A 56563-nucleotide genomic window follows, 5' to 3' on the forward strand; every position below is an offset into this window, starting at 1 on the left:
ACCGCGGCATATCCGAGCGGGAAATCCACTTAGGAAACGGCTCGAAACTGCTCAAACGGACCAAGCCACCTCTGCTGAAATGGCTTATCGAAGCGGTCTACCCAATAGATCGCTAGACAAGTACATGCCAAGAAAAGGAGCCAGTTTGCCTGGCTTTGACGCGCTGAAATCTATGGCGTCTGGCTTTGGGATTTCCATAGATTGATTGGTATTTGGCCCGGAAACGCCGAATGAGTACACTCGCTTGCTTGTAGAGCAATCTGCATACGAAATCGCTTTGGATATCTTTGAGACCTTTGTTCGAGAGGGGATAGAGAACAAGCGCCCGTTCTATCAAGATGAAGAGGTGTTCGGCTCGACTCCTGAGTGGTGGGCGTCAGTCATGGCTGGGAAGGCGGCTGAAATAGCAGCAGACCTATCCAAGAAGGGCGCAACTGCTGAGACCCTGCGCCACAAAAAGTCTGATCGCGACGAACAACTTCTGGAATATGTCAAAGACAAGTGGGCACGAGGTGGAGCGGACCAGCTCTCATCCGACTAAACCACAAACGGAAACTAAGCAGGGTCAACCTTCGAGCGAAACAGTGGTCGGTGGTCGCATAAAACCGACCACCTCATGCTAACGACCATTGAAATCATTTTACTTTTTCGAACCAGCAATGCAATGCACCCGGTAAAAAGCAGTGATATCCGGCGATATGGTATCAAATCTGATGAAATTCAGATCTTGTAACCTACTGAAAATATATGACAAAAATTTCATCAGGTACCAAACCGAATGCAACCCGTCACTTCGACAAACCCATGAGAGGAGGGGCGCTCCCCTCCTCGCGGTGTCCTGCAACGCAGATACGGGCCCCCATCCCGGAGGTCAAACCCGCTCTATCGCAATTGCAGTGCCTTCACCGCCGCCGATGCAAATCGCCGCGATCCCACGCTTCAGCCCGCGTTTTTCCAATGCGTTCAGAAGGGTTACCATGATCCGCGCACCAGACGCACCGATCGGGTGACCCAGCGCGCAGGCGCCGCCATTCACGTTGATTTTATCCCGTGAAATGCCCATTTCGCGCATGAAGGCCATCGGCACCACCGCGAAGGCCTCGTTGACCTCCCACAGATCCACATCCTCCACGTCCCAACCGATGCGGGTCAGAAGTTTGCGCGCCGCCGGAACCGGCGCGGTGGTGAACCAACCCGGCGCCTGAGCGTGACTGGCATGGCCCAGTATATGCGCCTTGACCGGAAGGCCACGCGCCGTGGCGGCGGATTCGCTGGCAAGCACCAATGCTGCGGCCCCATCGGAGATCGAAGACGCATTGGCCGCCGTCACCGTCCCGCCCTCGCGGAACGCAGGCTTCAGGGTCGGGATCTTGTCCGGCCGCGCCGATTTCGGCTGCTCGTCTGCATCGGTGACGACCTCGCCTTTGCGGGTTTTCACCACGACCTCGGTGATTTCACCCTCAAAAGCGCCGGTCTCCTGCGCCGCCAGCGCGTTGGAGAGCGAGCCGAGCGCAAACGCATCCTGCTCCTCCCGCGTGAACTGATAGTGCTCGGCGCAATCCTCGGCAAAGGTGCCCATCAGGCGCCCCTTGTCATAGGCGTCCTCCAACCCGTCGAGGAACATGTGGTCGATGACCTGACCATGCCCGATACGCGCCCCGCCTCGCATCTTCGGCAGCAGATAGGGCGCATTGGTCATGCTCTCCATGCCGCCGGCCACCATCACGTCGGCGCCGCCCGAAGCAAGGCGATCATAGGCGATCATCGCAGCCTTCATACCGGACCCACACATCTTGTTGAGCGTGGTCGCAGGCACCTCCTCGCCAAGGCCTGCGGCAAACCCCGCCTGACGGGCGGGCGCTTGTCCCTGACCGGCAGACAAAACGCAGCCCATCAGAAGCTCATCCACCACAGTGGTGCCCGCGCGTGCCAGCGCAGCCTTGATCGCCGCGCCGCCAAGATCCGCCGCCGCCACGCCATCATATATTCCCTGAAATCCACCCATTGGCGTTCGGGCTGCTCCTGCGATCATAATTCTGACCATTCAAACTCTCCTCCAATTTTCTGATCTATCCATACTGAATGATAACATTTAAGGTCTAGAGTGAGTTCCAAGTATGACCAGCCGAGGAACATTAAATGAGCCTGACTAGTACGGTAGCGGACGGTGCGCAGGTGGTGACGGTAAACGCCCAGCGCATTGATGCGGCCATGGCCATCCAGTTCAAGGAAGACATGCGGACGGAAACAGACTCCGGACCGCCGCGTGTCATTCTTGATCTGTCGAGCGTGGCTTTCATTGACTCCAGCGGCTTGGGGGCGATTGTCGCCGTTATGAAGCAGTTGGGAAAAGACCGCAGGCTCGATCTGGCAGGTCTCACACCCATGGTCGAAAAAGTGTTCCGGCTGACCCGCATGGACACAGTTTTCAACCTTTTCGATACGCTTCAGGATGCGCTGGACCCTGAGCAACTCGAACATTGACCCTGGTAAGACCCTTTTCGGAGCCTGAACTCTATGGTTGAAACCTTCGCCTGCTCCTTCAGGGCGACCGAGCTTGATGCCCGGAGGGGTATCGTATCTGTGGTTGACCGACTGAAAGACATGGGTGTCCCGGACCCACGGGTCGACGAGGTCCAGATAGCCCTTGCCGAGGCGGTCAACAACGTTGTCGAGCATGCCTACGCTGAAACCGCCACAGGCGATGTGCTGATACGCTGCAACCTGCACCCCGACCGCTTGTGGGTAGAAATTCGGGATGCGGGCATTCCGTTTCCGAACGCAACCCTTCCTGAGGGCCAGGCCGTAAAGGTTGATGCCAATACACCGCTGGCTGATCTGCCCGAAGGCGGGTTCGGATGGTTCCTGATCCGCGAATTGGCAAGCGATATCAAATACAAACGGAACACAGACAACAATCAGCTGTCCCTGTGTTTTGAAATCCAGCTGACCGCCTGAAGCTGTCCGACGCTTCGCCGCACAACAGTTGGTCACAGATCAGCGGCCAGTCGCCGCCGCCATAAGCTGCGCGCCGGACTGAAAGCAAACCCCAAGCATTTATGGTAAATCCCCGCGAAATCCCACCGGCAGACACGAATCCGCCGCATTCTAGACCCACCCACGCCAGAATGATGAGGGATTTATAAACGCATAGGTAGCGAAAGCTCCCCCGGTGTCGTGTGTTTCTGCCCCCACCAAGTGCACGACACCGGGTCCATTTCACAATGACTGCCGCACCGCGCCCCCGCTGCAGATGCGCAGTTTGAACGTCCCCCCATTTTGCGATTGCCTCTTTTGACGAGACCACTAGGCTTCGCCCGATTTCGGGAGGACAGACATGCGTGACTTTCAACATCCCGGCCGCTCTGCGGTCTTTGCGCAAAACGGGATATGCGCCACTTCACATCCGCTGGCGGCTCAGGCTGCGATCGACATTCTCAAACGCGGTGGCAACGCAATGGATGCGGCAATTGCCGGGGCGGTCCTGTTGGGGATTTGCGAGCCGCAGATGACCGGCATCGGCGGTGACTGCTTTGTGCTTTATAATCGGGCCGGTGAGACGACGGTACGTGCCCTCAACGGATCGGGGCGGGCGCCAGCAGCGGCCAGCGCCGCAGAGCTGCGCGATCAGGGCAGGACCACGGTTCCCCTCAATACGCCGGACGCGGTGACCATTCCCGGTGCCATCGACGCCTTTTGTCACTTGTCTGAAACGGAGGGCCGCCTGGGGCTCGACGCCCTTCTTGCTCCGGCGATTCATTATGCGGACCAGGGCGTGCCGGTTGCGCCGCGCGTGGCCTTTGACTGGGCGAATGATGCCACGACATTGCAGGGCAAGGCGCGCGACACCTATCTGTTCAACGGCGACGCCCCCAAAGTCGGTGCCATTTTCCGGGCTCCCGGTCAGGCCGAAGTCTTGCGCCGGATCGCCCGCGACGGGCGGGATGCCTTCTACACAGGGGAGGTGGCCGACGACATGATCGCCGCGTTGGTTGCGCGGGGGGGGCACCACACCGCCGAGGATTTCCAGGCCACGGAGGCCACCGCTGCCGATCCGGTGTCCGGTCACTACAAAGGTGTCGATCTGCTGGAGCATCCGCCCAATGGCCAGGGCGCGACTGCAATTTTGATGCTGAACATTCTGAAGCATTTCGACATCGCAGCCATGGACCCGCATGGCGCACAGCGCGCCCATATCGAAGCCGAAGCGGCCAAGCTCGCCTATGATGCCCGCAACCGCTTTATTGCGGACCCGGACCACATGAGCAGGCTGGACTATATGCTGGCTGCGGAAACCGCAGAGCGCCTCGCCGCGCTGATCGACCCGAAACGTGCCATGGCCGCCCCCGAAGCCATCAGCGAGGCCGTACACAAGGATACGATCTACATCACTGTGGTCGACAAGGACCGGATGTCCGTGTCCCTGATCTATTCCATTTTTCACGGATTTGGGTCCGGGATTGCGTCAGAGAAATTCGGCATTCTGCTGCAAAACCGAGGCGCGGGTTTCTGTCTGAAGGAGGGCCACGCCAACGAGCTGGGCGGCAAAAAGCGCCCGATGCACACCATCATTCCGGCCATGCTGGCCGAAGGCGGACGGGTGACCCTGCCATTTGGCGTGATGGGAGGGGCCTACCAACCCAACGGGCACGCGCGTTTCGTGTCCAACCTGCAGGACTTCGGGATGGATCCGCAGCAGGCCATGGATGCGCCCAGATCGTTTTCCGATGGTGGTCATTTCAAACTGGAACGCGGTTACGGCGACAGCGTCCGTCGCACGCTGAGCGACATGGGTCACAAAGTGGAAACACCAACCACGGCGATCGGAGGCTCGCAAGCCATCAAGATCCATGACAGCGGGGTTCTGGAAGGCGCAAGCGACCCGCGCAAGGACGGCTGCGCGCTCGGCTACTGAGATCAAGGGCGAGCGCGGGCGAGGGAGGCACCAGACAGATCGGGATACCGGGACAAACCCCGGTTCCCGCTTTTTCAAAACTATGGTTTCAGGGCAATGGGTTCAACTCAAAGGGGTTCAGTTCAAAGGATACTGAAGCTGATAGTTGCCGTCATCAAAGCCCGTGAACATATCAAAGACATCCGGATGACTGACCGGCTCGCCGGAATAGTCTGCGATCAAATTCTGCTCCGACACATAGGCCACATAGTAGGTCTGATCGTTTTCAGCGAGCAAATGATAGTAGGGTTGCTCTCGTGCCGGACGGCTTTCCTCGGGAATGGCCTCATACCATTCCTCAGTATTTGAAAACTCCGGATCCACATCGAACACAACGCCACGAAACGGGTGCTTGCGGTGACGCACGACCTGGCCAAGATTGTATTTTGCGCGTGTTCTCAGCATATTTAAGGCCCTCTTCTCCTCCTTTACTAGCTGTTTTCGAACATGATTGTCCAACCTCGGCAGTGATTTTTTCCAGAAACAGTCTGTCAGGCTGTGCCTTACAGTCCGGTAAGGTTATAAATTTAAACAAATTTTTTAGATCGGCGGCCCGTTGCAGGGTCTGATGATTGGGATTTCTTCTCCCCCACGGATTGGTTAAACTCATCAAAAACACAAAGGCAGAGGCAAATGAGCAGAATCATCAGTGCCCTGGCGCTCTTGTTGGCTTTGGCAGCCTGTGGTGGAGGATACAATTCCCCGCCGCGGAACCTGGACAATGCCTGCAGTATCATCAACGAGCGCCCCAAATATCTACGTGCATTCCGGGCCGCTGAGCGGCGCTGGGGCATTCCCGTGCACGTGCAGATGGCAACCATCCATCAGGAAAGCAAATTTGACGGCGACGCCCGCACCCCTCACAAATATGTTCTCGGGATCATCCCGATGGGTCGGGTTTCCAGCGCCTATGGCTATGGTCAGGCCCTGGACGGAACCTGGGATGACTACAAGAGAGACACCGGCCGCCGCTTTGCACGCCGCGACAAGATCGACGACGCCACGGACTTCATGGGCTGGTATATGACCCGCAGTTACCAGCGAAACGGCATCCCCTTGACCGACGCCCGCAACCAGTATCTGGCCTACCACGAGGGCCACACTGGCTATGCCCGCGGCAGCTACCGGAGCAAGAGCTGGCTCTTGCGGGTCGCAAACAGTGTCGAGGCACGTTCAAATGCCTATCAGGCGCAACTGAATGGCTGTCGGCGGTTCCGCTGACAGCCAACGAGAGATGCCCTGACGACTATCAGCTTTGGGCGCCTTGGGGCGCCTAGCGGTCGCGCTTGGGACGTGAGATGCTGAACAGGCTGGATTTGAGCGACATGCCGGTCGCCATCTCGCCGAGGATCACCGTAGTCTCCTCGCCCGCACCGCCGTGAATCACCCATTTGCGCAGCTGCACGGGGTCATCCGTGAACATCAGTTCGATACTGCCGTATTCAGGGTTCTTCGGATCCTGTGCCCTCACCACGGTGGAGACCCCGTCAAAGCCATGGCCGACCACCATATCGGCCTGCGACAGGTTCACGGTCCGGGCCAGGATCAACGACAGGGGCGTCCGGGCCAATGGGTAGGTTTCAGGCGGTTGGTTGGATTTCGGGTCCAGAATCGCAACCGTCCCGGCCTCTGCAAGAACCAGACCGGAATGTGGCGCATCATATTCAAAGCGCACCTTGCCCGGGCGGCGCATGTACAACCGCCCCGTCGACAGGCTGCCGTCGTCATTGACCTGCGTAAAATCCGCCTGGGCCGTACTGAACCCGTTCAGATAGGACGAGATTTCCGTCAGGCTCAGCTTCTCGGCCGCGAGTGCAGCGGTAGAGGCCAGCGAGGTTGCGCCAAGCGCAAGTGCAAAGACAAACTGTTTCATGCGTATGAACATATGCGTCAATCTGGCAAAGTGAAGAGGCCGGGCGCATCACCCGGCCTTTTATCGCCTATTGCTCGGGGACCAGAATTTCCCTTTTGCCAACGTGGTTTGCGGATGAAACGAGGCCTTCTTCCTCCATCTGCTCCACCAACCTCGCGGCCTTGTTATAACCGATCCCTAATTTGCGCTGGATGTAGGAGGTCGAACATTTGCGATCCTTGATCACAATCGCAACCGCCTGATCATAGAGCGCATCCTCGCTGCCCGTGTTGCCGCCGGTATTGAGCCCTAGCACCGCATCGATGTTTTCGGCCTTCTCGTCATCGGGACCATCCAGAACGCTGCCGACATAGTCGGGTGGGCCGAACTGCTTGAGATGGTTCACGACCTCCTCGACTTCTTCGTCCGACACGAATGGGCCGTGACAGCGGATCACCTTGGAGCCCCCGGCCATATAGAGCATGTCGCCCATGCCAAGCAGCTGCTCCGCGCCCATTTCGCCCAGGATGGTGCGGCTATCGACCTTCGAGGTCACCTGGAAGGAAATACGGGTCGGAAAGTTCGCCTTGATCGTACCGGTGATCACATCCACCGACGGCCGCTGCGTTGCCATGATCAGGTGAATGCCGCTGGCCCGTGCCATCTGGGCGAGGCGCTGGATGCAGGCCTCGATTTCCTTGCCCGCCACCATCATCAGGTCGGCCATCTCATCCACGATCACCACGATATAGGGCAGGGTCTTGGGTTCGAACTCTTCGGTCTCGAATACCGGCTCTCCGGTGTCGTCGTCAAACCCGGTCTGCACGGTACGCGAGAACATTTCCCCCTTGGCCAGCGCCTCTTTGACCCGGCCATTGAAGCCCGCGATGTTACGGACGCCCATCTTGGACATCTTGCGATAGCGGTCTTCCATCTCGCCCACGACCCATTTCAGCGCCACGACGGCCTTTTTCGGATCGGTCACAACCGGCGACAGAAGATGCGGGATGCCGTCATAGACAGAGAGTTCCAGCATCTTCGGGTCGATCATGATCAGCCGGCATTCTTCCGGCGTCAACTTGTAGAGCAGAGAGAGGATCATGGTGTTGATGGCGACGGATTTACCGGAGCCGGTGGTCCCCGCAATCAACAGGTGCGGCATCTTGGCGAGATTGGCGACCACGCTGTCGCCGCCAATGTCCTTGCCCAGCGCCAGCGGCAGGTTCTGGTTGCCATCGCCAAAATCACGGCTGGCGAGAATTTCGCGCAGAACGACCTTTTCGCGATGCTCGTTGGGCAACTCGATGCCGATGACCGACCGGCCGGGCACCGTGGACACGCGCGCCGACAGTGCCGACATGGACCGGGCGATATCATCGGCCAGACCAATCACACGAGAGGCCTTGAGGCCCGGAGCGGGTTCCAGTTCGTACATGGTGACGACCGGACCGGGGCGCACGGATACGATCTCGCCCTTGACGCCATAGTCGTCGAGAACCGATTCCAGCATGCGGGCGTTCTCTTCCAGCGCCTCATCGCTGAGATGCAGACGTTCGATACTGGAAGGATTGCTCAGCAATGACAGGGGCGGCAGTTCAAAGTCGCTGTCCCCGTCCTGAAACAGGTTGGGCTGGGCCTCGGCCCGGGCCCGGGTGGACGGCTGCACCGGCTTGCGCTGCGGCTGCTCCACAACGGCCTTGCGAGGTTCGGCGACCGGGATCTCCATCGGTGGTCTGACCTCTGCCCTCGGGGTGATCTGAACGCGCGGCGCAGCCAAATCCGGTCGAATATCTCCCTCGTCGGGATGGTCGCTCTCCATTCCGGCCGATGCGGCATAGGGCGTAATAGCGGACGTCGCAGGGTCGTCCGGCAGGTCCTCCGTGGCCACCTCATCCACCCAATAGGCGTCCGGCAGGGCGGAGGCGATGTCCATCGCCGCAGTGTGGGACGCCACAGGGGGGGCTGCCACAGGGGGTGTCACCTCGTGGAGTGACGTGTGGAGTGTCGGGGCAGTGGGAATGGCGGTGGGAATGGCGGTGGCCGTGGCGGGGTCAGACAGCTGCGGATCGCCCCCGAGGGAGACCTCTCCGGCGCCCGGATTGAAGATCAGCGGCTCTGCGCGCTTGCCACGCCCCTTGGTCAGCGGCAGGTCGGCTTCGGGTCGCAGAGGTTCGCTCTGTGTGCGCCGAATTCGAACCGCATTTGCGATCTTTTGTGCGATCCGGTCGTCGCCGGGCGTGTCCGGGACAAACTCCAGTGGCTCCGGGTCGATCAATTCGGGCTCCGGCATCTGCACAGGCTCCGGCTCGGTCCGGCGGATCAGGTTGGTTGCGCGGCTGAGCAAGCCGCCCCGCTCTCCGGTCGCGGCAGCCTGCGCGGGATCTTCGCCGCTGTCTTGCGGGTGCAGTCCGAATTGCGGCTCGGCCCGCAGGAATGCGCTGTCGGGAGAGGGATCGCTATAGACCAGCGGCGCGTCAGAGCCATAGGCCTCTGCGGCACCCGCCCGCAGGTCTGCGCGCCGAGTTTTCCAGTTCCGGACCCCCTGCACGCCACGGCGCGCCCCCAGCCCCAAAAGCCGGGCCAACGATGCATAGGCGAGGATCAGCCCGACCAGCAGGAACCGGCCAAGCCGGCCGAGTTCCGACCGGGTGAAGCCGAGCACGAAAGCCCCCAAGGCCAACATGCCAATCGCAGTCAGGAAAGACAGGGATTTGACCAGAAACGCCAATCCGAAGGGCAACAATGCCAACAGACCGCCCAATGCGGTGTTGCCGATCATTCCCCCGAGGCCAAAGCTGTGGAAGGTTGTCCACTCCGCTCCGGGCACCAGTGTTTCGCAATGAAGGGCAACGACAATCAGCCAGAACACCAGCATCAGAGCGGGCCACAGGATGCGTTCCTCGCCCTTGTGCAGCAGGAACCGCCCGCCCCAGACGAACAGGAAAACAGCGATCGCCCACGCCCCTTTCCCCAGAAAGGTAATCAGCAGGAACGCGATGGAAGCGCCGGTCTGACCGAGCCAATTCTGCACCGGCGCATCCGTCGACACCATCCAGTTGCTGTCATCGGGGGTGTAGGATCCGATGATCGCTGCCACCACAAGGCCAACGCCGATCAGCATCAGGCCGATCAATTCCTTGCCGCGCTTTTCGATGGCCGCCTGCATATTGCTGTCGAGCAACGGGTCCCTGCTTCGCGTCTGAAATGCCATGCCTACCTCAGTTCATTCTCGCGGAGCGTGCTGGCTGTTTCGCTCTTGGGGCAGCCCCGCGGTGGTGTTTCGTCTTGTTTTGGCCCACGCCCGACAGAGATCGGTCGCGGAGGCCTATCTCATCGTGTTCAATAAAGACAACCGCGCAGGGCCAGCAGCGCCTGCCGAGTCTCGTCCGGCGGTGCAACAAGCGCCACGCGGATATATCCATGACCGGGGTTTTCTGCCCCCTCGCCCTGCGCCAGATATGCGCCGGGCAATACCCGAACGCCGGTGGCCTGCCAGAGCTTCAGCGCAGCCGCCTCGCCGTCCGCAACCGGCAGCCATAGGAAAAAGCCGGCCTCGGGAGGCATATAGCCGTCAAGACCTGCGAACACCTCGTCTGCGATACGGTATTTCTCCTGGTACAACGCGCGGTTTTCACTGACGTGACCCTCATCGGCCCAGACTTTTGCCGCCGCCGCCTGCAGTGGGCCGGGCATCGGAGCGCCGGAATAGGCCCGCAGCTTTTTCACCTGCACCAGCGTTTCCGGACCGCCCGCAAGCAGGCCCGATCGCAGTCCCGGCAGGTTCGACCGTTTCGACAGCGAATTGAACAGGACGATCCGCTCGGGGTCCGTTCCCAGTTCATCCGACACCGTCAGCGCCCCGACCGGCGCAATATCGCGGTAGATTTCGGAATAGCATTCATCCGCGAAAATCTTGAAATCATACTTTTCTGCCAGGCGGATCAGCCGCTCCCAATAGGCACGGGACGCCACCGCGCCCTGTGGGTTCGCAGGCGAGCAGACGTAGGCGATGGCGGTTCGGTTCAGCACATCCTCGGGCAGAGAGGCGTAATCCGGCAAGTGACCGGTCGCCTCGGTCGCGGGCACGAAAACAGGCTCTGCCGCGACCGAAATCGCCGCGATCATATAGACCTGATAGAAGGGGTTGGGGATCAGAACGACGGGGCGCTGGCCGTTCTTCTCTTCCGGGCAGAGCGCCATCGCCGCATTGTACAGCCCTTCGCGGGTGCCATTGAGCGCCATGAGGCGGCTGGCCGGATCCAGGGTCACCCCGTAGCGCAGCGCGGCCCAGTCGGCCATCGCCCCGCGCAGATCGTCGCTGCCCTCGTTTTGCGGGTAGCGGTTGAACCCTGCGGCATTCTCCACGATCACATCCGTGACCCAGGACGGAAATGCATGGCGCGGTTCACCAATGGTCAGATGCACCACATCGCCACCGGGCGCGTGATGGTCCAAAAGCGCCCGAAGACGCGGAAACGCGTAGGGCGGCAGGCGGGAGAACCGCTCGGGAAACTTCATGTCTGTGCCTCAATGCCGGGATCGTGATCGCCCCGTTTGTCCCGCAGGGTACAGTCCAAACAGGGTTCCGTCCACCCACTGACGCCGCGGATGGGACAGTGTTGCTTTCAGGCCAATGCGGCCTCAACCCCTGCACCGATGCGCAGCAGGGCCTCTTCACAGTCGGGCTGACCAAGAACCTGCAGCCCGCAGCTCGGATGGCCCGTCGGCAGGGACAATCCGCAGACCCCCATCAGATTGCCGATCCGCGTGTTCCTCAGCGCCATCAGGTTTGATGTCACGTAGTAGTCATGGTCCGTTTGCAGACGGGCGAGATTCGGTGGCAGGATCGGCGCAGCAGGCAGCAGGACCGCGTCAAACCCCGCGACCGCCTGATCCCAGTCCATGCGGATCTGTTCGAGTTTCGCCCAGGCTGCCACATAGTCTGCGCCGGAAAATTCTGCTCCCGCACGGAACCGGGCAAGAATCTCCGGGAACATCAGGTCCGGCATCGCTTCGATCACGTCCTTCCAAAGCCCGTAGGCCTCGGTCGTGAACAGGATCGGGCTCAGCGCCATCGCATCGGGCAATGTGGGGATCTCCAATGGGACGATCTCCGCGCCGGCATCCCGAAGCCTGGTGAGGGCTTCCGCATGGGCGGCCGCCACTTCGGGGGCAAGATTGTCCTTTGCCACAGTCTGCAGGTCGGCAAACCGCTTTCCTTCGGCCGTGGCCCCTTCCAGATCCGGCGCGGTGCCCGTCCCCTCGACAAGGGCCAACAACAATGACGCATCCTCGACGGTGCGTGCCAGGGGGCCGATTGTGTCGAACTTCAGACAGAGGGGGACGACGCCCTCAAGGCTGACCCGGCCGGCCGTGGTCTTCAGCCCCACCAGATCGTTCCACGCAGACGGGATCCGCACGGATCCGCCCGTATCAGATCCGATCGCCCCCGCCGCCAGACCGAAAGCTACCGACGCCGCCGCACCGGAGGAAGATCCGCCGGGAACAGCCGCCGGGTCGTTGACACAAGGGGGTGTTTCCTTGATCGGGTTCAGGCCCAGCCCGGAAAAGGCCAGCTCGCTCATATGGGTCTTGCCGAGACACACGGCCCCCATCGCGGTCGCGGTTTCCAGCACCAGCGCATCCGCTTCCGGTACCCGCCCCCTGAGCAGGTCAGAGCCGGACTCCGTGGCGACCCCCGCACTGTCGAACAGATCCTTCCAGCTGAGCGGAACCCCGTCGAGCGGCGATCGTCGCAGGCCGGCCTTCGCACGGGCCTGTGCGGCCTTTGCCTCCGCCCGAGCGCGCTCTGCCGTGACCTGCGTGTAGATCCGGCCGGCTTCCGGATGCGCGGCGATGGCCGCCAGAAAGGTCTCCGTCAGCGCGACAGGATCAATCTCGCCCGCGCCGATGCCGCGCCCCAATTGCGCCGCGCTCATGGTCAGCCAGTCCTGCATCCCCGTGCCTCCTCGTAACGGCCGCTTCTGAGGGCCGAATTTCTCTTGGCGCCACCGTAGCGACCCGATTGCACGGGCACAATCCTGCCGGATGCCACGTCGGGACAGGATCACGCCGAGACAGGATGATGTCCGACCTGCGGCAGCTTGACCATGGACAATTCCCTCTCTGGCGGCATAGTGCCCCCATGACAGATTTACGTGATATCCTGATCGTCGGCGGCGGATTGAACGGCCCTGCCCTTGCGCTTGCACTGGCGCAGGCCGGCCATGGGGTCACCCTGATCGACGCCCTGCCCGCCTCCACCCGGCAGGACGATGCGTTCGACGGGAGATCCTACGCTCTCGCGCTGGCCTCGACCCGCCTGTTGCAGCAAATCGGTGTCTGGTCCCATCTTGACGGCCACACGCAGCCCATGACCGAGATCAAGGTGAGCGATGGCAGCGCCGGACAAGGGGCCGCACCGTTCTTTCTGCATTTCGAGGAAAGCGATCTCGACGACGGCCCGATGGGCTATATGGTCGAGGACAGGTTTCTGCGCCGCGCCCTGATGAAGGCGATGGCAGACACGCCCGGCCTCACCCAGCTGTCCGGGCGCCGCGTGGTGTCGCAATCGGTCAGCGCAAATGCCGTCACTGTGACGCTGGATGATGACACTCAGATCACCGGAGCGCTTCTGGTCGGGGCTGACGGCCGCCAGAGCGGCACCGCCGCGCGCGCGGGCATCCGGCGCACGGGCTGGGACTACGGGCAAACTGCGCTGGTCTGTGCCATCGCGCACGAGCTGCCGCACCATGGAATAGCCCATCAGTTCTTCATGCCGCCTGGCCCGCTGGCGATCCTGCCGCTGCCCGGCAATCGCTCCTCCATTGTCTGGAGTGAAAGCCATGCAGAAGCCGCGCGCATTCATGCCATGGACGACGCCGGCTACCTTGCGGCCCTGCAACCCAGATTTGGCTCGTTTCTCGGAGAGATCTCACTGGCGGGCAAACGCTACAGCTACCCGCTGAAGCTGAGCCTCGCCAATTCATTTTTCAGTCAGCGGCTGGCGCTGGTGGGCGATGCGGCGCATGGGCTGCATCCGATCGCCGGGCAGGGGCTCAACGCAGGGCTGCGCGATATTGCCAGCCTGGCCGAGGTCCTGACCGATGCGCGGCGCAGGGGCGAAGACCCGGCCAGCCCGCTGGTTCTGGCCCGCTATCAACAGTGGCGCCGCTTTGACACAACCTCGCTTGCGCTGGCCACCGACACGTTCAACAGGTTGTTTTCAAACGACAACCCGATCCTTCGCGCGGCCCGGGATCTGGGCCTCGGGCTGACCAACGCTGTCCCTTCCCTGCGCCGGGGGTTTGTCAGAGAGGCCGCAGGCCTGTCCGGTGACCTGCCGAGACTGTTGCAGGGGCGCCCCCTCTGAGGCGCGGTGCCCCTACTCCAGCGGTCGCGCTTCGTCGGTCAACATCACCGGAATTCCGTTGCGGATCGGAAAGGCCAGATTGGCCGAGCGGGAGATCAGCTCCTGCGCCTCGGCATTATACTCCAACACCCTATGGGACACCGGGCAGACCAGCGCTTCGAGCATGCGGCGATCAAACGCAGGACTATGATCCGTCATTGTAGTTTTTCCTCAAGCGAGCCGCCGCGAAGGGCGAATTCCAAAAGTGTGACAAGCGTTTTTCGACGCGCGGTCAGGCTCGAAGCCTCAAGCAGAGCCTGCTTGTCCTCCGGTTCAAAGTCCAGCAGCATCGACAGCGAATTCACCAACAGCTCATCACCTGCCTCTTCCAATGCGCCCCAGTCAGTCGATAGGCCGCGCGCATCCATATAGCGCCCCAGCAACGCCATCATCGTTGCCCGGTCAAACCCCTCATCTGTTTCCGTCCGGCCCAGATCCGTCTCAAAGCCGGACCAATCCACAACACAGCGCCGATAGGGCGTGAAGCCCTCGACTTCCGTCTTCAGGTGGTACCGCGATATTCCGCACAGGGTGATGAAATAGCGGCCATCTTCGGTTTCAGAGAATTGCGTCACCCGCCCGGCACAACCGACCCCATAGAGCCCGGACCCATCTCCGGACCGCCCGCCATTCGGTTGCATCATGCCGATCACCCGCTCGCGGGTCTTGAGAGCATCCTCCAGCATCTGCAGGTAGCATGGTTCAAAAATATGAAGGGGCAACTTTGCCCGAGGCAACAAGAGCGCCCCGGGCAATGGGAAAATCGGAATGGTATTGGGCAGATCCGCGATTTTTATCATGAAAGGGAACTTAGCGCGGCGACCGCCTCAGGCAAATATCAGCGAGCTCAGCTTGCGCCGCCCGTTCAGGACCACCGGATCATTGGGCTTCAACGCATCGAAAATGGTGAAGAGCTGGGCCTTGGCCGCGCCGTCGTTCCATTCGCGGTCACGGCGGAAAAGATCCAGCAATTCGGTCACTGCAGCCTCTGCATCACCTGCCGCGTGCAGGGCCTGCGCCAGATCGAAACGGGCCTGCAGATTGTCAGGATCCGCATCCACAGCCGCCCGCAGCTCTGCAACAGGGCCTGCGTTTTCTGCCTGCCGGGCCAGTTCTATCTGCGCATGGGCCGCTTCGATTTCAGGCGCGGTGGAGATCTCTGCCGGGGCGCCGTTCAGCACGGCCTCAGCCTGATCCAGCTCTCCCAATGCGACATGGCACCGCGCCAGACCGCCGTAGGCAGCCGCGTTTTGATCGTCTTCGCCCATGATCGCAGCAAAGACCTGCGCCGCGTCAGAGGCCGCGCCCTCTTCCAGCATTTGTTCGGCCGTTTCCAACGCCTCGCCAAGACCGCCGTCCGCGGTTCCACCAGCGGCCTCTGCAATGCGCTGCAGAAAGGCGTCGATTTCAGATTGCGATTGGGCCCCTTGAAACATGTCCAGCGGACGGCCCTGATAGAAGGCAACGACCGTCGGGATCGACTGTAGCGGCAGACCCTGCTGGGCCAGCGCCGAGGCCAGACGCTGGTTTTCATCCACGTTGATCTTGGCCATGCGGACCGCGCCTTTGGCCTTGGTCACGGCAGCTTCCAACATGGGGCCGAGCGTCTTGCAGGGGCCGCACCACGGGGCCCAGAAATCCACAATGACCGGGATCTCCATGGAGGCATCAACCACCTCCTGCATGAAGGTCGCTTCGGTCACATCCTTGATGAGATCGCTCGCAGGGGCTGCGGCGCCCGCTCCGCCCAGAATATCCATCATCGCTCCGCTCTCCTGTAGTCAGTTGCGCCTTATATGCGGCCTCAGCCCGAGAAAACCAAGAGATGACTTTCGCATCTGCGCAGATCGCAGCCTCCGCTGTGCCAGTGGCGCCGGGTCAGAGATCGAAGGTTGCAAAAACCGGTGCGTGGTCACTGGGTTTTTCCCAACCCCGGGCGGCGCGCAGGATCCGGCTGGAATGCGCGGCCTGCGAGATATCCGACGTCGACCAGATGTGATCGAGACGCCGCCCCTTGTCGGCCGCATCCCAATCCTTTGCGCGGTAGCTCCACCAGCTGTAGAGCAGCCCTTCGGGGATATCGTTGCGGGTGACATCGCTCCAGCCGCCTGCCTCCATGACCTGCTCCAGATGCGCCACCTCGACCGGCGTGTGGCTGACGATCTTCAACAGCTTCTTGTGATCCCAGACGTCGTCTTCGCGCGGCGCAATGTTCAAATCACCGACCAGTACGGATTTCTCGGGTCGTTCCGCATGGAACCAATCCCGCATTTCGGTCAGATAATCGAGCTTCTGGCCAAACTTCACGTTTTTCTCGCGATCTGGCTCGTCGCCACCGGCGGGGACGTAAAAATTGTGGATCGTCACACCGTTCTCCAACCGGCCCGCGACATGGCGGGCGTGGCCGAGGCTGGCAAAATCCTTGTCCCCGACGTCCTCGATCGGCAAGCGGGAGAGGATCGCGACGCCGTTGTATCCCTTCTGCCCACGCGCGACCATATGCGTGTATCCGATGTCGTGAAACGCCTGCAGCGGGATCTTGTCCACCGGGCTTTTGCACTCCTGAAGACACAGAACGTCGGGGCCTTCCTCCGCCAGCAGCTTCAGCACGATCGGCTCGCGCAGGCGGACGGAGTTTATGTTCCAGGTGGCGAGGGTAAACGGCATTCGGCTTCTCAATCTCTGGCAAGGGTTTGGGGGGATATTGCCCGCAGGGACATCAGGATACCAGAGGGGCCGCCCTGCTTTTCTGCTCTTTCGCGCGACCGGTCTGCGGCAAAAGATCCGGCCTGCACCACAACCCGCACCGAAACCTGCGGCAAAAAAAGACCGGGCACGAGGCCCGGCCAGTCCAACAGGGAGGATGCATATCATAACCCGGATATGCGCGGGGTCTCATATTCGATTGCGGTCTGATCGGGGAACGCAGGACAACCGATCTTGTTCCATTCAGGCCACCAATTTAACTGATCGGCTCAGGCCACCAGCCGATAGCCGCCGGATTCCGTCACCAGAAGCCGGGCATTGGACGGGTCCGGCTCGATCTTCTGGCGCAGACGATAGATATGGGTCTCCAGCGTATGAGTTGTAACCCCCGCGTTGTAGCCCCAGACCTCATGCAGCAAAATGTCGCGGGGCACTACGCCATCATTGGACCGATAGAGAAATTTCAGAATATTGGTTTCCTTTTCCGTCAGCCGGATCTTGCGATCATCTTCGGTGACAAGCACCTTCATCGCGGGCTTGAACGTGTAGGGGCCAAGCACAAAGACCGCGTCCTCGGATTGCTCATGCTGCCGCAGCTGAGCACGAATGCGGGCGAGAAGAACCGGGAATTTGAACGGTTTGGTCACATAGTCATTGGCGCCGGCATCAAGGCCCAGGATGGTGTCGGCGTCGCTGTCATGCCCGGTCAGCATCAGGATCGGAGATTTGACGCCCTGCTTGCGCATCAGGCGGCACAGCTCGCGCCCATCCGTATCCGGCAGCCCCACATCGAGGATGATCAGATCGTAGATCGCTTCCTTGGCCCGCTCCATTGCGCTGTGACCGTCGCTGGCCTCAAAGACATCGAAATCCTCGGTCATGACGAGCTGCTCGCTCAGCGCCTCGCGCAGGTCTTCATCGTCGTCCACAAGCAGAATTTTCTTCAACTGTGCCATGGGCTCTCTCCTGTTCACTTGCAAAACAAATGTGAGCAAGGCCGGGAAAGAACAAGCTTTGCCGCGTGAATTTCACGGCGACGTGTCCCCAGGCACGGAATTATTTCACTTTCGAAGCGATTGGGCGTAGGAAACACTCCTGATGTTACAGCCAGGACACCGACCGGATGAGCCTTTTGCCGACAATGCTGGAGCGTATCGCCCGTGCCCGCGTGGATCTGCGGATGGGGCTGCCCGTCGTCCTCACCACCGGCGACAGCGCGATCCTGACGCTCGCCGTTGAAAGCCTCACGTCCGAGCGGCTGACGGACCTGCGCGCATTGGGGGATGTAGCGCTTGCGCTGACCGCCCGTCGCGCCGCCACTCTGAAGGCCCGCGCCTATGATGGCGACCTCGCCCGGATTGCGGTGCCGCAGGATGTGGGCCTCGACTGGGTCCAAGCTCTGGCCGATCCGGCCGACGATCTGGCGGCGCCGATGAAGGGTCCGTTGTCCAGCCTGCGCGGAGGCGACGCCAACCTTGCCGCGCTGGCGATCGCATTGGTGAAATCCGCGCGCCTCCTGCCTGCCGCGATCTTTGTGCCCCTGGCGGACGCCGGAGGATTTGCGCTCCGCCACGATCTGACCCTGCTGCCGCAATCGGCTGCAGAGCCGCTTCTCAACCAAAGCTCCCCCCTGCACCCTGTGGCCGCCGCCAGATTACCGATGGCTGCGTCCGAGGCCGGGCGGCTGCATGTGTTTCGGCCAGAAGATGGCGGCGAGGAGCATTACGCCATCGAAATTGGCCGCCCCGACCGCAGCACAGCGGTTCTGGCCCGGTTGCATTCGGCCTGTTTCACCGGCGATGTACTGGGGTCTCTGAAATGCGACTGCGGACCGCAACTGCACGGTGCGCTGGCTCAGATGGGACAGGAAGGGGCGGGCGTGCTGCTCTACCTGAACCAGGAGGGTCGCGGCATCGGGCTTGCCAATAAGATGCGCGCCTATTCGCTGCAGGACCAGGGCTTTGATACCGTCGAGGCCAATCATCGTCTCGGGTTTGAGGATGACGAACGGGATTTTCGCATTGGTGCTTCGATCCTGCGCGAGCTTGGTTTTTCTGCCGTGCGTCTGATGACCAATAACCCGGGCAAGATCGCCATGATGGAAAAGACGGGCATCGCCGTTGACCAGCGGGTGCCATTGCACGTTGGGGAAAACGACTTCAACCGCGCCTATCTCGCCACCAAGGCGGCAAAATCGGGGCATTTGCTGTGACTGCGGTGGCATCGTCCGATCTGGTCCTGACACCCGCCGGGCTGCGGTTCAGGGGCAGGACCCTGCCCTGCTCCATCGGCAAAGGCGGTATCACTGACGCCAAACGCGAAGGCGATGGCGCGACACCGGCGGGGGCGCACAGGATCACCGGCATGCTCTATCGCCCGGACCGGATCCCGCCTCCGCAGCCCTGGGCGGTTCCAATCTACCCCGGCGACCTGTGGTCGGATGATAGCGACGACCTCGCCTATAACCACATGGTCCGCGCCCCGCATCCCTATGGGCACGAACGGTTGCGGCGGGCCGACCCGCTCTATGATCTAGTGCTGCTGACGGACTGGAACTGGCCCTATGCCACAAAGGGGCGCGGATCAGCCATTTTTCTGCATCAGTGGCGCCGCCCCGGATATCCGACCGAGGGATGTCTCGCATTTTCGCGCCAGACTTTGCAGTGGATCGCCGCACGGATACGGCCCGATGCCCGGCTGATCATCCGGTCACGCTGACGCGGAGCGTTCCCCAAAAATCGCCGAGCCGACCCGGACGTGGGTCGCGCCAAGCGCAATCGCCTGCTCAAAATCGCTGCTCATCCCCATGGAGAGGCCATCCAACCCGTTCCGCGCCGCTATCTTCGCCAGCAACGCGAAATGCAGGCTCGGTTCTTCCTCGACAGGCGGAATGCACATCAGCCCCTGCACCGGCAGATCAAGGCGACGGCATTCGGCCACGAACGCATCTGCCTCTGACGGCAGGACACCGGCCTTTTGCGCTTCCTCGCCCGTGTTCACCTGAATAAAAATCTGCGGGCACCGGCCGAGGTCCTGTGCCAGACGTGCCAGCGTGTTTGCCAGTTTCAGTCTGTCTACGGAATGAATGGAATCGACCAGCTCCATGGCCTGCCGGGCCTTGTTGGTTTGCAGGGGGCCAATCAGATGGAGTTGGATACCGTCGTAGCGGGTGCGAAACTCCGGCCATTTCCCGGCCGCTTCCTGCACCCGGTTTTCCCCAAAGACGCGATGGCCCGCCTGCAGGACCGCTTCGACGCGCTCATTGGGCTGCACCTTGGACACTGCGATCAGCTGCACGGAACCGGGCACACGATCGGCGGCAGCTTCGGCGGTGGCGATACGGGATTTTATCTCGGTCAGCGACATCTCGGCCTCACACAACTGTTTTGGCCGAAGAAACACCTTTTGCGCGGAAAAGAAAAGGGCGAGCTCCGAAGAGCCCGCCCCAAAGAACCATGTGGTTCAGATCAGCTTAGAAGGAGAACTTCACGCCGAGGTCTGCCAGTGTGCTCTCGGAAGTGCTTTTAGCAACACCACCTGCGAGGGTCACACCACCGCCCAGACCGTGGGTGAAGCCCAGGCCGTATGCGGTTTCAGAAGAGTCCAGACCACCGCCGGAAACAACAGCTTGGATCGCGGTTGCGGAGGAGATCTCGTAGTTCACGGAGATACCGTAGGCCAGATCGCCGTCAACAGTTGCGGTGTCGAAGATGTCGCCGTCGCCGAGGATGATGGAGTAACCCAGTGCGCCTGCGGAGCCTGCGAGACCCAGGATGTAGTAGTCGCCTGCGTTGTCGTCGTCACCGTAAGCGGCGCCGATGGACATGCCGTTCGCCAGGGTGTAGCCCAGACCGACTTGGAATTCTTCGTTGGCAACAACGGTACCAGCTGCTTTGGTGTCGGTGTAGGACACGGATGCAGAGAAGTCACCAACAGTGTAACGTGCTTTGATGGTGGTTGCGTCTGCACCGCCGGCACCGAAGCCACCGATGGAAGCAGCTGTGTCATACCATACGGAGTTGTGCTCGATCAGAGCGGTCAGGCCGATGCCGTAACCGTAGAAGTCAACCTGGTCGCCGGAGTCGAACACGTCGGAGACGTTACCAACATCAACACGCAGGCCGCCGTAGGACACAGCGAAACCAGCAGCACCCGGGCCACGGCCGGAGATTGCGGAGTTCGCATCTTCGTTGGATTCGAGACGGAAGCGAGCTTCCAGTTTCACACCAGCGTCGGTTTCGGCGATACCGGTGATGTTCACACGCATACGCTGTTCGATGCGGGTTTCTTCTGCGCCGGTGTTGGCTTGGTCTTCGGCGTATGCCAGGCCAAAACGTGCGGAACCGCCGATGGTCAGCTCAGCAGCAGCAACGCCAGCAGTCGCGACAAGTGCGGTCGAAGCGAAGAGAATCTTTTTCATGGTTTTCCCTCGGGTTTGAATTTCGAAAGAAGCAGTCAGCACAAAGCTTCATCGCTCCTCAAGTACGCACATCCTCTCGCTTGTTTTGGGGTAGTGAAGCAAGCATGTGCTGAATTCCGAAAACCTTTCGTCAACAAATTGATGCAAGCGTGCCACAGTCCGTTGTGCCCGCCTGCCTGCCAGACCGCAGCAGCGCAGAGTCTATTAAAGAATAGGCTTGTTGGCGCAACTCGCCTTGTCTAGGAGTATAACAACTGCAAATTCAGGAGCGGGCCCGGCCAATATGCGTGGTATCACGACCTTAGTTCTTCTTTCTTCACTGTGCCTTGTAACAGCCTGCGGCGCGCTGCGATCGCTGGATTCAAGCACCGAGGTCAATGACAGCGACACGATTGTGCTGGCAGGCGAAGGGCGCGATGTCCGCGAGGACCGCACCACGATCTGGGAGGCATTCGGCCCCCGCAAGAGCGAACAGCGCGTGCAGGTGAACAGATACCTCTGGGCCGCCAGCCTGGAGGTTCTGGATTTCCTGCCGGTCGACTCGGTCGATCCCTTTACCGGGGTGATCGTCACCGGCTACGGCACGCCGCCGGGCGGTGGACGGTCCTATCGGGCCACAGTCCACATCAAGGACCCGGCGCTCGAGGCGCGCTCTCTCAATGTTGCGTTGCAGAGCCGCGGTGGCGCAGTCAGCGCGCAAACGGCGCGTGCGGTCGAAGACGCGATTCTGTCCCGCGCGCGCCAGCTGCGCATGGCAGACAAGAAAATCTAACGACCTCGCCACTGAACAACCCGTTATTTACACGTATCAGGAGCGCCGGGTCACCACCCGGCGTTTTCATGCAAAGGACCGCCTAGATGTCGCGTTATGAAGCCTCGGAAATCGAAGCGAAATGGCAAAAAGCCTGGGAAGATGCTGCCATTTTCCAAGCTGAGACCGATCACCAAAAGCCCAAGTACTATGTGCTTGAGATGTTCCCCTACCCCTCGGGCAAGCTGCACATGGGGCATGTGCGCAACTACACGATGGGCGACGTGATCGCGCGCTACAAGCTGTCGACAGGCCATAACGTACTGCACCCTATGGGATTTGATGCCTTTGGCATGCCTGCGGAAAACGCGGCGATGGCCTCGGGCGGGCACCCCAAGGACTGGACCTACTCCAATATCGACACGATGGTTGAACAGATGAAGCCGCTGGGCCTGTCGCTCGACTGGAGCCGGATGTTCGCCACCTGCGATCCCGAATACTATGGCCAGCAACAATCGCTGTTTCTGGATTTCCTCGCCAAAGGGCTGGTCTATCGCAAGAACGCCGTGGTCAACTGGGACCCCGTCGACATGACCGTTCTGGCCAATGAACAGGTGGAAAACGGTCGCGGCTGGCGCTCTGGTGCCGTGGTCGAGCGGCGTGAGCTGACGCAGTGGTTCTTCAAGATTTCCGACTATTCCGAAGACCTGCTGGACGCGCTGGACGGGTTGGAAAACTGGCCCGCCAAGGTGCGGCTGATGCAGGAGAACTGGATCGGCAAGTCGCGGGGGCTGCAGTTCAAATTCGAACGCACCGATGGCGGCGCGCCGGTCGAGGTCTATACAACCCGGCCCGACACGCTGATGGGGGCGTCCTTTGTGGGGATCTCGCCCGACCATCCGATTGCCCGGCAGCTGGAGGCCGAATCGCCCGAGATCGCGAGTTTCGTGGCGGAGTGCCGCAAAGGCGGCACCACCGAAGAGGCGATCGAGACGGCAGAAAAGCTCGGCTATGATACCGGCCTGCGGGTCAAGCATCCCCTCGATCCGAATTGGGAGCTGCCCGTCTGGATCGCCAATTTCATTCTGATGGACTATGGCACCGGCGCCGTCTTTGCCTGTCCTGCCCATGACCAGCGCGATTTTGAGTTTGCCAGCAAATACGACCTGCCGATCATCCCGGTGCTGGAGCCCCTCGATGGCGCGGGCGAGTTGACCGAAGCCTACGTGCCTGCGAAGGCCGAAAAGGTCCGCTACATCAAAGGCTTTGCCGGCAGCGAGGAACAGACCGGAGAAGAGGGCGTGGATGCCGCCGTCGACAAGGCGGAGGCAGAAGGCTGGGGCGAAGGGGTGACCAAATTCCGCCTGCGCGACTGGGGCCTGTCCCGTCAACGCTATTGGGGCTGCCCGATCCCCGTTGTCCACTGTGACGCCTGCGGCGTTGTGCCGGAGAAGAAGGAAAACCTGCCGATCGCCCTGCCCTATGACGAAGATGGCACGGCAATAGACTTTTCCGTGCCCGGCAACCCGCTGGACCGGCATCCAAGCTGGCGCGATTGCGCATGCCCCGCCTGTGGCAAACCTGCGCAACGCGAAACCGACACGATGGATACCTTCGTTGATTCGAGCTGGTATTTCGCCCGTTTCACCGCACCGCGGGCCGAAACGCCGACCGATCTCGAGGCGGCCAGCTACTGGATGAACGTTGATCAGTATATCGGCGGCGTCGAACATGCGATTTTGCACCTGCTCTATTCGCGCTTTTTTGCCCGGGCGATGCATATCTGTGGCCACCTGCCCGAATCGGCGAAGGAACCCTTTGATGCGCTGTTCACCCAAGGCATGGTGACCCACGCAATCTATCAGAGCGAAGGCGGCAATGGCCGTCCGGTCTATCACTACCCGGAAGAAGTGGATCTGCGCGACGGCAAGGCGATCCTGAAGGACACAGGGCAGGAGGTGAAGATCATCCCCTCGGCCAAGATGTCCAAGTCGAAGAACAACGTGGTCGACCCGCTGCACATCATCTCGGCCTTTGGCGCGGATACCGCACGCTGGTTCGTGCTGTCCGATTCTCCGCCGGAACGCGACGTGGAATGGACGGCATCCGGGGCTGAGGCTGCTTTCAAACATCTGGCGCGCGTCTACCGCCTTGCCTCCGAGGCGGCGACTGCAACAGGAGAGGGCACGGGTGATGAGGAGCTGCGTCGCGAAATGCACAAGGCCATCCGCGACGTCACGCTGGGGATCGAAAGCTTCGGCTTCAACGCCTCCATTGCCAAGCTCTATGGGTTCACCAACACATTGGCGAAATCCAAGGCGGGCGCAGCAACCAAGAAGGAGGCGGCCAGGGTGCTGGCACAGCTGATGTCTCCGATGACACCCCACCTCGCGGAGGCCATGTGGGAAATGCTGGAGGGCGAGGGGCTGGTGGCCAATGCTCCATGGCCGCAGGCGGATGAGGCAATGCTCGTCGAGGCCAGCGTCACCCTACCGATCCAGATCAATGGCAAGCGGCGCGCGGAAATCACCGTTGCGGCCGATCTCGACAAGGCAGAGGTTGAAAAACTGGCGCTGGCGCATGAAGCTGTGCAGCGGGTGTTGGACGGCGCAGCACCGAAGAAAGTGATCGTGGTGCCGGGGCGGATCGTCAATGTTGTTGCCTGACCGACGCAGATTGCTGAATGCTGTGATGGCCGGAGCCCTGAGCTTCGGCCTCTCGGCCTGCGGATTTGAGCCGGTCTACGGTCCCGGCGGCACCGCCTCGGCCCTTCGCGAAAACGTTGTGGTGCAATCGCCGGAGACAATCGGCGCGCCGCGCGATGCGGATGCCTACTACCTCGTGCGGCAACTGGAGACACGTCTGGGCCGCTCCGGCGCGCCGGACTACCGGTTGAACCTGTCGCTCACGACCGAAGAGGTCGGACAGGCGATCACGGCAGACGGTGATATCACCCGCTATTCCCTGACCGGATCGGCCGGATATACTCTGGTCCGCCTGTCTGACGGCCGGATCGTCGGCAGCGGAGAGATCTCAACCTTCACTGGCTACTCCGCCAGCGGGACGACCGTGCAGACCCTCGCCAGTGAAACCGACGCCCACGAACGGCTCATGGTCATGCTCGCCGATCAGATCGTGACGCGGCTCTATGCGACGCCGGGGCTGGGTGTGCCCGAAGACCAATGAAACTCAGCCCGCGCGAGGCAGAGGGCTATTTCGCCCGTCCCGATCCGAACCGAACCGGTTTGCTGATCTACGGCCCCGACGCGATGCGGGTCTCTCTCAAGCGGCAGCAGATGCTGGCAGCGCTCCTTGGGGCCGGAGCGGAAGAGGAAATGCGCCTTGCCCGTATGCCTGCGGGGGATCTGCGAAAAGACCCGGCACAGCTGCTGGATGCGGTCAAGGCGGTTGGTTTCTTCCCCGGGATTCGCGCGGTCTTTGTCGAGGACGCGAATGACACTGCGACCCCCGCCATTGTTGCCGCCCTGGCGGAATGGCAGCCGGGCGACGCGCAGATCGTGGTCACCGCAGGCCAGCTGAAGGCGACCTCGAAACTCCGCAAGGCATTTGAAACCCATGCCAACGTCTATGCCACCGGGATCTATGATGATCCGCCGTCGCGGGCGGAGATTGAACGGATCCTGGCTGATACCGGCGTGCGCGACGTGCCAGGGGACAGCATGTCGGCCCTCACCGATATCGCCAACGAGATCGGTCCCGGCGATTTCTCTCGCATGATCGAAAAGCTCAGCCTCTACAAACATGGCGACAGCAGCGCGCTGACACTGGATGATATTGCCGCCGTCGCCCCGCAATCGACAGAAGCGGCGCTGGACGATCTTCTGAATGTGGTGGCCGAGGGCCGCAGCACCGAGATCGGCCCCGTGTTGCGCCGACTGCAGGCGCAGGGAACGAATGCCGTGTCCCTCTGCATCGGGGCCACGCGCCATTTCCGCACGCTCTATACCATCGCTGCCCATCCCGGAGGCCCGGCCCAGGGCATCGGGGGCTTGCGGCCGCCGCTCTATGGCAAGCGACGGGACAGGATGCTGCGGCAGGCTCAGGGTTGGGGGGCGCAGAAGTTGCAAAATGCCCTGACCATCCTGACAGACACCGACCTGCAGCTCCGCTCCGCCGGGCAAAGCGCCCCGGCCCAGGCCCTGACAGAGCGGGCGCTGATCCGCCTCGCCATGCTGGCGCGCGCCCGCTGATTTCTGACCGCCGCATGCGCCGGGACGTAGTGTCCGGCTTGACCTCCTGTGCAGTTGCAGCAACGCTGTCGCATCTGAGGGAGGATCAACAATGTACAAAGTCATCGGAAAACCCATGACCCGCACATTTCGTGTGCTTTGGGCACTGGAGGAACTGGGCGTTCCCTACGCGCTGGATCCGGCCTCTCCTCAAAGCGATGCGGTCCGGGCGTACAATCCGTCCGGCAAAGTGCCCGTACTGCTAGAAGATGGCGAGATAATTACGGATTCCGTGGCGATCATAACCTACCTTGCCGACAAGCATGGCGGCTTGACCGCGCCGACAGGCAGCCTGGCCCGGGCAAAACAGGATGCGATCACCAATATGGTGATAGATGAGATGGATGCGCTTTTGTGGACTGCCGCCCGCCATAGCTTTGCCTTGCCCGAGGAGCATCGGGTGCCGGAGATAAAGCCCTCGCTGCGCTGGGAATTTGGCCGGTCCGTTGCGCGGATCGAGGGGCGGATGACCGGAGATTTTGTCGCCGGAGACAGCTTCACCATTGCCGATATCCTGCTGACGCATTGCCTCAATTGGGCACGCGGCGCCAAGTTCGATGTCAACAGCGAGCGGCTCGTTTCCTATGGCAAGCGGATGCGTGCCCGCCCCGCCTTTCAGCGAACCGCGTCGCTTGCCAAATAGCGCGCCGCCGCCCGCCCGGCCCAGCGCCCGGTGGCCAGACAGGCGGTCAGGAGGTAGCCGCCTGTGGGGGCCTCCCAATCCAGCATTTCCCCGGCGCAGAACATACCCGGGACGGCCGTCAGCATGAGCCCGTCGTCCATGGCGTCTCGGCGGACCCCGCCGGCCGTGGAAATGGCTTCGTCCAGAGGCCGCAGACCCGCATGGCGCACCGGCAGCGACTTGAGGACCTGCGCCAGTGCCGCCGGATCTTGCGGCAACGGGCGGCCGAATTCCTGCAGCACCGCAGTTTTGACCGGACCCAGGGCCAACACACGGCGCAAATGATTGGCCCAGCTGGATTTGCCACGCGGACGGGACAGCCGTTTGGCGATCTCTTCCATGGTCAGATCGGGCAACAGGTCAACCCGCAGCGGATGCTCCGCGCGCAGGGCCGGCGTCAGCGGGTAAAGACCGCCCCCTTCCAACCCGCGCTGCGAGATTGTGGCCTCGCCGCGTCCGCGAAGGTCGCCCGCATGCCACTCCACCGATTTGATCGCAGCGCCAAACTGCGGTGCCATATGCGAACTCCACTGCAGCGACAGGGCCGCGTTGGACGGCTGAAACGGCGCCAGCTTCACGCCACGCGCCGCCAGCAGCCCGGCCCAGGCCCCATCAGAGCCAAGCCGCGCCCAGCTCGCACCGCCCAGCGCCAGCACAGAGGCGCGGGCCTGGATCAGACGCGGCCCGTCCGGGGTGTCAAAGGCCAGCGCCCCGGCGTCCCAACCTGTCCATCGCCAGCGCGTGTGGCGCAGCACGCCCAACCCATCCAGCTCTGCCAGCCAGGCGCGCAGCAGCGGTGACCCCTTCATGACAGTGGGGAACACCCGCCCCGTCGATCCGGTGAACACGCTCTGTCCCAAGCCCCGCGCCCAGTCCTGAACGGCCTGCCCATCAAACGCCCTCAGGATCGGGGCGAGCCAGTCCTGCGCAGCGCCAAACCGGGACAGAAACAGGTCGGCAGGTTCGGCCTTTGTCAGGTTGAGCCCGGATTTCCCCGCCATCAGGAACTTTCGCGCAGGCGAGGGCTTGGCCTCCACCAGCATCACCCGATATCCGGCGCGCGCGATCTCTCCGGCGGCCATCAACCCCGCCGGACCACTGCCGATCACCACAGCGTCACAATCGCTCATGCCGCGTTTGCCATCTGCCGGATCCCGCGCAGCCCTGCCACAATGGACAGCGTCACTTCTGCCACCAATATCTGCCCCATGCTGTCACTCCGCTTGCAGCCACCTCCGCCGCGCCCACTCCCGTCACGAGCAACTCCGAAGGATCGCCGCTGCCCTGTCCGGGTCCGCATCCAGCGTCGGATCGGCCAGATCCCCGGCAACGGACATCAGATCCTCCGGTTCGACAATCCGGTCGATCAACCCGAAATCATAGGCCTCACGGGCGCTGAATTTCTGTCCTGCCACCAGGAGCATTCTGGTGCGCGCAGGCCCGATCAGCGCCCGCAACCGCACAACATCAGAAGGTTGCGGCAGATAGCCCAGTCGCATCACCGGGTAAAACACCTTCAGGCCCGGCACCGCAATGCGGATGTCGCAGGCCAGAACCATGCCGTTCGCCCCACCCGCGACTGTGCCATTCAATGCCGCGATCTTCAGACAGGGCAGCGCAGCGAGCCGTGCTGACAGATCCTCCCACAGGGGCGAGGTCGCAAGACCCGCGCGGGCTGCATCCAGATCGGCCCCGGCGCTGAAGACCTTGCCGACACCCGTCAGGATCAGCGCTCTGGCCTGCTGCGCCCGATCCACCGTGTCGATCAGTTCCTCCAGCATTTCAGGCGTCAGCGCGTTGGCCTTGTCCGGCCGGTTCAGCCGGACCGTCCAAAGCCCACGCGCCGTTTGCGTGCTCTGGATCACACCAGACCCACGCGCTTGCGGATGCTCTCGTCGCGCAGTGAAATTTCCGTCCCGATGAACTCATCCGCATCGGGACCGCACATCCACAACAGCGTGCGCGCGGGCCATTCCGCAGGAATGTGGTCCTCCCAGTCGAGCTGGCTCACCGGGTTCAAGCCACTGGCCTTGATCTCGCGCTGCATTGCCGTGGCAACAGTGCCCGGCGACAGGCCCAGAACGCGAATGCCGTTGTCGCCCTCTTCCAGGTGCAATGCCTGCGTCAGCATCGCCGCGCCAGCCTTTGAGGTGCAATAGGCGCTCCAGCCTTCCAGCGGACGCTGGGACGCGCCAGAGCCGATGGTCAGCACGGAGCCACCGCCGGCGGCCTTCAGATGCGGCAGGCCTGCGTGCATCATGTTGAACACGCCTGTGATATTTACATCGATCAGCTGCGCCCAGTCGGCCGGGGTCGCGTCCTGCAGCCGTGCAATCGGATCAATCAGGCCCGCGTTGCAGATCAGGACGTCCAGGCTGCCGAATGTGCTGCGCGCCTTTGCAAAGGCCGCCTCCACCGCGGCGTAATCCGAAACGTCACAGGCCAGGGCAAGCGCTTTGTCGCCGATCTCTGCGGCCAGCTCTTCGAGTGCGGATGTGCTGCGCGCCAGAAGCGCGACATTGGCGCCAGCCGCGGCAAAAACCCTTGCTGCATCTGCTCCGATACCTCTGCTGGCGCCCGAGATCACAACTGTTTTATCTGCGAAGGTCATAAAATCTCTCCAAATCCTCGTCTGCATCTGTGTTAAACTGCCAAAGGGGCAAGGGTCCAGCGATTGGCGCCTTGACCACGACCGCGCGAACAGAGAGGTTCGCCCCATTCTACGTCAGGAAAGGTTCTTCTATGTCTGTTTCTCCTCTTCGCGGTCTGGGTCTTGTTGCCCCAATCTTCTTGTTGGCACAGGCGGCGCACGCTGATCTGAGCGCCGAGGACGTCTGGTCAGACTGGAAGGCCTACCTAGCTGACGTTGGCTATGAGGTGACCGGCGCGGAGTCGCGGGCCGGCGTTGCTCTGGTCGTCTCCGACATCCAGATGTCGATGACCACGGATGCCTCCCGCGTCTCGCTTGATCTGGGCAAGATCGAGTTTGTGGAAAACGGCGATGGCACTGTCAATGTCCTGCTGCCCCCTCAGTTTCCGATGGCCTTCAACGTGAGCGGCAACGCAGAAGACGCCAGCGGAACGCTTCTCTACTCCCATGATGGCAGCCCGATGGTCGTCAGTGGCGACACCAGCCGCATGGAATATGTCTACAACACCGCCGTTGCCTCGCTCCGGCTCGAAGACTTGCTCATCGACGGCAAATCAGAGCCCTTCGAGGGCACCGCGCTGAACCTCACCCTCAACGACGTCACCAGTGACACCGTCATGCGGATCGATGACATACGCTCCTATACGCAGGTCATGTCGATTGCCTCGCTCGTCTACGACGTTGTCGTGAAGGACCCCGAAGACCAGGGGACGGCGCAGTTCAGCGGGTTATTGCAGGGATTCAAATCCACCGGCGACATGACCATTCCAACGGTCGAGCATCCGGCCGATATGGCTGCGATGATTTCTGCAGGCCTGTCCTATGCGATCAATTTCACCGTTGAAAGTGGCAACAGCAATATCATCGGATCTGACGACGGGGACAATATCACCCTCCAGACGTCCTCTCAGGGTGGCGAATTCAACGTCAATCTCAGCTCTGCGGGTATGGCATACGATGTGGTGCAGACAGACGCCACGCTCAGCGTGATGGGCACCGACATCCCCTTCCCGATCGCACTCAGCATGGCCGAGATGGGCATGAATCTGGCCGTGCCTCTCAGCAAATCTGACGAAGAACAGGATTTCGCCCTTGGCATTGCGTTGCGCGACTTTGCGGTTCCGGACATGGTCTGGGGACTGATCGATCCTAGCGGCGACCTTCCCCACGATCCGGCCAATCTGATTTTGGATCTGGCAGGCAAGGTCAAATTGTTCTTTGACCTCACGGACGAGACGCAAATGGCCGCCGTCGAACAGGGCAATGTGGCGCCGGGCGAAGTGAACTCCGTCGATGTGAACCAGCTACTGTTCTCCGTTGCAGGCGCCGAGCTGACCGGCACCGGCGCCTTTACCTTCGACAATACCGACTTTGACAGCTTCGACGGCATCCCTGCCCCCTCCGGTGAAGCAAACCTGAAGCTGGTTGGAGCCAATACTTTGGTGGACAAGCTGATCGGCATTGGATTGCTGTCGGAAGACGACGCAATGGGGGCGCGGATGATGATGGGGATGTTCTCCGTTCCGGGTGCCGGCGAGGATACGCTGACCTCCAAAATCGAGATCACCGAGGATGGGAAGCTACTCGCCAACGGTCAGCGCCTGAAGTAAATCAGCGCCCATAGCACTCTCTCGAAAAGGGCCGCTCCGGGATGGTGTGGCCCTTTTTTATGACGGCCGGGCCTTGCGGTGTGGCGACGGTCTGGCTAGCTCTTGTTCAGCACCGCTCACTGATGAAGGCCCTCATGACCCAAACTCCGGAAGCACTCTGTCACGCTCTCCTTGATGCCGCCCGCAAGGCCGGTGCCGAAACCGCCGATGCAATGGCGGCCAAGGGCAGCTCCCTGTCGATCGAAGTCCGCGAAGGGGCGCTGGAACATGCCGAGCGATCAGAAGGGGTCGACATTGGCCTGCGGGTTTTTGTCGGGCAGCGTCAGGCACAGGTTTCCTCTTCGGATACGCGTCCCGACACCCTGACGGCAATGGCGCAACGGGCCGTCGAGATGGCGAAAGAGGCCCCCGAAGATCCCTATGCGGGATTGGCAGATCCCGGCCAGCTCGCGGCCCGTTGGGACATTGACGCGCTTGAAATGGCAGACCCGAGTGCGGAACCTGCACCCGACACATTGCAACAGGATGCGCTGGAGGCCGAAGCCGCCTGTGCCGCCGTTGACGGGATTACCCAAGTGCAGTCCGCCGCGGCGGGATATGGCCGCCATGATGTCCACCTGGCCGCAAGCAACGGATTTTCAGGCGGTTACGCCCGCACAAGCCGCTCTGTGTCCTGCGTCGGCATTGCCGGAACCGGCACCGGGATGGAGCGCGACTACGATGGCGACACCCGCACCTATCAGTCCGATCTGCGCGCAGCCGCCGATATCGGTCATCGCGCGGGCATCCGCGCCACCGAGCGCCACGGGGCGCGACGTCCCAAGACAGGCTCCTATCCGGTGCTGTTTGACGAACGGATTTCCTCATCTCTGGTGGGACACCTGCTGGGCGCGGCCAACGGCGCGGCGATCGCGCGCGGCTCAAGCTGGCTGAAGGACAGTCTCGGCGCGACGATCCTGCCGGACACGCTGTCGATCATCGAAGACCCGTTTCGCCCGCGCATGTCCGGCTCCCGCCCCTTTGACAGCGAGGGGCTTCCCACGCAGCGCCGCGCCATCGTCGAAGATGGCGTCTTGACGGGATGGACGATGGATCTGGCCTCCGCCCGCAAACTCGGGATGGCCAGCACCGGGAATGCCGCGCGCGGCATCGGCTCGGTTCCCACTCCGTCGAACTGGAACATCTCCCTGACGCAAGGATCACACACCCGTGCGGATTTGATCCACGACATGGGGACCGGGCTGCTGGTGACCTCGATGATCGGATCCACGATCAACCCCAACACCGGCGATTATTCACGCGGGGCCTCCGGGTTCTGGATCGAGAACGGCGAAATCGCCTTCCCGGTGAACGAGGTGACAATCGCAGGCAACCTGCTGGACATGCTGAAAACCATGGTGCCCGCCAATGACGCGCGGAGATATCTGTCCCGGGTGGTGCCCTCGCTGCTGGTCGAAGGGATGACACTTGCCGGAGAATGACCTGTCCCTTCTGATCTCGGCGGCGCAGGCGGCCGGAGAGATTGCGGGGCAATTCGTCGGCACCGAGGCGCGCAAATGGGACAAGCCGGATGGCGCCGGCCCCGTCACCGAGGCGGATCTGGCCGTGAACCGCTACCTTGAGGACCGGCTGAAAGCGGCGCGGCCCGACTACGGCTGGCTGTCGGAGGAAAGTGACAACGAGACCGGTCGGCTGTCCTGCCAACGGGTGTTCATCATTGATCCGATCGACGGCACCCGCAGCTTTGCCGATGGCTCCCGGACCTGGGCGCACTCACTTGCCATCGTCGAGGATGGACAACCGGTGGCAGCCGTCGTTTACCTCCCGCAGCGCGCACTGTTGTTCGCGGCCGCAGCCGGAGAAGGCGCCACCTGCAATGCCGCCCCCATCGGTGTCAGCCGCTCATCCGATCCCGCAACCGCCCACGTTCTGAGCACAAAGCCCAGCCTTGCCGCCGAGCACTGGACCGATGGCGCGCCTCCGGAGTTTCGCCGCAGTCACCGCCCCTCGCTGGCCTATCGGATGGCCCGGGTCGCCGATGGCTCCTATGACGCAATGCTGACCCTGCGTCCCACATGGGAATGGGATATCGCCGCCGGTGTCCTGTTGCTGCAGGAGGCAGGCGGGATCGCCACCGACCGCAGTGGCGGCGCATTGACCTTCAATCGCCCCGATGCGCTGCAGAACGGGGTGGTGGCGGGCGGACCGGATCTGCACCAGGAGCTTCTGTCGCGCCTTGTCTATCGGGCGGAGGAAAGCCCGCGCTGATGCACTGGCCGCTGGATCCACATAGCACCGGCCCCATGCGCCCCGCGCGCCCGCCGGGCGAGCTTGTCTGGGCGCATGCCACCACGCAGGAGCGTCTCCTCGGGCTGTGCGACATTGGCAATCGCCTCAAGACCATGCGGCCCGACCTCACCATGATGATCACCTGGGAAGAGGAAATGCGACCGCTTCTTCTTCCCGAAGGCTGCGATATCGCGATGGGCCCGCTTTCGCTCGACCAGCCAAATGAGATACGGGCGTTCTTTGACCATTGGAGGCCCGATTTGTGCGTCTGGACAGGCGGACGCATGCGACGGTGGTTGATGAAAAACCTCCGGGACCGGACCTTGCCCGCGCTTCTGGTCGATATCGATGAGGAAGAGCTGCCGGGTCGTGCGTCGCGCTGGCTGCCGGATCAGCGACACCGGCTGCTGAATGGCTTTGCTGAATTTCTGGTCCCCGACGCCGACGTGGCCGAGCGCCTGAAACGGGCCGGTGTGCCATCAGAGCGGATCTGCACCCTGGGCCGCCTTTTCCAATCCACCAGCCCGCCGGGCTGCAACGATGATGAGCTGATCCGCCTGCAGTCACAATTGAGCAGCAGGCCTCTGTGGCTAGCCGCACGGCTGTCGCTGACAGAGCTGCAGACCGTCCTGAACGCACATCGGGCGGCCCTGCGCCTCTTGCACAGGTTGTTGCTGGTTCTCACCGTGGAGACATTGGAGGATCTGGACGCAGCCCGGCGACTTTTGCGCGGCGAAGGGCTGAGGTTTGCCGACTGGGACGCTGGCGAGGAGCCGGAAGACCACACGCAGGTGGTGCTCGGCCTGACCGAGGATCTGGGCCTGTGGTATCGCCTTTGTCCGCTCTGTTTTCTGGGCAATAGCCTGATCCGGGGCGCACAGGGCAGCAACCCGTTTGATGCGGCAGCGCTTGGTTCGGCGATCATTCACGGCCCCGGAATCGTGGCTCATTCGCAGGCCTATCAACGGCTTACCGCGCTGGATGCCGCCGTTCGGATCTATAGCGAGGACGAACTGACAGACGCGGTGCTGCGCCTGTCTTCTCCCGATCAGGCCGCTGAAATGGCCCTTGCAGGCTGGCGCGTCGTGACCGAAGGTGCAGCCATGACAGACACGCTCCTCGATAAAATTCAGGATCTGCTGGACCGAAGCGAGGATGCTGATGCGACCGCCTGAGTTCTGGAATCTCCCGCCTGATCGTTTTGATCTGCGGGCCAGCCTGCTGGCCCCGCTTGGATGGCTCTATGGTCGGGGGACCGCTGCCCGCCTGAAAAGAGGCCAGCCCCTGCAGGCCTCGGTGCCGGTGATCTGTGTCGGCAATCTGAATGCCGGCGGGACCGGCAAGACCCCGACCGTGATCTGGCTGCAGGAACAGCTTCGCGACATGGGCCACAACGTGCATGTGGTCTCACGCGGATACGGCGGCGCTCTGGAGGGGCCGATCTCGGTCGATCCCGCACAGCATGTGGCGTTTGATGTCGGCGACGAACCCCTGCTGATGGCCGCCTTTGGTGAGGTCTGGGTTGCAAAGGATCGCGCGGCGGGCGTGCGGGCAGCCAGCGCCGCCGGTGCAACTGTCATCGTGATGGACGATGGGTTCCAAAATCCCTCGGTGGCCAAGGACCTGTCGATCATTGTGGTGGATGCGGCGCGCGGCTTCGGCAATGGGCGTTGCCTGCCCGCGGGGCCGCTGCGCGAAGCTGTCGATGTGGGGCTGCGACGGGCCGATCTGATCCTGTCGCTGGGCGACACGGCCGCTCAGCAACGGTTTGGCGAGATCTGGAGTTCTGCAATTTCAGTGCCCAGAGTAACAGGCCATCTGGCCCCGCTGCCCACGGGCATGCCTTGGTCCGGCACCCGGGTTCTGGCCTTTGCAGGCATCGGTCACCCGGAGAAGTTCTTTGCGACATTGCGCGCGCTCGGGGCCGATCTCTGCCGGGCGGAGGCGCTGGACGACCACCAGTCGCTTGCGCCGAGCCTGCTGGCCCGCTTGGAACAGGACTCCCGCCAGCTGGGGGCGCAATTGGTCACCACCGAAAAGGACGCCGTGCGCCTGCCTGCCAGCTATCGCCACAAGGTCATTACGCTACCGGTCCGCCTGCAGATTCCGCAAGCCGACGACCTGCTGTCGCGGCTGAAAGAAATTGCGCCGCCCCCTGCCTGAGGAAGCGGCGCAGTCACGTCAGCTATTGCTCAGAAGCTGTTGCCCTCAGCCATCCAGTTCGGCCTCGATCAGCGCCTTGATATCGGCGTAGGGCTGGTTCGACATCTTGGTGCCGTTCAGAATGAACGACGGCGTCGAACTGATATCGTCCCTGGTGGCGTTTTCCTGATACCAGGTCACCAGCGTTTGCGCGTTGGTCGCATCCTGCATGCAGCTCTCAAGCTGCGCCGTCTCGATCCCCGCCAGACGGCCGATCTTTTTCAACTCTTCGACAATCAGGTTCGGATCACCAGCGCGTGCCCAGTCGGACTGACCCTTGAAGAGCAGGTCAGTGATACCGAAGAATTTCTCCTGGCCACCGCAGCGGGCCACCATTGAGGCCCAGAGGCCAAAACGATCGAAGTAGACTTCGCGATAGATGAATTTGACCTTGCCGGTATCGATGAAATCCGCCTTCAGCTTCTTGTAGGCATCCGCGTGGAAATTGGCGCAATGCGGGCAGGTGTAGGACGCATATTCGATCAAAGTGACCGGAGCATCCTCGGCCCCCTGCACCATATCGACGATGGTAGAGGTGTCGACCTCTGCCGCGTCTGTGGTTTCCTGTGCCTGCGCAGCACCTACGAGATTGAGATCCAGAAGGCTGACCTCCCCCTCGCGATCGGCGAAATTATTGATGGCATAGGCTCCTGCGGTTATGGCAACAGCCGCGCAGATACCGGACATGAGACGGGTCATTTCTACCCCTTTCGAGTTGTTTTTTGTCGTGTCAGTACATTGCGCCCAAGCCGCTCGAGTGCTGCGCGCAAATCTTCGTTCTCGACGCCGGTGGCCGTTTCCTGGACAGCTGCCGCATCCTCTGGCGCAACCTCGGTCGGCGTGCGCCCTTTTTTCGGGGCATATCGGAAATCCACCTGACCTTCGGAAAATCCGGTCGGCGCGGTTTGCGTGATATGCACCTTGGAGATGGCGTTATAGCCATAGACCGCGTTGACCTTCTCGCGCAGCGCGGCTTTTTGCATTTCCAGCATCGGCGCATAGGCCCCGGTCGTCAGCACCGTCAGCGTCGCCCCGATGCCGCCCCGGCCATATCCGACCTTTACAGGGCGGGCCATCGCTGCCAGATCGGGCCCGACGATTTCCTCCCAATGGGTCAAAAGGCGAGAGACCGCAAACCCACGGCTTTCGCCTGCCTTGCGAATCTGATCGTTCAGCAAGGAGCCTGTGCGTTTGAAACCGCGTGTGGTGGGTCGTCTGAATGCCATGTCTGTGGTTTTGCGTGAGTGTTCGCCCTATTGTAAAGGGCCGATGGCCAGAGACCAGACAAACCAGAGACCAAAGGATAAAGAATGCGTGACCTCGCAGCCTCTCCTGAAATGCTGAGCCGGGAGATTTTGGACTGGTACGACCACAATGCCCGCACGATGCCCTGGCGGATCGGGCCTGCCGCGCGGGCTGCGGGTCAGCGCCCGGACCCCTACCGGATCTGGCTGAGCGAAGTCATGCTGCAGCAAACCACCGTTGCGGCCGTCCGGGAGTATTTCGAGCGTTTCACCCGTCGCTGGCCAGCGGTCACCGATCTTGCAGAGGCCGCGGACGCGGATGTCATGGGGGAATGGGCCGGTCTCGGCTACTATGCCCGGGCGCGGAACCTGCTGAAATGTGCGCGCGTGGTGGCCCATGACCTCGGCGGGGTTTTCCCCGATACATATGACGGGCTGATCGCCCTGCCCGGCATCGGTCCCTACACGGCGGCCGCGATTTCCGCCATCGCCTTTGATCGCCCCGAAACCGTGCTGGATGGCAATGTCGAACGGGTCATGGCCAGGCTGCACAACGAACATGACCCGCTGCCCGCAGTCAAGCCGGTGCTGAAGGACCACGCCGCAGCGCTGACGCCACCCTCCCGTCCCGGCGACTATGCCCAGGCGGTGATGGACCTTGGCGCAACGATCTGTACGCCAAAATCTCCGGCCTGCGGGATTTGCCCATGGCGTCCGCCCTGCCGCGCCCGGGCAGAAGGCACAGCCGCTGTCCTCCCCAGGAAAACCCCAAAGAAAGCCAAGCCGACGCGATACGGGTTTGTCTATCTCGCACGCTCCGCTAGCGGCGACTGGCTGCTGGAGAGACGCCCGGACAAAGGGTTGTTGGGAGGCATGCTGTGCTGGCCCGGATCGGAGTGGGAGGACTCGCCAAAGGACACTCCGCCATTTGCCGCAGAGTGGCAGAAACCGACGGCAGAAGTGCGCCATACCTTCACCCATTTTCACCTGATCCTGCAGGTCCGCACCGCTGAGCTGCCCCCGGACCACTTGCCCGCCCCGGGTCAGGAAATCCTGCATCGTCATAGGTTTCGCCCTTCCGACCTGCCGACAGTAATGCGCAAGGCCTACGATCTGATACGGGACGACATGTGCTGAAGTGCCCCTTGGGTCGGGGGCCGAACGGGTCTAGGCTTGGGGAGCAAACCGCAAGCCCTCCGGAGTTCGAAATGGACCAGTTCATATCAGCCGCCCAACTGCGCAATTGGCGTCACGCGCTGCCGTTCTGGCTGTCGCTTGTGCTGTTGCCGATGGTCTGGATCGGCGCGGTGCTCGGGGGATGGTGGGTCCTTCTGCCGCCGCTGGCCACCTGGTATCTGTTTGCGGCGCTGGACGGCGTGCTTGGTCTGGATCTGGACAATGCCGATCCACACAGCACCGAAGCCGATCTGACCTGGTATATCCGCCTGACCGCAATCTGGGTGCCGCTGCAATTCCTCACGCTCTTTGGGCTGCTGGCCTATGTCACCGGCGCCGGCCATCTGAGTAGTGTTGAGAAATTCGGTGTCTTCTTCGGAATGGGGGTGATCTCGGGCACCATAGGGATCAATTATAGCCACGAGCTGATGCACCAGACCAACCGCATGGAACGATGGATGGCCGACATCTTGTTGGCGATGGTCCTTTATTCCCACTTCCGCTCGGAACATTTGCTGGTTCATCATCGCTATGTGGGCACCCCTCGCGACCCGGTCACGGCACGCTACAACGAGGGTTTCCACCGATATTACCCCCGGGTTCTGCAACAATGCCTGCGCTCCGCCTTTCAGGCCGAGGCCAGTCGCCTCGCGCGCAGGGGGCTCCCCTGGAGCCACCGCAGCAATCCGTTTTTCCGCTATTGGACCCTGCAGGCGGCGATGCTGCTTCTTGCGCTGCTGCTCGGGGGTTTTTCCGGCGTGCTGCTGTTTCTGGTACAGGCCGGTGTTGCGATCTGGCAGCTGGAGCTGGTGAACTACATCGAGCATTACGGGCTGACGCGCAAACATCTCGGCGCGGGCAAATACGAACATGTGAAGCCGCATCACTCGTGGAATGCGGCGCAAAAAGCGTCCAATTGGCTGTTGATCAACCTGCAACGCCATTCAGATCATCATTACAAACCCGACCGGCGGTTTCCGCTCTTGCAAACCTACAGCGCGGCAGACGCGCCACAGTTGCCTTTTGGCTACCCGGTGATGACGATCGCGGCCATGATCCCGCCCCTGTGGCGGCGCGTGATGAACCCGAAAGTGCGCCGCTGGCGACAGACTTACTACCCGGAAATCACCAACTGGACCCACTATAACAAGGCCAGCAATCCCTGGCCTCGCTAGGCGCGCCGCGCGATACCGACCCAAAATCGACGCCGAGCAAGCAGTCGCGTCCGCGCTTCTGCCCAGCGCGTCACGGCCGTTCCAGCGACCAGATCGATAGGGGCTGCGCCAGCCCGCGGATGGTTTGATCCGGATGAAAGGTGAAGCCTTGCAGCAGATCGTCCGCGCCGCCTTCTTGCTGGACCTGATTGCACAGGGCATCGCTCATCGCGATTTGCGCAGACAGGCTCCGGGTCATCGCCTCAAGCCGCGATGCCACATTCACAGCGGTTCCGATCACCGCATATTCCAGACGGTTGGCGCCGATATCCCCCTGAACCGTTTCGCCAAAATGTATGCCGATGCCTGCCGTGATTTCCGGCTCTCCGCGCGTTACCCGCTCGGCATTCCACTGGGCCAGGACTTCACACATGGCGCGCGCGCAGGCCAACGCCCGTGACGCATCGGCCTCGCCGGGGACCGGGGTGCCGAATGTCGCCATCAGACCATCGCCGAGATATTTGTCCAGCGTTCCGCCATGGCGAAAGACCTCCTGTTCCATGCGGCCATGAAACCCCCTCAGCAGCTCGATGACCTCAACCGGCCGCATCGTCGCAGCCAGCTTGGTAAAGCCGACAATATCGATGAACAGCACGGCGACATTCTCCATCCGCACCTGTTTCAACGGCTCGTCATTCTGCGAAAGTTGTTCGACGACATTGGGCGAGAAGTAGCGCGACAAATTGGCCCGCTCCCGGGCAAGGCCCGCGTTCCGGTCCAGCATCAGATAAAACCGCCGCGTCGATTGCGCCAGAATCGCGGCAACCATCAGGAAAACCATCGCCTCCTGAATTCGGGAGCGAAAGTCGATGTCATTCGGGTCAAACAGTATCTGCAGATGGGGCCATGCGGCAAAGGTCGACTGCACATGGGCACCGAGCTCTTCGTCGGGCGTCATGAAGAGCCAGGCCAGAGCTGCGCCACCCAGCCAGATCGTGCTCGTCCAAAGGCCGATTCCCAGCACAGTGCGCCAGCTATAGGCCAACGTCCCTGCGGCCAGGATAATGAAGAAATACAGGAAGTTACCGTAGTGATAGTTGATCGGCAGGGGCAAGCCCTCCGTGTCCAGCGGATTGGGACAGACCATACCGATGGTCATCAAAACGAGATCCAGCATGATCAGGGCCACTTCGGCACGGGACCGCCCCACGCGGGCCAGGCGACGGATGAAAAACCCGTTTATACACAAGAGCCCCAGCAGCCCCACGTAGTAGAACTGCGAATAGTGGGGGTAGGCGATCACAAGGAAGACCGCGACGATCGGCATCACGATCCAGCGCGCCAGAACGGCCATCTCCACGCCGTGGCGCTTGTGCTCTTCCAACGCCTCCCGGATGTATTTTGTCTCCAGCCCGACGTCCTGCGAGACGGGGTCTGTTCTGCCTCCTGGCGGGGTGTCTGGTCCGGTTTTTGCGTCGTCGGTCATCCCGTCCACTCCAGCAATTTCATAGACTGTCGGCTTCGTGGTGCCAACCTAGGCGGGCGGGACGGCAGTTGCACGCATGATCCGGGCCACAGCCCAAAAAACCCCGCCGGAAAGGGCGGGGTGAGGTGCGATGCGCCGCCTCTGTCGAGCAGCGCACCGTCGGCTTCCACTGCGGGCATGAACCGGGGCCTCAGCCCTGCAGTTCCGCCCGGATCTGTTGTCTCAGCACATCAATCGGGACAGTTTTGCCCTCGCGTTTGAAGCACCAATATGTCCAGCCGTTGCACGACGGGGCATTTTCCAGATGGGCGCCCACCTGATGGATGGACCCTTTGATATTGTCTCCGATCAGCGTGCCATCTGCCCGAACCTTGGCCTTGTGACGCTGGTTCATGGAATACAACTCATCTCCCGGGCGCAGCATGCCACGCTCGACCAGCTGACCGAAGGGAACACGAGGCTCGGCCCGCTTTGACGCCGAGACCTGCAGCGCTTCGCGGTCGAACTTCCGCACATTGCGAATGCGCGCCTCGGCAACCTTGCGGTAATTTTCTTCCCGCTCAATGCCGATGAACTCCCGCCCCAGCATCTTGGCCACAGCGCCGGTCGTGCCGGTCCCGAAGAAGGGATCCAGCACCACATCGCCGGGATTGGTCGAGCCGACCAGAATTCGGTGCAGCAGAGATTCGGGTTTTTGCGTCGGATGCGCCTTGTCGCCATTGGCATCCTTCAGACGCTCGTGACCGGTGCAGATCGGCATCACCCAGTCGGACCGCATCTGGATACCTTCGTTCAGCGCCTTCAGAGCCTCGTAGTTGAAGGTATATTTTGCGCCTTCCGACTTGGACGCCCAGATCATGGTCTCATGTGCGTTGGTATAGCGTTTGCCACGGAAATTCGGCATCGGGTTCGATTTCCGCCAGACCACATCGTTGAGGATCCAAAACCCTTCATCCTGCAGAGCGGACCCCACGCGGAAGATGTTGTGATAGGAGCCGATCACCCAAAGCGCCCCGTTTGGCTTCAGAATGCGACGGGCCTCTTTCAGCCAGGCCTTGGTAAACTGATCGTAGACGCCAAAACTGGAGAACTGGTCCCAATCGTCGTCAACGGCATCAACCTTGGAGTTGTCAGGGCGGTGCAATTGCCCCTTGAGCTGCAGGTTGTAGGGCGGATCCGCAAAGATCATATCGATCGAGTTCGCGGGCAAGCCCGCCATTGCCTCGATGCAATCGCCACCTAGAATCGTGTTTAAAGGGAGCGCCTCAACGGCACCCTTCGTGATGGTTTTATTCATTTGCTCTGCCTCGATAACCACGGCGCTTATGCGCTCATTCTGGTTGCTCTTAGGATGAGTCATCCCGGATTCGAGGTCAATTTGTTTTTTAAATCAGTGTTCTGCGGTTCACTCTTGATACAATATCTTGTGGACCGGCTTGAACGAGCGCCTATGGTGTGGGGTCACACCTAATTCAACCAAGGCCTCTCGATGTTGTTTTGAGGGATAGCCAGCATTCCGGTCCCATCCATATCCGGGAAACTGTTGCGCTAAATCCACCATGATCCGATCGCGCGCCTCCTTGGCCAGGATCGAGGCCGCCGCAATCGACACCGAACGGGCGTCGCCCTTGACCACCGCTTCGGCCGGCAATGTCAGGCCACGGGGGATCAAATTGCCATCGATCAGCAGAAAATCAGGCAGCGGATCCAATGCCATCACCGCCCGTTCCATCGCCAGGTGAGAGGCCCGGAGAATATTGTGAGCATCGATCTCTTCCACGCTCGCATGGGCAATGGCCCAATTTGACCGGGCAAGGATCTCTGCTTCGGCAATGGCGCGTCGCTTCGCCGTCAATTTCTTGGAATCGTTCAACCCTTCGGGCAGGGCGTTCACATCCAATATGACGGCAGCCGCCGTGACCGGTCCCGCCAGGGGGCCGCGTCCGACCTCATCCACCCCTGCGATCCGCAGGAAGCCACGCCCGCGCGCGGCGTCCTCAAGTGATAAATCCGGTTTTTCCATGAGCTCCAAAGAACTGACTTTCAAACCGGGTTCAAGCCAAACCGGCGTCCACCTGCGGGACGGCGCAGGAAGACGCTCAGTGATCGACAGTCCGCCTGCGGTCCTAGCCACGCACCAGCCGGTAGCCGTGTTGTCTCAGGCAGTTGGGACGATAGCCGCGACGGCGTTGTTCCCTGTTTCCCAACTCCGTGTAGCAGGAATTCGGCAGATCCCGGGTGTAGTCGTAGCTGCGATGCAGGCACCCCAGCCCGACGATACGGTGGGTCTGGCCTCTCACACGCAAAGAGGTGAGGCACTGAGACGGCAAATCATAGCGCCGCACCCGTGGCGGCAGCGGCTTGGGGCGCGGTGTCGGATCTACATGCGGTGGTCGGCGGCGGTTGTCCTTGTGATCGTTGATTGCCGCGCCGATGATCCCCAACACAGCGACGCCCGCAATGAACTTGGCAATGTCTTCACTATCGGCGCGCGCGGGCCCTGCTGCAAATCCTGTCACGCTCATCGCGGCGGCCAGTATGAGCGCGATGAATTTGCGATGGAACGGGGCGGCGGTTTCGGTGGTGCGGGTCATCTGAGCTACTCCTCTATTGGGGAAACCGGTTGCAAAACACCCGGATGAGCCGACCCTGCTTCCGCCGCTGCAAGACAGGCAATGTCATCCGGCTGATATCCGATATCATCGCCGCAAAACCCTGTTGTCATTGAATATCCGCGCGGTTCACTCCATTGTGGCGCCATGAGATATACCTGTCGCTTGCTCCTCCTTGTTCTGATGATGGCAACCTGTGCACAGGCCGCGCAGGCCGCTGGCTGCTATGCCGATTACAAAGCCAAACAGGACCAGCCGCTGAAGCTTCATTACGGCGTGATGGAGCTTGGCGGGGCCTGTTCAAAACCCTCCGCCCGCCTTGAGATCGCCGCCAGACTGAAGCGAGCGGGCTGGACGCTGCTGAATGTTCAATCCGTGTTTGGCCCCGAAGGCCTCGACAAGAGGAAGGCAGATGCCGGTCCCTACTTTCTCCGTTTCTGATGCCCGCAGCGCGGGGATGCGCGTGGTCGCATTCGGCATCGGAGCCATTGTCCTGCTCTTGCTCGGCGCGGGCACGGTTCTGCTTTTGACGCTGCCCGATGGCAATGCCTTCAACGCGCGGGTTGAACGGCTCTTTGTCGAGAATGACCTGACCACGCAGGCAGAGATTCGGTTGCTCGAAATCCTCGCCCAATCCGGCACCGCCTTTGCCGACACATTGGCAAGCTACCGGATGGTCATTTTCGTTCTGTTGGTTTTCGCCACGGCGATGATGATTGCCGCCCTTGTGGTGCTGGCGATGCTGGTCATGCTCAACCGCCGGATGGCACAGATCGAGCGGGCCGGAATTCAGGTCACCGAACTGTTGATCAGTCGCGAGGAGAATACCGTCTATCTGAACAATATGGGTTTCAAGCTGACGCAGGCTGCGATGGAGACCCTCTCCGTTCTGGCAGAGGCCCGGCTGGATGACGATGTCTTGTCAGGGGCAGAGATCGAGGCCGTCGTGTCCGGGCGCAACAGTGCCGATTGTGACGAAGCCGCAGGGGCCACCCGGATCAAGCGGTTGCGGGACACGCTCGGCAATCAGATGATCAGCGAGTTGCTGGTCAAGAATATCGCCCGCAAAGGCTATGTGCTGGCCATCAGCAAAGACGTTATCCGGATGGTCTGACGGCTGTTTTGAGTATCTTTTTCAGCTGGCTCACCGCATGATTGGGGATGTGCGGCGCCCCGATATCAACTCCGTCGCCACTCCCACCGGTCAGGCCGACGGCCTGTTCCATCGTCCGTTCCCGCCCCAACACGCCCCTCATCCCTCAGATGTGATGGGGAATGGGGTGGAAATTCACCGCAGGCTTCCCCATCTTATGCGCATTCCGATGGATTTGAGCACCCCCATGAACATTCAGGTCACGCCGCGCAGCGGCTATGGTATCCTTGTCGAGCAGCTGGACGGCCCGGTTGCGGCCTATCACGGCAACACCCTGCTGGCGCGCAGCAGCCGCGCCAAAGTCATGTACGAGACACGGCTTTCTCCTGTCGTTTACTTTCCCAAAGACGATCTTCTGGTCGATATGGAAAAGGCCTGCAGCAAGACGACCTTCTGTCCGTTCAAGGGAACCGCCCATTATCGCAGTCTGGTCCTGCCCGGCGAAAAAGAACTCTGCGACGCGGCCTGGAGCTACGACGATGCCTTGCCGGAAGCACATCAAATCCAGGGGCATGTGGGCTTCATTCCGGAAGCCCTGGACCGGCTTGACCTAGGGCACAACCGCATCGAGGCACCGGATTACGGCAATATCTCCGGACCCTTGGTGGATTGGCTGTTGCGCGAAGCTGCGTTCCTACCGACGCCCGAAGAGTTCACGCTGGCGCTGGTCCACAAGCTGCAGGAGCAGGGTCTGCCGATCAGCCGCCTGACGATCCTGTCATGGGCCCTGCACCCCCGGATCGCAGGCCACCACTACCTGTGGGAAAAGGGGGTGCCCGGCGTGAAGACAATGTCGCCCTCCTATGAGATCCACGAAAAGCCCGAGTTCAAGAACTCGCCGCTGCGGCATGTGTCCAAGGGGCTTGGCGGGCTGCGATACCGCCTGTCCGGCGAGGTGCCGTCCGAGGACTTTCCGATCCTCAAAGAGCTGCGCGACAGGGGCGCCACCGACTACGTCGCCATGCCGCTGCCCTTTTCCGATGGTCGCATAAATGTGCTGACCGCCGCGTCTGACCAGCCCGAAGGGTTCAGTACCGCTGATCTGGGATTGATCTTCGAATGTTCCGCCGTGATCGCCCGCTACTACGAGGTGTTCATGCAGCGCGAAAATGCGCAGGCCGTTTTGGAAACCTATGTCGGCAAGCGATCCGGCGCGCGGGTTCTGGGCGGCAACATCCGGCGCGGGGACGGCGATGAGATCGACGCGGCGATCATGTTCTGTGACCTGCGTGGCTCCACCCTGCTGGAGGAGGCGCTGCCGCGGGACAAGTACATCCGCCTGCTGAACCAGTTCTTCGAGACGACCTCCGATGTGGTGCATGAAAACGGTGGCGAGGTCCTGAAATTCATCGGCGACGCGGTGCTGGCGGTCTTTCCTGCAGGTCAAAACCCGGCAGAAGCGCGCGCTCAGGCATTGACGGCAGCCCGCGCGATTGTCGCCGCACTGGCCGGGATCGAGCCCTGTCCGACGATGCCGCATCTGGAATGTGCCATCGGCATTGCATCCGGGTCCGTTCTCTATGGCAACATCGGCTCGCAGGAGCGTCTGGATTTCACCGTCATCGGCCAAGCTGCGAATATTGCGGCACGTCTGGGTGACTATGGCAAGACAGCGGGGCACAGGATCGTGGTGTCCCGTGACATCCTGACCGAGGCCTCGGACGCCACACCGCTTGGCCACGTCAAGCTGCACAATGTGACCAATCCCGTTGAAAGCTTCGCCATCGCGGCAGAGCTGCAGCCCCCTCCGCAGGCAGGAACCTGACGGAGAGCGCCGGCGAGCAGCTGCTGGCGCACGGGGGAGCCTCTGTGGAAATCGGCCTGGCCCCTACGGGAACGGGGATCTCAGATGTCGAACCTGACGCCCTGCGCCAATGGCAGCTCTGATGAGTAGTTCACGGTGTTCGTCTGTCGGCGCATGTAGGATTTCCACGCGTCCGAGCCGCTCTCCCGCCCGCCACCGGTTTCCTTTTCGCCGCCAAAGGCCCCGCCGATTTCCGCACCGGACGGGCCAATATTGACATTGGCAATGCCGCAGTCGGAGCCGGCCGCCGTCAAAAAGCCCTCGGCCTCCCTCATATTTAGGGTGAAGATGCAGGAACTGAGGCCCTGCGGCACATCGTTTTGCAGATCCAACGCTTCGTCAAACGCGTCGTAGCCCATGACGTACAGAATTGGCGCAAAGGTTTCTTCTTTCACGCTGGTGCTCTGGCCGGGCATTTCAACGATTGCCGGCGCCATATAAACGCCGCCCTCCGGTACGCCTCGGGTGATGCGCCCGCCTCCGTGAACCGTGCCGCCCCCCGCAGCGGCAGCCTTCAATGCCGCGGTCATGGCCTCGCCTGCCGCCTCATCAACCAACGGGCCGACAAGGGTGCCATCGGCCAGAGGATCGCCAATTGACAGACCATTGTAGGCGGATTGAAGCCGCGCAACGAGATCTTCACGGATAGAGTTGTGGACGATCAGACGACGCAGCGATGTACAGCGCTGCCCCGCCGTGCCCACCGCCGAGAAGACGATTGCCCGCACCGCCATTTCCAGATCCGCCGATGGCGCGACGATCATCGCATTGTTGCCGCCCAACTCCAGAATACAGCGGCCAAATCGCTCGGCCACCACCGGCGCGACGGCCCGCCCCATCCGGGTGGACCCCGTCGCCGAGATGACCGGCACCGCCGGGCTGGAGACCAGCGCCTGCCCCAGCTCAGCATCTCCGATCAACAGTTGCAGCAGCCCCTCGGGCGCATCCTCGCCAAAGCGGGACAGGGCGCGGGCGAATATTTTGGCGCAGGCCATCGCTGTCAACGGTGTCTTCTCCGAGGGTTTCCAGATCACCGGATCACCACATACCACCGCCAGCGCCGTGTTCCAGGACCAGACCGCAACGGGGAAGTTGAAGGCCGAAATCACCCCGACGGGTCCTGCGGGGTGCCAGGTTTCCATCATCCGGTGGCCGGGCCGTTCCGATGCGATGGTCAAACCGTACAGCTGTCGGGAAAGGCCCACGGCAAAATCGCAAATGTCGATCATCTCCTGAACTTCGCCCAGACCCTCTGACCTGATCTTCCCCGCCTCCCAACTCACCAGCGCCCCCAGATCCCCCTTGGCCGCGCGCAGCTCCTCGCCCAGAAGCCTGATCAGTTCACCCCGGCGGGGCGCAGGAACAAGGCGCCAGACCCTGAAGGCAGCCTGCGCCCTGCCAAGAATTTCCGGCATGTCGCCAATCGGCGTGTCCTGAACGACGGCGAGGGTGCGACCGTCGATCGGAGATCGTACGGACCGCGCTCCACCAGTCAACTCAGCAGTCCCGAAGCCCAGATTTTTCAGTATTTCATCTGCGGATTGTGTCATGTCTGTGGATACTCACGCTGCATTTGCCATTCACCCGCCCCGGTCGAGCTGGCCAATTTCGGTTTCACAAAGCGCGGCGCGCATCTGAATGATCATATTCGTGCCGGTGGGATAGGGTTTTACACAGCAGTCGGCCTGCGCTCTCTGGTCCACAGAGGGTGCCGTTTCAATTGTCCGTTTAGTAGCGGACGGATTGTCGGTTTGGCGGAAATATCTGCTATATCGACGGCTGATCCGTCATTTCGCTCAGATACGGTCGATGCGACGGCCAAATACGACCAGTGTATTGGTCCGCGTTACGCCGGCGAGCCGCCCGACTTCGTCGACCAGAATGTCCAGATCCTCTATCCGGGGTGCTTCGGCCGACACCATCAGATCGTACTCCCCGTTGATAGACAGGCATTGCCGTATCTCGGGATAGGTTTCCAATCGTTTGACTATACGGCTGGTTTCCTTCTGCTGCACTTCCATGAGAATGACGATCATCACCCGGCTTCCCTCATCGGGATCGCGCAAGACGACGGTGTAGCCCGCGATGATGCCCCGATCTTCAAGCCGGGCGATACGTTCATGCACGGTCGTGCGGGCGACGCCGAGCTTTGACGCAAGCTTCGTTGTGGTTTCGCGCGCATTGCGCTGCAACGCCGCCACAATTCGGCGATCCAGATCGTCCATGATGCCTCCGCCTTTCGCTGTCGTAACTTTCTGCAAACCATTGCCCCGGAGCGCAAGGTTCTTGGCCGCAAAACAGGGCGATCCCGGCAAAGGTCCCGCTGCGGCGCGACGGGTTGCAATGTGCAAAAACAGATTGCCCCACCAAAGCATGTCGCCGGCGGTCACTTCAACTCGCGCCACCTTTGCCCTCCGGCATCCCTGCAAACCCGAGATGGCGTTAACGACTTTGTCGCGTTTCGCAGCGTAAACTCTTTTCGTAGCCCACCTGTAACCAGTTAGTCCGAGTTCCAAACTGTCATGCGCCCAGACGTGATCAAGACAATTGTCCTCGGCGGCGCTGCCCCCTTGATTGCCAGCTTGTCGCTCAATGTGGCCTGGCCGGACGTGCGTTGGGTCAATTTTTCCGCGCATGCAGGTCTCGAAGCGATTGGCACGCTCTCCTCCCTGATCATCGCGGCCTTCATTCTGATCTTGCTGCGAAATGGACAGCTTGAACGGTCCTATGTGTGGCTCGCGACAGGGCTGGCAAGCATGGGGATGCTTGATGGCGTTCATGCCTTTCTGCACGGGGAGCACTCTTTTGACTGGACACGCAGCCTTGGGAACCTGGTCGGCGGATCAATTTTTGCGGCGGTGTGGCTCCCTGATCGCTTCACGCCCGGCCGCAATGCCACGGCCGTGGTTATCGGCTCGACCGTCTGTGCCGCAACGGTTGCCGTGTGCTACCCCCTGCTCGAACACCTCCTGCCGCCGATGGTACGGGACGGAGAATTCACCGGTACCGCTGCGCTCTTCAATGTTCTGGGGGGGATCGGGTTTCTTGCGGCGAGCGTTTACATCCTGAACCGCGACACAGGCGCATATGGCAACGCAAAGGTGGCCTTTTCCAGCCATGCCTTCCTGTTTGGCGTCGCAAGCATCCTGTTCGAGGTTTCCACCCGATGGGACATGTCGTGGTGGCTTTGGCATGCCATCAGCACTTCGGCATATATCTTTGTATTCAAATATTTTTTCGACATTTTTCACAGCCATCTTCAGTCCCTGGAATCTACCAGTGAACGGTTGAGTCACGCCTTCGGCAATGTCTTCGAAGCCACGACTGAAGGCATTCTTTTCATTGGTCACGACGGCCGGATCTGTGCGGCGAACCCGGCCGCGCAGACTATGTTCAAACTGGATGAGGCGGAGGCCAAAGATCTCTCGCTCGCCGATGTTTTGCCGCACATCCTGGATGCGGAACCGGGAAACGAAGAGCAAAATCAAACACAGCTGGCAGTTCGGCCGGACGGGAGCACTTTTCAGGCAGAAGCGACATTGACCGATTTTCGTACCGGCGGATCATACGCGCATTTTGTGATCATTCGCGATATTTCCGTCCGCAAGCAGGCCGAAGAACGGGTGCACGCGCTGGTCACTGCCCTGCAGGCGTCCAAGGAAGAGCTCGAACGTTCCAATGCGGAACTGGACACATTTGCATATGTCGCATCGCATGATCTCCGCTCGCCGCTCAGAACGATCCAGAATGCGGTCATCTGGCTGGAGGAAGACCTGAGCGAGCATTTCACCGAAGACACCCGCGATAGCATGGACATCATTCTGCGGCGCACCCGGCGGATGGAACAATTGCTGGAGGATCTGCTGCTACACTCGCGGATCGGGCGCAATACACCACAATCCCCCATGATTTCGGGCGAGGACCTGATCCGGAGGATTCAGGATCTGGCGCAACAACGCGAGGGTTTCAGTATTCAGGCCGATGATAGTTTTGCCTCTCTCACGGTGGAGAAAACGCCGCTCGTTCAGGTCCTGACCAACCTGGTCAGCAACGCCATAAAGCACCACGACAAAACAACCGGAACCGTCTCTCTGAGCGTATCCCAAACCGCAGATATGCTCACGTTCACCGTGACAGATGATGGCCCCGGTATTCCGGAGCGATACCAGGCCAAGGTCTTTGATATGTTCACCACCCTTCAGCCTCGTGACAAGGTCGAAGGCAGCGGGATGGGCCTCGCGATCGTCAGGAAATACGCCGAAGTCGCGGGTGGGACGGTTTCAGTCCTCTCAGAGGGCCGCGGATGCCGGTTCACCCTGACCTGGCCCAAAATTCCCCCCTCACAACAGGAGCCCAGCAGCCAATGACAGAAGATACCCCACATCCGGCACCCGTGAAAATACTGCTTGTCGAGGATGACGACGCAGATGCCAAAGCGGTCCGCCGGGCCTTCAAGTCAGCCCGGATCAGCAATGAAATCGTACGCGTGACCGATGGGATTGCCGCTTTGGAAGTGCTGCGGACCACCACCGCCGACGCGCTGACGGAGCCTTTCATCCTGCTCGTCGACATCAACATGCCCCGTATGAACGGGCACGAATTCGTGTCTGAACTCAGAAGTGACCCCAAGCTGTCCCGGCTGATTGTCTTTATTCTTACGACGTCCAATGCGCATTACGATCTGAAAACAGCGTATCAAAACAACGTCGCCGGATATATCGTCAAGGAAGATGCCGGTCGCGATTTTCTCAGGCTCGCAGATACACTTGCCTGCTATTGGCGGCTCATCGAACTTCCTGTCGGTGATTGATCGTACGCGGGCCACAACCCGGCCGGTTGGCGCGGCCCTGCGGGACAGGTCTTGCCTCGCTACTCGCCCCTCGGAAACCGGGCCTCGTCCTCGACGACATTCAAATCCATGTGGTTTCGCATGTATCGTTCCGATGCCTTTTGCAGCGGTTGATAGTCCCAGGGGAAATACCCCCCTTCGCGCAACGCTTCATAGACAACCCAACGCCGCGCCTGACTTTGCCGAACGTCAGCATCATATCGCTCCAGGTCCCAGCGCTCCGCTGCCATCGATTTGAGCGCCCGATAGGCTTGGGCATGGTCCGGGTCATCTGCAAGATTTCGTCTCTCATGCGGATCGGCCTCCAGGTCAAAAAGCTGATCCGGATCCAACCTGCAGAGGTTGAGCTTGTAGCGCCCCTGACGGAGCGAAACCATCGGCGCATAAGAGGCCTCCGCCGCATATTCCATCGCAACCGGGCTCTCGCGTGTCTCCCCCTGACCAAGCCGCACCAGGCTTTCGCCCGCAGTCCAGGGCATCACCTCTTCCATGCTGACGCCCGCCAGATCGCAGAGCGTCGGGCAGACATCTATGTTCGAGACAGGATCCGTGATCAGCCCCGGCGTCATTGAGGGGGCCGAAATCATCATCGGTACCCGCGCAGATCCCTCGAAAAAGCTCATCTTGAACCACAAGCCACGTTCGCCCAGCATATCGCCATGGTCGGATACGAACAGGATGATCGTATCCTCCTCCTGCCGGGTTCCGCGCAGGGCCTCCATCACCTCACCGATCTTGTCGTCCAGATATGAGATGTTGGCAAAATAAGCGCGGCGGGAGCGGCGTATATCGGTCTCGGAAATATTAAAGCTGCGCCAGTCATTGGCATCAAAAATGCGCTTCGAATGCGCGTCCTGATTGTCGTAGCCAAGATCCCCCACCTCTGGCATCAGATGCGCGCAATCCTCGTAGAGATCCCAGTATTTTTTGCGCGTGACGTAGGGGTCATGCGGATGGGTGAAGCTCACGGTCAGGCACCAGGGACGGTCGTCTTTGCCACGGGCCAGGTCGTAGATCTTTTGCGTCGCGTGGAAGGCGACTTCGTCGTCAAACTCCATCTGGTTGGAAATCTCCGCCACGCCGGATCCGGTGACTGAGCCCATATTGTGATACCACCAATCGATACGTTCGCCCGGTTTTCGGTAGTCGGGGGTCCAGCCAAAATCCGGCGGATAGATGTCCGTGGTCAGGCGCTCTTCGAAACCATGCAATTGATCGGGCCCCACAAAATGCATCTTTCCGGACAGACAGGTGTAATAGCCCGCGCGGCGAAGGTGGTGCGCATAGGTCGGAATGGAAGAGGCAAATTCCGCCGCATTGTCATAAACTCCCGTCGCCGACGGCAGCTGACCTGACATGAAACTTGCCCGCCCCGGTGCGCATAACGGGCTGGCTGTGTAGCAGTTGCGGAACCGCGTGGAGCGCTCGGCCAGCGCCTTGAGGTTGGGCGCATGAAGCCACTCGGCGGGGCCATCGGGAAACAGAGTTCCGTTCAGCTGATCGACCATGAAAATCAGAATATTCGGTGTGCTCATCGTCAGGATTCCCAACAGATTTTTGGTGTTTCACGTATAGCAGTGGCACGTCCGGCCCTCTGCGATTTCTGCGCCATGCGGCTCAGGCCGCCTACTGGCGCGGCCCTCGCGCACTCCATGAACCCGTGCCGATACGAAGCACAGGTAATCTTTTATTGACTGTTCAGTCAATAAAAAACACCCCTCCCCGAATGGGGTATGCTCCTCGGCGCGTGGAGCGAAAATCTGCGCAGAATACTCCGGTCAGAGGGGTGTAAGGCACAGGCAACACGGCATAATCCAAAGCTCACCGGCGATGTCGTCGGTTGATCAGCCCCCTGCATCATCCTAAACACATCGCGCAGGGGTCGCGCCCTGCAAGTAAACACCCCGCAACAGGGCGTCGCCTGCGTCATTGATAGTTACAATAGCACCGAACACCGCTGGGCCGAGGAAGCCGAATTCAACCAACCCGTCGTGCCGGACGTTACTTTGCCAAAAAATTGGGCGCGACATTGCAATGGCATAGGATAAGGTTGGCGCGGAGGAGCTGAAAAGGTTCCCGGTCAAAGGGAGGAAAAACATGACCACTCGCAGAACAATTCTGGGTGCGGCGACTGCACTTGCGGTGTCCGCAATGGGAGTTCTGCCCGCTGCAGCGCAGGAGGTGACACTCAAGATGCACCAATTCCTGCCAGCACAGGCGAATGTACCAAAGCTGATACTGGATGTTTGGGCCGACAAAGTCGAAGCGGCCTCCGACAACCGTATCAAGATTGACCGCTACCCATCTATGCAACTGGGAGGCAAGCCGCCAGAGCTGATCGACCAGGCGCAGGACGGGGTTGCGGATATCGTCTGGACTGTGGTCGGCTACACACCCGGCCGTTTTCCGTCGACCGAGGTCTTCGAGCTTCCCTTCATGATGACAAATGCGCGCGCCGTCAGCCATGCCTATTGGGACATGATGGAGGCGCATTGGCTCGACAGCGAATTCAAGGATTTCAAAATACTCGCCGGCTGGGTCCACGGCCCCGGCATCTTTCACACCACGGACCCAGTGGAAACGCCGAGCGATCTCGAAGGGATGAAAATTCGCGGCGGATCGCGCTCGGTCAACGCACTGTTGACCGAATTGGGCGCCACCCCCGTGGGCATGCCCGTCCCGGCGATCTCAGAGGCGCTGTCCAAGGGCGTGATTGACGGCACCACCATACCGTGGGAGGTGACCACCTCGCTCAAGGTTCCGGAGCTGGTTGAAAACCATATGGAATTTGAAGGTCAGGCGCTCTATACGCTAACGTTCGTCCTGGCGATGAACAAAGAGAAATACGACAGTCTGCCGGACGATCTGAAGCAGGCCCTCGACGACAATTCCGGTCTCGAGATGTCCGTTTTTGCCGGCGGCACAATGGCAGATGCCGATTTGCCCGCGAAAGAAGCGGCGCTTGATCTCGGCAATAATGTGATCAGCCTGAATGCGAAAGAAACCGCAGTGTGGCGCGAGCGCTCGCAGCCGATCTATGACAAATGGCTCGCGGATATGTCCGAGCGCGGCATCGACGGGCAAGCGCTTCTGGATGAAGCCACCATGCTGATTGAAAAATACACGCCGCAATACTCCGACTGATCTCTGTATCCATTGACGGGGTCCGCCAAGCTGTTCGGCGGGCCCCGTCGCATGCAATGGTACTATGACACATGCCAAAGGTGGGCACTCGCATGCACAATTATATGACAGGTCTGGCGCGGGTCATGGCAATGATCGGTGGCGCTGTTCTCATGGTCCTGATCCTCCTGACCTGCACGTCCGTGGCCGGGCGGGTGCTCGACGGCTTTTTTCACGGCGACTGGATGGAGAGCAACCTCCCTCGCTTTGCCGAATGGATGGCCGCACGGGTCGGGCCCATCAACGGCGACTTCGAGCTGGTCGAAGCCGGAGTGGCCTTTGCGATTTTTTCGTTCATTCCACTGTGCCAGATCACCGCAGGTCATGCGGCCGTTGATGTCTTTGCAAACACCCTGTCGCCCCGCGTGAACCGCGCCCTTCGCATGGCGACAGAGATCACCTTTGCACTGGTGTTGATGCTGATTGCGTGGCGCCTGGCAGAGGGCACCCTCAGCAAGTACCAAAACGGCGAAACCTCCTTCTTGCTGGAATTCCCGATCTGGTGGGCCTATGGCGCCAGCCTGGTTTCTGCGCTGGTCGCCGCGATCGTGGGCATCTATATGGCGGCAGTCCGCAGCTACGAGGCATTGACCGGCGAAATTCTGGTCTGGGATGGGGTGGAGATAGAGCCATGAGTGCGCTTGAAATCGGCATCTGGTCCTTTCCGGTTCTGATGGCGCTGATCTTCATACGGGTGCCTATCGGCCTCGCGATGTTTCTGGTCGGCCTTGGCGGGCTGGTCATGGTCACGGGCGACACGGTTGTGGCCTTCGGGCGCCTCAAGAACGAAACCTATTCGACGTTTTCGTCCTATTCCCTCTCTATCATCCCGATGTTTTTTCTGATGGGACAGTTCGCCACTTTGGGGGGCATGTCTTCGGCATTGTTCAAAGCCGCCGAAGGCTTCATCGGCCATCGAAGAGGCGGCGTCGCAATGGCCGCGATTGGCGCCTGCGCCGGCTTTGGCGCGATCTGCGGCTCCTCCCTGGCGACAGCGGCAACCATGGGCCGTGTCGCACTGCCCGAGTTGAAGAGCTATGGATATGCCAGCGGGTTTTCCACGGCCACCCTCGCCGCCGGCGGCACGCTCGGGATCCTGATCCCGCCCTCAGTGGTGCTGGTGATCTACGCCATTCTGACCGAGCAGAACATCGCCAAACTGTTTCTCGCCGCCTTCGTCCCCGGCATCCTCGCCGCCATCGGCTATGTGCTGGCCATATCGATCTATGTCCGGCTCTTTCCCGAAAGCGCCGGCACCCGCGATCCCATTCCATGGCGTGAACGGTTCTCTCTTCTGGTCGCTGTCTGGCCCGTGCTGCTGGTGTTTGGCCTCGTCGTCGGCGGCATCTACGCCGGTTGGTTCACCCCGACAGAGGGTGCGGCTGTTGGCGCGCTCGGCACCGGAGTGATTGCCTGGCTGAACGGCGGGCTGACCCGAAAATCCACGGCCGAGAGTTTTCTGATCACCGCCCGCTCCACGGCGATGATTTTCTTCATCGTCTTGGGGGCCGGCTTCTACAACGGCTTCCTCGCGCTCACACAGGTGCCGCAGGAACTCGCAAATTTCGTCGTCACACAGGGGCTTAGCCCGTGGATGGTGCTTGCGCTGATCCTCGTCTTCTATTTGCTGCTGGGCTGCTTGATGGATAGCTTGTCGATGATCTTGCTGACCATCCCGATCTTCTATCCGGTGATTTCATCGATGGACTTCGGCCTCGTGTCGCTGCCTGCCCTGCAGGCGGAGGCAGCGATGGACGTCCTGCGCAGCGGTGTGCCCGAGGGGATGGGACGCGACATGCTGGCCTCTATCCAGGAGGCCATCGCAAGCGGCGCGGAACTCACTCGGGACCAGATGAAAGAGCTCGGCATTCGCGTCACCCGTGGCATCGCCAACCGGCTGGAGACCGAATACGTCGCCATCTGGTTCGGCATTCTGACCCTGATCGTGGTGGAGGTCGGCCTCATCACCCCGCCGGTCGGCATGAACCTCTTTGTGATCAATGCAATGGATCCGAAGTCGCGCATGGTGGACACCTACAAGGCGGTGATGTTTTTTGTCGCCTCCGACCTCGTCCGGGTGGTCATCCTCGTCCTGTTTCCCGTGATCACGCTATTGCCGCTCATG

The 56563-nt window shown here is 61.1% G+C and carries 53 protein-coding genes (1 of these 53 cut by a window edge); 28 read left to right on the top strand and 25 right to left on the bottom strand.

Annotated features, from left to right (window positions below):
- Nucleotides 1–244 precede the first annotated feature (244 nt).
- Nucleotides 245–541 carry a hypothetical protein gene (locus FGE21_RS05530; RefSeq protein ID WP_139662301.1) on the top strand — a complete coding sequence of 99 codons (297 nt, stop codon included), beginning with the start codon at nucleotides 245–247 and terminating at the stop codon, nucleotides 539–541.
- 330 nt (nucleotides 542–871) lie between these two features.
- Here FGE21_RS05530 and FGE21_RS05535 read toward each other — a convergent pair whose 3' ends face one another.
- Entirely contained in the window at nucleotides 872–2044 is a 1173-nt protein-coding gene (locus FGE21_RS05535) for an acetyl-CoA C-acyltransferase (protein WP_139662302.1), read from the bottom strand.
- Nucleotides 2045–2139: 95 nt separating this feature from the next.
- On the opposite strand from FGE21_RS05535, the gene FGE21_RS05540 reads away from it, so the two are divergent.
- The 3 genes from FGE21_RS05540 (at nucleotide 2140) to FGE21_RS05550 (ending at nucleotide 4915) form a co-directional block, all read left to right on the top strand.
- The gene (locus FGE21_RS05540; protein ID WP_139662303.1) at nucleotides 2140–2484 is read left to right on the top strand and encodes an STAS domain-containing protein; all 345 of its coding nucleotides are present in this window, start codon (nucleotides 2140–2142) and stop codon (nucleotides 2482–2484) included.
- Between the two features lie 33 nt (nucleotides 2485–2517).
- A complete protein-coding gene (locus FGE21_RS05545; protein WP_139662304.1) occupies nucleotides 2518–2958 on the top strand; it encodes an ATP-binding protein in 441 nt (146 codons plus the stop codon).
- Between the two features lie 379 nt (nucleotides 2959–3337).
- Complete coding sequence (locus FGE21_RS05550; protein ID WP_139662305.1) at nucleotides 3338–4915, top strand: gamma-glutamyltransferase family protein; 1578 nt, start codon at nucleotides 3338–3340, stop codon at nucleotides 4913–4915.
- A 117-nt stretch (nucleotides 4916–5032) separates the two neighbouring features.
- Here FGE21_RS05550 and hspQ read toward each other — a convergent pair whose 3' ends face one another.
- The gene (hspQ, locus tag FGE21_RS05555) at nucleotides 5033–5359 is read right to left on the bottom strand and encodes a heat shock protein HspQ (protein WP_139662306.1); all 327 of its coding nucleotides are present in this window, start codon (nucleotides 5357–5359) and stop codon (nucleotides 5033–5035) included.
- Between the two features lie 228 nt (nucleotides 5360–5587).
- Here hspQ and FGE21_RS05560 point away from each other — a divergent pair, with 228 nt between their 5' ends.
- Nucleotides 5588–6175, top strand: a complete 588-nt coding sequence (locus FGE21_RS05560) for a lytic transglycosylase (RefSeq protein WP_139662307.1) — start codon at nucleotides 5588–5590, stop codon at nucleotides 6173–6175.
- A gap of 52 nt (nucleotides 6176–6227) precedes the next feature.
- Here FGE21_RS05560 and FGE21_RS05565 read toward each other — a convergent pair whose 3' ends face one another.
- From FGE21_RS05565 to FGE21_RS05580, 4 genes are all read right to left on the bottom strand, one after another.
- The gene (locus tag FGE21_RS05565; RefSeq protein ID WP_139662308.1) at nucleotides 6228–6827 is read right to left on the bottom strand and encodes an outer membrane lipoprotein carrier protein LolA; all 600 of its coding nucleotides are present in this window, start codon (nucleotides 6825–6827) and stop codon (nucleotides 6228–6230) included.
- A 67-nt stretch (nucleotides 6828–6894) separates the two neighbouring features.
- Nucleotides 6895–10017 carry a DNA translocase FtsK gene (locus FGE21_RS05570; protein ID WP_139662309.1) on the bottom strand — a complete coding sequence of 1041 codons (3123 nt, stop codon included), beginning with the start codon at nucleotides 10015–10017 and terminating at the stop codon, nucleotides 6895–6897.
- A 128-nt stretch (nucleotides 10018–10145) separates the two neighbouring features.
- A complete protein-coding gene (locus tag FGE21_RS05575; protein ID WP_139662310.1) occupies nucleotides 10146–11324 on the bottom strand; it encodes an aminotransferase class I/II-fold pyridoxal phosphate-dependent enzyme in 1179 nt (392 codons plus the stop codon).
- Between the two features lie 107 nt (nucleotides 11325–11431).
- On the bottom strand, nucleotides 11432–12763 hold the full coding sequence (locus FGE21_RS05580) for an amidase (protein WP_139662311.1): 1332 nt from the start codon (nucleotides 12761–12763) through the stop codon (nucleotides 11432–11434).
- Nucleotides 12764–12951: 188 nt separating this feature from the next.
- On the opposite strand from FGE21_RS05580, the gene FGE21_RS05585 reads away from it, so the two are divergent.
- Complete coding sequence (locus FGE21_RS05585) at nucleotides 12952–14178, top strand: UbiH/UbiF/VisC/COQ6 family ubiquinone biosynthesis hydroxylase (RefSeq protein ID WP_139662312.1); 1227 nt, start codon at nucleotides 12952–12954, stop codon at nucleotides 14176–14178.
- 12 nt (nucleotides 14179–14190) lie between these two features.
- On the opposite strand, the gene FGE21_RS05590 is transcribed toward FGE21_RS05585, so the two are convergent.
- The 5 genes from FGE21_RS05590 to FGE21_RS05610 form a co-directional block, all read right to left on the bottom strand.
- Complete coding sequence (locus FGE21_RS05590) at nucleotides 14191–14376, bottom strand: Trm112 family protein (RefSeq protein ID WP_139662313.1); 186 nt, start codon at nucleotides 14374–14376, stop codon at nucleotides 14191–14193.
- A complete protein-coding gene (locus FGE21_RS05595; protein WP_139662314.1) occupies nucleotides 14373–15017 on the bottom strand; it encodes an LON peptidase substrate-binding domain-containing protein in 645 nt (214 codons plus the stop codon). The genes FGE21_RS05590 and FGE21_RS05595 overlap by 4 nt, the downstream gene beginning before the upstream one ends.
- A gap of 27 nt (nucleotides 15018–15044) precedes the next feature.
- Entirely contained in the window at nucleotides 15045–15980 is a 936-nt protein-coding gene (locus tag FGE21_RS05600; protein WP_139662315.1) for a co-chaperone YbbN, read from the bottom strand.
- A gap of 115 nt (nucleotides 15981–16095) precedes the next feature.
- Complete coding sequence (locus tag FGE21_RS05605; protein ID WP_139662316.1) at nucleotides 16096–16884, bottom strand: exodeoxyribonuclease III; 789 nt, start codon at nucleotides 16882–16884, stop codon at nucleotides 16096–16098.
- Between the two features lie 308 nt (nucleotides 16885–17192).
- Complete coding sequence (locus tag FGE21_RS05610; protein ID WP_139662317.1) at nucleotides 17193–17879, bottom strand: response regulator transcription factor; 687 nt, start codon at nucleotides 17877–17879, stop codon at nucleotides 17193–17195.
- A 167-nt stretch (nucleotides 17880–18046) separates the two neighbouring features.
- On the opposite strand from FGE21_RS05610, the gene ribA reads away from it, so the two are divergent.
- The gene (ribA, locus tag FGE21_RS05615; protein WP_139662318.1) at nucleotides 18047–19135 is read left to right on the top strand and encodes a GTP cyclohydrolase II; all 1089 of its coding nucleotides are present in this window, start codon (nucleotides 18047–18049) and stop codon (nucleotides 19133–19135) included.
- Between the two features lie 5 nt (nucleotides 19136–19140).
- Nucleotides 19141–19641, top strand: coding sequence for a L,D-transpeptidase (locus FGE21_RS05620; RefSeq protein WP_139662354.1), 501 nt, complete (start codon nucleotides 19141–19143; stop codon nucleotides 19639–19641).
- Here the strand turns inward: FGE21_RS05620 and FGE21_RS05625 are convergent.
- Both FGE21_RS05625 and FGE21_RS05630 read right to left on the bottom strand, forming a co-directional pair.
- Nucleotides 19633–20289: a YggS family pyridoxal phosphate-dependent enzyme gene (locus FGE21_RS05625; protein WP_139662319.1), complete on the bottom strand. Its 657-nt coding sequence runs from the start codon at nucleotides 20287–20289 to the stop codon at nucleotides 19633–19635. The genes FGE21_RS05620 and FGE21_RS05625 overlap by 9 nt on opposite strands.
- Nucleotides 20290–20395: 106 nt before the next feature.
- Nucleotides 20396–21343 carry a porin gene (locus tag FGE21_RS05630; RefSeq protein WP_139662320.1) on the bottom strand — a complete coding sequence of 316 codons (948 nt, stop codon included), beginning with the start codon at nucleotides 21341–21343 and terminating at the stop codon, nucleotides 20396–20398.
- Between the two features lie 283 nt (nucleotides 21344–21626).
- Between FGE21_RS05630 and FGE21_RS05635 the strand changes: the two genes are divergently transcribed.
- The 5 genes from FGE21_RS05635 to FGE21_RS05655 all read left to right on the top strand — a co-directional run bounded on the left by FGE21_RS05635 (nucleotide 21627) and on the right by FGE21_RS05655 (nucleotide 26987).
- Nucleotides 21627–22115 carry a DUF3576 domain-containing protein gene (locus FGE21_RS05635; RefSeq protein WP_139662321.1) on the top strand — a complete coding sequence of 163 codons (489 nt, stop codon included), beginning with the start codon at nucleotides 21627–21629 and terminating at the stop codon, nucleotides 22113–22115.
- A gap of 86 nt (nucleotides 22116–22201) precedes the next feature.
- Nucleotides 22202–24760, top strand: a complete 2559-nt coding sequence (gene leuS / locus FGE21_RS05640) for a leucine--tRNA ligase (protein WP_139662322.1) — start codon at nucleotides 22202–22204, stop codon at nucleotides 24758–24760.
- Entirely contained in the window at nucleotides 24747–25280 is a 534-nt protein-coding gene (lptE, locus tag FGE21_RS05645) for an LPS assembly lipoprotein LptE (protein WP_139662323.1), read from the top strand. Before leuS ends, lptE begins: the two co-directional genes overlap by 14 nt.
- The gene (gene holA, locus FGE21_RS05650) at nucleotides 25277–26305 is read left to right on the top strand and encodes a DNA polymerase III subunit delta (protein ID WP_139662324.1); all 1029 of its coding nucleotides are present in this window, start codon (nucleotides 25277–25279) and stop codon (nucleotides 26303–26305) included. The genes lptE and holA overlap by 4 nt, the downstream gene beginning before the upstream one ends.
- A 91-nt stretch (nucleotides 26306–26396) precedes the next feature.
- Complete coding sequence (locus FGE21_RS05655; RefSeq protein WP_139662325.1) at nucleotides 26397–26987, top strand: glutathione S-transferase family protein; 591 nt, start codon at nucleotides 26397–26399, stop codon at nucleotides 26985–26987.
- Here the strand turns inward: FGE21_RS05655 and FGE21_RS05660 are convergent.
- The 3 genes from FGE21_RS05660 to FGE21_RS05670 form a co-directional block, all read right to left on the bottom strand.
- Entirely contained in the window at nucleotides 26960–28156 is a 1197-nt protein-coding gene (locus FGE21_RS05660) for a TIGR03862 family flavoprotein (protein ID WP_139662326.1), read from the bottom strand. The two genes, FGE21_RS05655 and FGE21_RS05660, sit on opposite strands and share 28 nt — an antisense overlap.
- A gap of 123 nt (nucleotides 28157–28279) precedes the next feature.
- On the bottom strand, nucleotides 28280–28891 hold the full coding sequence (locus tag FGE21_RS05665; protein ID WP_139662327.1) for an enoyl-CoA hydratase/isomerase family protein: 612 nt from the start codon (nucleotides 28889–28891) through the stop codon (nucleotides 28280–28282).
- Nucleotides 28888–29637, bottom strand: coding sequence for an SDR family oxidoreductase (locus FGE21_RS05670; RefSeq protein WP_139662328.1), 750 nt, complete (start codon nucleotides 29635–29637; stop codon nucleotides 28888–28890). The genes FGE21_RS05665 and FGE21_RS05670 overlap by 4 nt, the downstream gene beginning before the upstream one ends.
- A gap of 131 nt (nucleotides 29638–29768) precedes the next feature.
- Here FGE21_RS05670 and FGE21_RS05675 point away from each other — a divergent pair, with 131 nt between their 5' ends.
- The 5 genes from FGE21_RS05675 to lpxK all read left to right on the top strand — a co-directional run bounded on the left by FGE21_RS05675 (nucleotide 29769) and on the right by lpxK (nucleotide 35738).
- Nucleotides 29769–31286: a DUF2125 domain-containing protein gene (locus FGE21_RS05675; RefSeq protein WP_139662329.1), complete on the top strand. Its 1518-nt coding sequence runs from the start codon at nucleotides 29769–29771 to the stop codon at nucleotides 31284–31286.
- Nucleotides 31287–31420: 134 nt separating this feature from the next.
- Nucleotides 31421–32767, top strand: coding sequence for a TldD/PmbA family protein (locus FGE21_RS05680; protein ID WP_139662330.1), 1347 nt, complete (start codon nucleotides 31421–31423; stop codon nucleotides 32765–32767).
- Entirely contained in the window at nucleotides 32754–33554 is an 801-nt protein-coding gene (locus FGE21_RS05685; RefSeq protein ID WP_139662331.1) for a 3'(2'),5'-bisphosphate nucleotidase CysQ, read from the top strand. Before FGE21_RS05680 ends, FGE21_RS05685 begins: the two co-directional genes overlap by 14 nt.
- Entirely contained in the window at nucleotides 33554–34750 is a 1197-nt protein-coding gene (locus FGE21_RS05690; protein WP_139662332.1) for a 3-deoxy-D-manno-octulosonic acid transferase, read from the top strand. The genes FGE21_RS05685 and FGE21_RS05690 overlap by 1 nt, the downstream gene beginning before the upstream one ends.
- Nucleotides 34737–35738, top strand: coding sequence for a tetraacyldisaccharide 4'-kinase (gene lpxK, locus FGE21_RS05695; RefSeq protein WP_139662333.1), 1002 nt, complete (start codon nucleotides 34737–34739; stop codon nucleotides 35736–35738). The genes FGE21_RS05690 and lpxK overlap by 14 nt, the downstream gene beginning before the upstream one ends.
- Nucleotides 35739–35783: 45 nt before the next feature.
- Here the strand turns inward: lpxK and FGE21_RS05700 are convergent, their stop codons facing one another.
- Both FGE21_RS05700 and FGE21_RS05705 read right to left on the bottom strand, forming a co-directional pair.
- Nucleotides 35784–36476 carry a DsbA family protein gene (locus FGE21_RS05700; RefSeq protein ID WP_139662334.1) on the bottom strand — a complete coding sequence of 231 codons (693 nt, stop codon included), beginning with the start codon at nucleotides 36474–36476 and terminating at the stop codon, nucleotides 35784–35786.
- Nucleotides 36477–36478: 2 nt separating this feature from the next.
- Entirely contained in the window at nucleotides 36479–37003 is a 525-nt protein-coding gene (locus FGE21_RS05705) for a DUF721 domain-containing protein (protein ID WP_139662335.1), read from the bottom strand.
- Between the two features lie 84 nt (nucleotides 37004–37087).
- Here FGE21_RS05705 and mutY point away from each other — a divergent pair, with 84 nt between their 5' ends.
- Complete coding sequence (mutY, locus tag FGE21_RS05710) at nucleotides 37088–38158, top strand: A/G-specific adenine glycosylase (RefSeq protein WP_139662336.1); 1071 nt, start codon at nucleotides 37088–37090, stop codon at nucleotides 38156–38158.
- Between the two features lie 71 nt (nucleotides 38159–38229).
- On the top strand, nucleotides 38230–39372 hold the full coding sequence (locus FGE21_RS05715) for an alkane 1-monooxygenase (RefSeq protein ID WP_139662337.1): 1143 nt from the start codon (nucleotides 38230–38232) through the stop codon (nucleotides 39370–39372).
- Nucleotides 39373–39442: 70 nt separating this feature from the next.
- Here FGE21_RS05715 and FGE21_RS05720 read toward each other — a convergent pair whose 3' ends face one another.
- The 4 genes from FGE21_RS05720 to FGE21_RS05735 form a co-directional block, all read right to left on the bottom strand.
- A complete protein-coding gene (locus FGE21_RS05720; protein ID WP_139662338.1) occupies nucleotides 39443–40837 on the bottom strand; it encodes an adenylate/guanylate cyclase domain-containing protein in 1395 nt (464 codons plus the stop codon).
- A gap of 190 nt (nucleotides 40838–41027) precedes the next feature.
- Nucleotides 41028–42134, bottom strand: coding sequence for a site-specific DNA-methyltransferase (locus FGE21_RS05725; protein ID WP_139662339.1), 1107 nt, complete (start codon nucleotides 42132–42134; stop codon nucleotides 41028–41030).
- A gap of 108 nt (nucleotides 42135–42242) precedes the next feature.
- The gene (locus tag FGE21_RS05730) at nucleotides 42243–42860 is read right to left on the bottom strand and encodes a ribonuclease HII (RefSeq protein WP_139662340.1); all 618 of its coding nucleotides are present in this window, start codon (nucleotides 42858–42860) and stop codon (nucleotides 42243–42245) included.
- Between the two features lie 103 nt (nucleotides 42861–42963).
- Nucleotides 42964–43431 (bottom strand): hypothetical protein, encoded by a 468-nt coding sequence (locus tag FGE21_RS05735; protein WP_139662341.1) that lies wholly within the window; start codon nucleotides 43429–43431, stop codon nucleotides 42964–42966.
- 165 nt (nucleotides 43432–43596) lie between these two features.
- On the opposite strand from FGE21_RS05735, the gene FGE21_RS05740 reads away from it, so the two are divergent.
- From FGE21_RS05740 to FGE21_RS05750, 3 genes are all read left to right on the top strand, one after another.
- Nucleotides 43597–43890 (top strand): hypothetical protein, encoded by a 294-nt coding sequence (locus FGE21_RS05740; protein WP_139662342.1) that lies wholly within the window; start codon nucleotides 43597–43599, stop codon nucleotides 43888–43890.
- Entirely contained in the window at nucleotides 43862–44563 is a 702-nt protein-coding gene (locus tag FGE21_RS05745) for a hypothetical protein (protein WP_139662343.1), read from the top strand. Before FGE21_RS05740 ends, FGE21_RS05745 begins: the two co-directional genes overlap by 29 nt.
- Before the next feature lie 226 nt (nucleotides 44564–44789).
- On the top strand, nucleotides 44790–46367 hold the full coding sequence (locus FGE21_RS05750) for a DUF427 domain-containing protein (RefSeq protein ID WP_139662355.1): 1578 nt from the start codon (nucleotides 44790–44792) through the stop codon (nucleotides 46365–46367).
- A gap of 80 nt (nucleotides 46368–46447) precedes the next feature.
- Here the strand turns inward: FGE21_RS05750 and FGE21_RS05755 are convergent, their stop codons facing one another.
- Nucleotides 46448–47956: an aldehyde dehydrogenase family protein gene (locus FGE21_RS05755; RefSeq protein ID WP_139662344.1), complete on the bottom strand. Its 1509-nt coding sequence runs from the start codon at nucleotides 47954–47956 to the stop codon at nucleotides 46448–46450.
- 246 nt (nucleotides 47957–48202) lie between these two features.
- Nucleotides 48203–48631 carry an Lrp/AsnC family transcriptional regulator gene (locus tag FGE21_RS05760; RefSeq protein WP_139662345.1) on the bottom strand — a complete coding sequence of 143 codons (429 nt, stop codon included), beginning with the start codon at nucleotides 48629–48631 and terminating at the stop codon, nucleotides 48203–48205.
- Between the two features lie 309 nt (nucleotides 48632–48940).
- Here FGE21_RS05760 and FGE21_RS05765 point away from each other — a divergent pair, with 309 nt between their 5' ends.
- Both FGE21_RS05765 and FGE21_RS05770 read left to right on the top strand, forming a co-directional pair.
- Nucleotides 48941–50773 (top strand): ATP-binding protein, encoded by a 1833-nt coding sequence (locus tag FGE21_RS05765; RefSeq protein WP_176695368.1) that lies wholly within the window; start codon nucleotides 48941–48943, stop codon nucleotides 50771–50773.
- Complete coding sequence (locus tag FGE21_RS05770; protein WP_139662347.1) at nucleotides 50770–51216, top strand: response regulator; 447 nt, start codon at nucleotides 50770–50772, stop codon at nucleotides 51214–51216. The genes FGE21_RS05765 and FGE21_RS05770 overlap by 4 nt, the downstream gene beginning before the upstream one ends.
- 59 nt (nucleotides 51217–51275) lie before the next feature.
- Here the strand turns inward: FGE21_RS05770 and betC are convergent, their stop codons facing one another.
- The gene (gene betC, locus FGE21_RS05775; protein WP_139662348.1) at nucleotides 51276–52790 is read right to left on the bottom strand and encodes a choline-sulfatase; all 1515 of its coding nucleotides are present in this window, start codon (nucleotides 52788–52790) and stop codon (nucleotides 51276–51278) included.
- A gap of 562 nt (nucleotides 52791–53352) precedes the next feature.
- On the opposite strand from betC, the gene FGE21_RS05780 reads away from it, so the two are divergent.
- The 3 genes from FGE21_RS05780 to FGE21_RS05790 form a co-directional block, all read left to right on the top strand.
- Nucleotides 53353–54399, top strand: a complete 1047-nt coding sequence (locus FGE21_RS05780) for a TRAP transporter substrate-binding protein (protein WP_139662349.1) — start codon at nucleotides 53353–53355, stop codon at nucleotides 54397–54399.
- 92 nt (nucleotides 54400–54491) lie between these two features.
- Entirely contained in the window at nucleotides 54492–55073 is a 582-nt protein-coding gene (locus tag FGE21_RS05785; RefSeq protein ID WP_139662350.1) for a TRAP transporter small permease, read from the top strand.
- Nucleotides 55070–56563 carry the 5' portion of a TRAP transporter large permease gene (locus FGE21_RS05790; protein WP_139662351.1) on the top strand. It continues 12 nt past the right edge of the window, so only the first 1494 of its 1506 coding nucleotides appear in the window; the start codon lies at nucleotides 55070–55072; the stop codon falls past the right edge of the window. Before FGE21_RS05785 ends, FGE21_RS05790 begins: the two co-directional genes overlap by 4 nt.

Origin of the sequence: Phaeobacter sp. B1627 (genome assembly GCF_006265095.1) — a bacterium.
Taxonomy (GTDB): domain Bacteria; phylum Pseudomonadota; class Alphaproteobacteria; order Rhodobacterales; family Rhodobacteraceae; genus Epibacterium.

Excerpts from the sequence above, each read along its gene's own strand:
- FGE21_RS05635 (WP_139662321.1), top strand. The coding sequence starts at position 21,627 with ATGCGTGGTATCACGACCTTAGTTCTTCTTTCTTCACTGTGCCTTGTA.
- FGE21_RS05655 (WP_139662325.1), top strand. The coding sequence starts at position 26,397 with ATGTACAAAGTCATCGGAAAACCCATGACCCGCACATTTCGTGTGCTT.
- FGE21_RS05720 (WP_139662338.1), bottom strand. The coding sequence starts at position 40,837 with ATGACCGACGACGCAAAAACCGGACCAGACACCCCGCCAGGAGGCAGA.
- FGE21_RS05535 (WP_139662302.1), bottom strand. The coding sequence starts at position 2,044 with ATGGTCAGAATTATGATCGCAGGAGCAGCCCGAACGCCAATGGGTGGA.
- FGE21_RS05600 (WP_139662315.1), bottom strand. The coding sequence starts at position 15,980 with ATGATGGATATTCTGGGCGGAGCGGGCGCCGCAGCCCCTGCGAGCGAT.
- FGE21_RS05700 (WP_139662334.1), bottom strand. The coding sequence starts at position 36,476 with ATGACCCGTCTCATGTCCGGTATCTGCGCGGCTGTTGCCATAACCGCA.
- lptE (WP_139662323.1), top strand. The coding sequence starts at position 24,747 with ATGTTGTTGCCTGACCGACGCAGATTGCTGAATGCTGTGATGGCCGGA.
- FGE21_RS05540 (WP_139662303.1), top strand. The coding sequence starts at position 2,140 with ATGAGCCTGACTAGTACGGTAGCGGACGGTGCGCAGGTGGTGACGGTA.
- FGE21_RS05630 (WP_139662320.1), bottom strand. The coding sequence starts at position 21,343 with ATGAAAAAGATTCTCTTCGCTTCGACCGCACTTGTCGCGACTGCTGGC.
- lpxK (WP_139662333.1), top strand. The coding sequence starts at position 34,737 with ATGCGACCGCCTGAGTTCTGGAATCTCCCGCCTGATCGTTTTGATCTG.
- leuS (WP_139662322.1), top strand. The coding sequence starts at position 22,202 with ATGTCGCGTTATGAAGCCTCGGAAATCGAAGCGAAATGGCAAAAAGCC.
- FGE21_RS05755 (WP_139662344.1), bottom strand. The coding sequence starts at position 47,956 with ATGACACAATCCGCAGATGAAATACTGAAAAATCTGGGCTTCGGGACT.
- ribA (WP_139662318.1), top strand. The coding sequence starts at position 18,047 with ATGAGCCTTTTGCCGACAATGCTGGAGCGTATCGCCCGTGCCCGCGTG.
- FGE21_RS05610 (WP_139662317.1), bottom strand. The coding sequence starts at position 17,879 with ATGGCACAGTTGAAGAAAATTCTGCTTGTGGACGACGATGAAGACCTG.
- betC (WP_139662348.1), bottom strand. The coding sequence starts at position 52,790 with ATGAGCACACCGAATATTCTGATTTTCATGGTCGATCAGCTGAACGGA.
- FGE21_RS05675 (WP_139662329.1), top strand. The coding sequence starts at position 29,769 with ATGTCTGTTTCTCCTCTTCGCGGTCTGGGTCTTGTTGCCCCAATCTTC.
- FGE21_RS05585 (WP_139662312.1), top strand. The coding sequence starts at position 12,952 with ATGACAGATTTACGTGATATCCTGATCGTCGGCGGCGGATTGAACGGC.
- FGE21_RS05545 (WP_139662304.1), top strand. The coding sequence starts at position 2,518 with ATGGTTGAAACCTTCGCCTGCTCCTTCAGGGCGACCGAGCTTGATGCC.
- FGE21_RS05570 (WP_139662309.1), bottom strand. The coding sequence starts at position 10,017 with ATGGCATTTCAGACGCGAAGCAGGGACCCGTTGCTCGACAGCAATATG.
- FGE21_RS05770 (WP_139662347.1), top strand. The coding sequence starts at position 50,770 with ATGACAGAAGATACCCCACATCCGGCACCCGTGAAAATACTGCTTGTC.
- FGE21_RS05605 (WP_139662316.1), bottom strand. The coding sequence starts at position 16,884 with ATGCCGTTTACCCTCGCCACCTGGAACATAAACTCCGTCCGCCTGCGC.
- FGE21_RS05680 (WP_139662330.1), top strand. The coding sequence starts at position 31,421 with ATGACCCAAACTCCGGAAGCACTCTGTCACGCTCTCCTTGATGCCGCC.
- FGE21_RS05780 (WP_139662349.1), top strand. The coding sequence starts at position 53,353 with ATGACCACTCGCAGAACAATTCTGGGTGCGGCGACTGCACTTGCGGTG.
- mutY (WP_139662336.1), top strand. The coding sequence starts at position 37,088 with ATGCGTGACCTCGCAGCCTCTCCTGAAATGCTGAGCCGGGAGATTTTG.
- FGE21_RS05590 (WP_139662313.1), bottom strand. The coding sequence starts at position 14,376 with ATGACGGATCATAGTCCTGCGTTTGATCGCCGCATGCTCGAAGCGCTG.
- FGE21_RS05730 (WP_139662340.1), bottom strand. The coding sequence starts at position 42,860 with ATGGAAAAACCGGATTTATCACTTGAGGACGCCGCGCGCGGGCGTGGC.
- FGE21_RS05670 (WP_139662328.1), bottom strand. The coding sequence starts at position 29,637 with ATGACCTTCGCAGATAAAACAGTTGTGATCTCGGGCGCCAGCAGAGGT.
- FGE21_RS05575 (WP_139662310.1), bottom strand. The coding sequence starts at position 11,324 with ATGAAGTTTCCCGAGCGGTTCTCCCGCCTGCCGCCCTACGCGTTTCCG.
- FGE21_RS05715 (WP_139662337.1), top strand. The coding sequence starts at position 38,230 with ATGGACCAGTTCATATCAGCCGCCCAACTGCGCAATTGGCGTCACGCG.
- hspQ (WP_139662306.1), bottom strand. The coding sequence starts at position 5,359 with ATGCTGAGAACACGCGCAAAATACAATCTTGGCCAGGTCGTGCGTCAC.
- FGE21_RS05625 (WP_139662319.1), bottom strand. The coding sequence starts at position 20,289 with ATGTCGCTGACCGAGATAAAATCCCGTATCGCCACCGCCGAAGCTGCC.
- FGE21_RS05735 (WP_139662341.1), bottom strand. The coding sequence starts at position 43,431 with ATGACCCGCACCACCGAAACCGCCGCCCCGTTCCATCGCAAATTCATC.
- FGE21_RS05725 (WP_139662339.1), bottom strand. The coding sequence starts at position 42,134 with ATGAATAAAACCATCACGAAGGGTGCCGTTGAGGCGCTCCCTTTAAAC.
- FGE21_RS05760 (WP_139662345.1), bottom strand. The coding sequence starts at position 48,631 with ATGGACGATCTGGATCGCCGAATTGTGGCGGCGTTGCAGCGCAATGCG.
- FGE21_RS05785 (WP_139662350.1), top strand. The coding sequence starts at position 54,492 with ATGCACAATTATATGACAGGTCTGGCGCGGGTCATGGCAATGATCGGT.
- holA (WP_139662324.1), top strand. The coding sequence starts at position 25,277 with ATGAAACTCAGCCCGCGCGAGGCAGAGGGCTATTTCGCCCGTCCCGAT.
- FGE21_RS05740 (WP_139662342.1), top strand. The coding sequence starts at position 43,597 with ATGAGATATACCTGTCGCTTGCTCCTCCTTGTTCTGATGATGGCAACC.
- FGE21_RS05595 (WP_139662314.1), bottom strand. The coding sequence starts at position 15,017 with ATGATAAAAATCGCGGATCTGCCCAATACCATTCCGATTTTCCCATTG.
- FGE21_RS05690 (WP_139662332.1), top strand. The coding sequence starts at position 33,554 with ATGCACTGGCCGCTGGATCCACATAGCACCGGCCCCATGCGCCCCGCG.
- FGE21_RS05705 (WP_139662335.1), bottom strand. The coding sequence starts at position 37,003 with ATGGCATTCAGACGACCCACCACACGCGGTTTCAAACGCACAGGCTCC.
- FGE21_RS05565 (WP_139662308.1), bottom strand. The coding sequence starts at position 6,827 with ATGAAACAGTTTGTCTTTGCACTTGCGCTTGGCGCAACCTCGCTGGCC.
- FGE21_RS05550 (WP_139662305.1), top strand. The coding sequence starts at position 3,338 with ATGCGTGACTTTCAACATCCCGGCCGCTCTGCGGTCTTTGCGCAAAAC.
- FGE21_RS05750 (WP_139662355.1), top strand. The coding sequence starts at position 44,790 with ATGAACATTCAGGTCACGCCGCGCAGCGGCTATGGTATCCTTGTCGAG.
- FGE21_RS05745 (WP_139662343.1), top strand. The coding sequence starts at position 43,862 with ATGCCGGTCCCTACTTTCTCCGTTTCTGATGCCCGCAGCGCGGGGATG.
- FGE21_RS05660 (WP_139662326.1), bottom strand. The coding sequence starts at position 28,156 with ATGAGCGATTGTGACGCTGTGGTGATCGGCAGTGGTCCGGCGGGGTTG.
- FGE21_RS05580 (WP_139662311.1), bottom strand. The coding sequence starts at position 12,763 with ATGCAGGACTGGCTGACCATGAGCGCGGCGCAATTGGGGCGCGGCATC.
- FGE21_RS05560 (WP_139662307.1), top strand. The coding sequence starts at position 5,588 with ATGAGCAGAATCATCAGTGCCCTGGCGCTCTTGTTGGCTTTGGCAGCC.